A 57003-nucleotide genomic window follows, 5' to 3' on the forward strand; every position below is an offset into this window, starting at 1 on the left:
CGAGGCACCAGCTCACGCGGTGCGGCGCCGGTCAGTCGTCGGCGCGTTCGGGCGCGATGCGGCGGCGGACCTGGCTCGCGCTGACCGGCTGCTCGAAGCGCTCGTCGTCCATCGGGTCGTCGCGGGTGTCGTCGTCCGATGTGATCGGCGTGACGGAGGATGCCTCGGGAGCCGACACGGGTGGTGGCCCGGCGAGGGGCGCCGCTACGGGAGCCCGGTAGGCCTCGGCACCCGGGGTGGGAGCGCCGGCGGTCGTCGCCGCCGCGGCACGGTGCTCGGCCTCCCAGGCCTTCTGGCGCTCGGCGGCCTCGCGGTCGAGGTCGGCTTCTTCGTACTTCCAGCGGGCGAGGTCGTCGCGGAAGAGCTTCTTCGCCCGGCCGGGTCGGCGCTGCCACTCGACGAGGCGGTCGGTCATCTCACCCAGCGACCGTTCGGCCTGGAAGCTGAAGGACGCGGAATGACGCTTGATCTCGGCGAGTTCGTGCGCCGCCCAGTCCGCGGCGAGCGTGCTCCCCGTGGACGGCAGCAGGCGCAGGCGAACGTCGGCCTCGTGACCGAGGTGGTCGACGTACGTCCGTTCTTCGGTGCCGAGGGAGCTGTACACGGCACCCTTGCGCGCTGCCGAGACGACCCCCGCGATGGCCGCCGCCCGGGCGTCGTCGTCGTGCGCCGAGAGGACGCGTCGGGTGGCCCCGCGACCGATCAGGGCTGCGACGACACCGGCGACGACGATGGCGACGAACGGGACCGCCGCATCCGTGACGACGCGCTGACCGTTGTCGGACGAGAGCCAGTCGACGAAGGTGTTCCACCAGTTCATGGGGCGAACACTACAGCTGAGGTCGAAGGTTGCCGCGGTGCGACATGCGGGCGCGCCCGGCCCCTCGACGGTCGCGCTCAGGCGAAGCGGAAGCAGTCGGTGGCGTCGTCGCGGCTCCAGAACTCGCCGATCTCGACGAATCGACGCTGGCGCGGCAGGAACCGCTTGGCGCGGTACCGGTCACCCTGCGGGTCGTCGAAGCGCTCGACGTACCCGACGACCTCGCCACCGGCGCGCGTGACCCGGGCGAGGTCGTCGTGCACCTGCACGAGTCGGAGGCCGCCCCGTGTCGATCGGAGGGCGGGCAACGTCGCACCCGCGTGGACGTGCACGTGAGGGGTGGGCACGTGAGGGGTGGGGGAGGCGAGGTCGGTGGCGCTGGTGGTCATGAGGTGCTCCTGAGGTCATCCGGCCGATGCTGTCGAGAACACCCCCGACGCTAGGGGCGACCACCGACAACGCCGTCGGACGAACTCGGAGGGCGCGGTGCCCGACCGGCACCGCGCCTCCTCGGGTCAGCGACCGGTGCCGTCGACCGCGAGCGGTTCGATGGCGGCGAGCTCGTCCTCGGTGAGCTCGGCCCCGTCGAGCGCGTCGAGGCTGTCGTCCAGCTGGGCCACCGACGACGCCCCGATCAGGGCGCTGGTCACCGCGGGCTGGCGCAGCACCCAGGTGAGCGAGAGCTGCGCGAGCGACTGGCCCCGCGCCCGGGCGATCTCGTCCAGGCCGCGGACGCGCGAGAGGTAGGTCTCGTCGAACGCGTCCTCCGAGAACCACCGGCCCTCGGCGGCGCGCGAACCGGCCGGCGCCTTGCCCGAGAGGTAGCGGTTCGTCAGCAGGCCGCCGGCCAACGGCGAGAACACGATCGACCCGACGCCGTGGGCGAGCAGGGTGTCGAAGAGCCCTCGCTCGGGCCGCCGGTCGAACATGTTGTAGCGCGGCTGGTGGATCAGCAGCGGCACGCCCTCGGCCGCCAGGGCCTCGATCGCGGCCTCGGTCTGCGCCGGGTCGTAGTTCGAGATGCCTGCGTAGAGGGCCTTGCCCTGTCGCACCGCCGTCGCGAGCGCGCCCATGGTCTCGTCGATCGGGGTCTCGGGGTCGGGGCGGTGCGAGTAGAAGACGTCGACGTGGTCCATGCCCAGGCGCCCGAGGCTGGCCTCGAGCGAGTTCAGCAGGTACTTGCGGGACCCGCCGTCGCCGTAGGGCCCCGGCGTCATGTCGTAGCCGGCCTTGGACGACACGACGATCTCGTCGCGGTAGGGCCGGAGGTTCGCCGCGGCGATGCGCCCGAACTGCTCTTCGGCCGAACCGTACGGAGGGCCGTAGTTGTTCGCCAGGTCGAAGTGGGTGACGCCGCGGTCGAAGGCACGCAGCACGATGTCGCGCTGGGTCTCGAGGCCGCGGTCCGAGCCGAAGTTGTTCCAGAAGCCGAGCGAGATGCGGGGCAGCTTGAGCCCGCTGCGACCCGTGCGGACGTAGTCGAGTCGCGAGTACCGTGCGTCGTCGGCGACGAAGGGGGTGAAGGGTGATCTCATGCGGTCAGCCTAGGGCTGGCCCTCGGCCGCAGGAGTAGGTTCGCGGGCATGACGACGTTCGTTCTGGCCGGTGGCTGCTTCTGGTGTCTCGACGCGGTCTACCGCACGCTCGACGGCGTGCTCGAGGTGGTGTCCGGCTACACGGGCGGGCACACTGTCGACCCCGACTACGACGACGTCTGCACCGGCCGCACGGGGTACGCCGAAGCGGTCGCGGTGACCTTCGACCCGGAGAAGATCCCGGCCGACGTCATCCTCGACGTGTTCTTCACCCTGCACGATCCGCGTCAGCTGAACCGGCAGGGTGCCGATGTCGGCACCCAGTACCGGTCGGCGATGTTCGCGGCCGACGACGACCAGGCCGCGCTCTTCGAGGCCGCCCGCGAGCGCGCCTCCGAGGCCTGGGACGGCGGCGTGGTCACGACGATCGAGCCGCTGTCGACCTGGTACGACGCCGAGCAGTACCACCAGGACTTCTTCGCCAAGAACCCCGGCCAGGGCTACTGCCTGGCCGTCGCGCTTCCGAAGGTCAACAAGATCCGCAAGTCGTACGCGAAGTACGTGCTCGCCTCGTAGACGGGCCGCGCCGTCCGGCGCGACCGACCGAGAAGGACGAAAGGGGCGCTCGACGATGAGTGACCAGAACACGTTGCACCGACAGACCTGGGTGGCCGTGGGGCCGGCAGGGGCGGTCGGCTCCATCTTGAGGACCGACGACGGCTTCGAGGTCCGTCTGCCCGGCAGATCGGCTGAGGGCGGCGTCTACCCGACCCTCGCCGTGGCCAAGAGCGCGCTGTTCGCGGCTCTCGGGCCGGGGGCCGAGTACCCGGAGTTCCACGAGCACTGACCCGCCCGTCGTCGACCGACGCCGCCGACGTCGGGTCGTCCCCGGGTCGGCCCCGCGCCTCGTCGTCCACAAGGAGGCGCGGGTGCCGCCCGCGGGTCGGCCCGCGTTCGCGAGACTCCCGACATGACAGACACCATCACCCTCACAGGGATCATCGCCACCGACCCCCGGGCCCTCGTCACCCAGAGCGGCCTGTCCATCACCAGCTTCCGCCTGGCCTCGACCCAACGCCGGTACGACCGGGTCAAGGGCGAGTGGCTCGACGGCGAGACCAACTGGTACACGGTCACGGCCTTCCGCCAGCTCGCCGAGAACGTCCTGGGCAGCCTCCGCAAGGGGCAACGGGTCGTCGTGACCGGTCGGCTCCGCATCCGCTCGTGGGAGGCCGGTGACCGCAGCGGCATGACGGTCGAGGTCGACGCCGACGCGATCGGTCACGACCTCACCTGGGGCACGTCGACGTTCGAACGTCGCGTCGCCTCGGCGTCGGTGGGCGACAGGGCGGCGGCGTCCGACGACGGCGAGGCCGTCCGGTCCGACGCGACCGAGAGATCCTCCCTCGAGTCGGTGACCGCCGGTGAGGCCTCGGAGGGCGCGACGACCGGTGCCGCGACTTCCGAGGCAGGCCCGTCGCTGGGGGGCGCGTCGGTGGGCATCGACGGCTCCGGGACGCCGGCGGGTGCCGCCGACGCCTCGGACTGGGGCGCCCCGGCGGCGGTCGGAGCGGACGAGGTGCTGGCACCGTTCTGACCCTGCGGGCACCGTCCCGGGTCGTGCTGGGCGGGGCGGTCTCGCCCTCCCGGGCCTCGGGCCGGCGCACCGTAGACTCGACGCGGCTCGTCGACCCGCGGCGGCGCCGGCGACGAAGGGCACCCGTGACCGGTTCGAGACCCCCGCGAGGCCCCGTGCTCGCCGCGATCCTGCTCGCCCTGTCGGTCCCCCTGGTCGGCTGCACGTCGTCGCCCGACCCCGAGCCGTCGACACCGCCGAGCGCGGCGTCGACGGACGCTCCGGCGTTCTCGTCCGAGTCGACGACGACCGATGCGGCGGCCCACTTCGACGAGGTCGCCCGGGCCACCGTCGCGGCGAACGCGCGCCCGGGTGGTCGTGCCCTGGTCGACGCGCTGGTGGCCGCGGGCTTCGACAAGTCGACGATGCAGGTCACGGCCGACACGACCTCGATCGGCCGCGACGCCGACAGCGTCCAGTTCTCGGTGCTCTGGGGTGAGGACTGCCTGATCGGGCAGGTCTCCGACGCGGGCTACTCGAGTCAGACGGCGCCGGTCCTCGGCACGGGCGCCTGCCTCGTCGGGTCGACGCGAGCCATCGACTGGTGACGTCGGGCGCTCGGCGCCGCCCGATAGACTCGCTCCCATGGCCGAATACATTTACTCGATGGTGCGCGCCCGCAAGGCGGTCGGCGACAAGCTGATCCTCGACGACGTCACCATGTCGTTCATCCCGGGGGCGAAGATCGGCGTCGTGGGGCCGAACGGCGCCGGCAAGTCGACGATCCTCAAGATCATGGCGGGGCTCGACACCCCCAGCAACGGCGAGGCGAAGCTCAGCCCCGGCTACTCGGTCGGCATCCTGATGCAAGAGCCCGAGCTCGACGAGACCAAGACGGTCCTCGAGAACGTCCAAGAGGGCGTGGGCCCGATCAAGCAGAAGCTGGACCGCTTCAACGAGGTCTCGGCCGCCATGGCCGAGCCCGACGCCGACTTCGACGCGCTGCTCGCCGAGATGGGCACCCTGCAAGAAGACATCGACGCCGCCGACGCGTGGGACCTGGACTCCCAGCTCGAGCAGGCCATGTCGGCGCTGCGGACGCCCCCTGGTGACGCCGAGGTGGCCAACCTCTCGGGTGGTGAGAAGCGCCGCGTCGCGCTCTGCAAGCTGCTGCTGCAGAAGCCCGACCTGCTGCTGCTCGACGAGCCCACCAACCACCTCGACGCCGAGAGCGTGCTCTGGCTCGAGCAGCACCTCAGCAAGTACCCCGGCGCCGTGCTCGCCGTGACCCACGACCGGTACTTCCTCGACCACGTGGCCGAGTGGATCGCCGAGGTCGACCGCGGTCGCCTCTACCCCTACGAGGGCAACTACTCGACCTACCTCGAGAAGAAGGGCGAGCGCCTGCAGGTGCAGGGCAAGAAGGACGCCAAGCTGGCCAAGCGCCTCGCGTCCGAGCTCGAGTGGGTCCGCAGCAACGCCAAGGGCCGCCAGGCCAAGTCGAAGGCCCGCCTGGCGCGCTACGAAGAGATGGCGAACGAGGCCGAGCGCACGCGCACCCTCGACTTCGAAGAGATCGTGATCCCCGTGGGCCCTCGCCTCGGGTCGCAGGTCATCGACGCCAAGAAGCTGCACAAGTCGTTCGGTGAGCGGGTGCTCATCGACGACCTGTCCTTCACCTTGCCCCGCAACGGCATCGTCGGCGTCATCGGCCCGAACGGCGTCGGCAAGACGACGCTGTTCAAGACCGTCGTCGGCCTCGAGCCGCTCGACGGCGGCGAGCTCAAGGTCGGCGAGACGGTCGACATCTCGTACGTCGACCAGAGCCGCGGCGGCATCGACCCCAACAAGAACCTGTGGGAGGTCGTGTCCGAGGGGCACGACTACATCCAGGTGGGCAAGACCGAGATCCCGTCGCGGGCCTACGTGTCGCAGTTCGGCTTCAAGGGCCCCGACCAGCAGAAGAAGGCCGGCGTGCTGTCCGGTGGTGAGCGCAACCGGCTCAACCTGGCGCTGACCCTCAAGCAGGGCGGCAACCTGTTGCTGCTCGACGAGCCCACCAACGACCTCGACGTCGAGACCCTGGGCAGCCTCGAGAACGCCCTGCTCGAGTTCCCCGGCTGCGCCGTGGTCATCACCCACGACCGGTGGTTCCTCGACCGCATCGCGACGCACATCCTCTCGTGGGAGGGGCTGAACGACGACGGCACCCCCAACTGGTACTGGTTCGAGGGCAACTTCGAGGCGTACGAAGAGAACAAGGTCGAGCGCCTCGGCGCCGACGCGGCGAAGCCGAGCTCGGCCACGTACCGCAAGCTCACGCGCGACTGACCGGCACCCCGCCGTCATGACCCGCCTGCACGTGCCGACCCGAGTGCGCTGGAGCGACCTCGACGGGTACCGGCACGTGAACAACGCGTCGATGCTGCGCCTCCTCGAGGAGGCGCGCATCGACGCGTTCTGGTCGGCCGACGGCACGATCGACGAGCGGTCGTCCGCCGCCGTCCTCGACGGCAGTCCGGGCGCCGCGACCATGACGCTCATCGCGCGCCAAGAGCTCGAGTACCTCGTCCCGATCCCGTACCTGCGGGCACCCCTCGACGTGCAGATCTGGGTGGGTCGCCTGGGCGGGGCGAGCCTCGAGGTCTGTTACGAGGTGTGGTCCCCCGAGGGGGTCGAGCCGCGGCAGCTCTTCACGAAGGCCGCGACCACCATCGTGCTGGTCGACTCCGCGACGAACCAGCCGCGGCGCATCTCCGACGTCGAGCGCGACGCGTGGTCGCCGTACGTCGAGGAGCCGTTGGCTTTCCGCCGCCGCTGACCTTCCGACGCTGCTGACGGCCCGTCAGCTGCGGGGCACCCGCACCATGCCCTCTTGCGCGACGCTCGCCACGAGCGTGCCCGCGCGATCGTAGATGCGACCGAGCGACAACCCGCGGCCGCCGACCGCGTTGGGGCTCTCTTGCACGTAGAGCAGCCACTCGTCGACCCGGGCCGGTCGGTGCCACCACATGGCGTGGTCGAGGCTCGCGGCCTTGAGCCCCGGGGTGACGAAGGCGATGCCGTGCCGCCGGTAGATCGGCTCGAGCAGGGTGTAGTCGCTGGCGTAGAGCAGGGCGGCGCGGTGCAGGTCGGCGTCGTCGGGCATCGGGCCCGTGGCCCGCAGCCACACGGCCTGGTGGGCCACGTGGTCGCCCTCGACGCTGAAGTAGACCGGCGAGGGCACATGGCGCATGTCGAAGGGGCGGCGGGTCCACGACCGGGCGACCGGGTTGTCGACGGCGGACAGCAGCTCGGCGTCGCTCGGCACGTCGTCGGGCCCGGGCAGGCCCTGGGGCATGTCGACCTGGTGGTCGAGCCCCTCGTCGGGGGTCTGGAACGAGGCGATCATCGAGAAGATCGGCACGCCGTCCTGCGAAGCCTGGGTGCGACGGGTCGCGAACGACCGACCGTCGTGGATGCGGTCCACCGTGAAGGTGATGGGGATCGTCAGGTCGCCGGGCCGCAAGAAGTACGAGTGGAGCGAGTGGACGTCGCGTCCGCCGCCGACCGTGCGCTGGGCCGCGACGAGGGCCTGGGCGGCGACCTGCCCGCCGAAGACCCGGCCGAGCGGCTCGGGCTGCGAGCCGCCGGTGAAGACGTCCTGCCCGCCGACGATGCCGGCAGGGGCCAGGTCGAGGGTGGACAGCAGGCTCTGCAGCGGATCGTCGGTCACCCGATGTAGTTTAGGGGGCCGATGAACGACGCATTCACCCTCCCCGACTCCCTGTCCCTCAGCGATCTCGCGACCTATCTCGGGCGGGCCGGCCGGGTCGAGGACGGTTCGGTGCGGCTCATCGCCGGCTCGGGCGTGCTCGCCGTCTACGTGGCGGTGTTCTACCCCCTGGGCCTGCTCGACTCGAGCCCCACGGTGCTCGGCCTCCGGACCTTCCAGCTCGACGACCGTCCCGATTTCGACGCGGTCGTGCCGGTGCGGTCCCTGAAAGAGCGCCTCGTGCGCCTCCAGAACGACGTCGTCGACCCCACCGCGGCGGTCACGGTGTCCGTGCCCGCCACGGTGAACACCGTCACCTGGGCCGCCATCTCACCGCCCCGCGGGGGGTGGGCGAGGCTTGAGGCGATCGAGGCCGCGCGCCTGCGATCGACCGCCGAGGCCGGCATCGCCCGGGTCGCCGAGGCGATCCCCGCCGGCACGGGCGAGCAGATCGTGCACCGGGTCCGGGCCGACGTGTGGTCGGCACCCGTCGAGGGCGCCGAGGGAGTCCCGGCCGGGGCGGGCTTCGGGGCGCTCAGCCTGGGGTTCCTCGACGGAGAGGACGAGGTCGCCGTCTTCGAGACCGGCACCTGGACGCGCCTCACGACCCCCAAGGGCCACGTCCTCGTGAAGCGTCGCTCGTCCCTGCTCTGAGGCGCGGCGACCCGGCGCCCGCAGGCCGGTGGTTCGCGGTCAACGGCCCGGCAGGCCAGCGGCCCGGCAGGTCAGCGGCCCGGCAGGTCAGCGGCCCGGCAGCTCAGCGGTCGAACGTGTTGACCATGGCCTGGGCGGCGCGGTCGAGGTAGCCCCAGAGCATCGCGTCGTCGAGGGGCGCGAGCTCGAGCTCGTCGACGGCCACGCGCATGTGCTGCAGCCAGTGGTCGCGGGCCTCGGGGGTCACGCGGAACGGCATGTGCCTCATGCGCAAGCGAGGGTGCCCGCGCTCCTCGCTGTAGGTCGTCGGGCCTCCCCAGTACTGCTCGAGGAACCCGGTCAGCCGCTGGATCGCGCCTTCGAGGTCTTCTTCGGGGTACATCGGCCAGAGCACGTCGTCGGTGCGGACGCCCTCGTAGAACCGGCGCACCAGCTTCTCGAAGGTCGGGCGGCCACCGATCTGCTGCCAGAAGTTGCCCTGGGCCGAGTCGTCGCCGAGCCCGCGGCGCACGGTGACCGGCACGGCCGTGGGCAGGGCCGCAGGCGTCGGCGGAGTCAGGGGTCGACCCTCGGACGCGCCGGCCGCGCCGGACGGCCGCGGCGTCAGCGGGAGGTCGCTCATTTGCGCTTCCCCCGGGGGATGTGAGGCGTCGGCACGGTCCGGGGCGCCCGGGCGCCCTGCACCGAGGAGGCGCTGTCGAAGCCGGTCAGGACGACGCTCGTCAGCGACGGCAGGACGATGTCCATGCCGTCGAGGGTCTTCTTGAGACGCGACCGCAGCTCGCGGTCGACGATGTCGCGGTCGGACGATCGGGTCTTGGCGACGATGCGGATGATCACGTGCTCGTCGGCGATCGACTGGATGCCCCACACCTCGGGTTGGTCGATGATGGCGCGCTTCCACTTGGGGATCGCCGCGAGCTCGTTCGCCGTGTTCAGCATGGCGTCCTGCACCTGGTCGACGTCGGCCGAGTAGGGCACGGCGAGGTCGATGACGACGCGCGTCCAGCCCTGGGACATGTTGCCCACCCGCAGGATCTCGCCGTTGCGCACGAACCACAGCACGCCGTTGACGTCGCGGATCTGGGTGACGCGGATGCCGACCGCCTCGACGACTCCGGCGGCCGGGCCGACGTCGACGACGTCACCCACGCCGAGCTGGTCCTCGGCCACCATGAAGATGCCGTTGAGCATGTCTTTGACGATGTTCTGGGCACCGAACGCGAGGCCCGCGCCGACCACGCCGGCGGCACTGACGATGGCGACGACGTTGAAGTCGAGCTCGCCGAGGATGAGCACGAGGGCGATGGCGGCCACGACGACGGTGACCACGTTGTTGAGCACGCTGCCGAGCGTCCGGGTGCGTTGGACGACGCGCACCGCCTGCAACGGGGACGCCATGAGCGCCTGGGTGTCGTCGACGTTCTGCTTGCGCTTGATGCCGTTGACGACCTGGTCGACCACCCGCCGGATGGTGAAGTGCAGCGCGACGCGCAGGAGAACCGCGATCAGCAGGATGGCGGCGATGCGGATGGGCACGCCCCACATGTTCCAGAAGGCCTCCCAGTCGAACGCGACGGGAGCGGCAGGGTCGGTGGTGGCGGCGAGGAGGAGGTCCATATGGGCACCAAGTGAAGCACGCCTCGGTCGGCGCAGCCGTGAGGTGCCTGGACGCGCGGACGGCGGGCCCTGTGACAGGGCCCGCCGTCGGTGCGGTTCGTCGGGTCGACGGACGACCCGGGCCGCGACTACTGCTGGTCGACCGCCTGCACCCGCAGCGCCCGCTCGACGCCCGCGACGCTCTCGCGGACGATGCGGCGGAGCGCCGGGGTCTCGGGGTTCGCCTCGAGCCAGGCGTACGACGCGTCGACGAGGGCCTGGTCGGCGAGGCCGGCCGGGTACAGCCCCGAGACGAGCGTGTCGGCGATGTGGTAGCTGCGCGACTCCCAGATGCCGGTGAGCGACGAGAAGTAGCGCTCGACGAGCGGTTGCAGGATCGCCGGGTCGTTGGTGTGCTGGAACCCGAGCGTCGTCGCCCGCACGATGGCGTTCGGCTGCTCGGCGCTGTCGACGACCGATTCGAAGGCGGCGAGCTTGCCCTCGGTGGTGGGGATGGTCGCCCGGGCTCGGGCGGCCGCCTGGGCGCCGTTGGCGGTGTTGTCGTCGGCCAGCGCCGCGTCGATCTCGGCCTCGCCGGCGCCGCCGACGAGCACGAGGCCCTCGAGCAGCTGCCACCGCAGGTCGGTGTCGACGGTGAGGCCCTCGAGGACGCGCGATCCGTCGAGGAGGCCGGCCAGCGCCTCCCGGTGGTCGTCGGTCGAGGCGATCGCCGCGAAGAACGTCACGAACTGGAACTGGGCGTCCGACCCGGCCTCGGCGCCCTGCGCCAGGGCCCAGAGGCCGTCGCCGACCTCGGTGATCGTGGAGGCGCGGCGTGCGGGGGCCACGTAGCTGCGGGCCGTCTGCAGCAGCTGTGAGAGCGTGGTGCGGATGGTCGTCGACTCGGTCTCGGTCGCGATGTTGTCGAGGACGAGGCGGACGTAGTCGGACGGGGAGGTCTCGGCGTCGCGCGTGGCGTCCCAGACCGAGCCCCACACCAGCGCGCGGGCGAGCGGGTTCGAGATCTTCGACAGGTGGGCGATCGCCGTGGCGAGCGAGACGTCGTCGAGGCGGATCTTCGCGTAGGCGAGGTCGTCGTCGTTGATCAGCACGAGGTCGCCGCGGTTCAGGCCGACCAGCTCGGGGACCTCGGTGCGGGTGCCGTCGACGTCGATCTCGACGCGGTCGGTGCGCACCAGCGAGTCGCCCTGCAGGGCGTAGAGGCCGACGGCGAGACGGTGCGGGCGGATGGTCGGGTGGTCGGCCGGGGCCTCTTGCAGCACGGCGAACGAGGTGATCGTGCCGTCGTCGTCCACCTCGAGCTCGGGGCGCAGCGTGTTGACGCCCGCGGTCTCGAGCCAGAGCTTCGACCAGCTGGTCAGCTCTCGGCCCGAGGTCGCCTCGAGCTCGACGAGCAGGTCGCTCAGCTCGGTGTTCGAGTGGTGGTGCTTCTTGAAGTACGCGGCGACGCCGGCGTAGAACGCGTCGATGCCGACCCAGGCGACGAGCTGCTTCAGCACCGACCCGCCCTTGGCGTAGGTGATGCCGTCGAAGTTCACCTGCACGTCTTCGAGGTCGGTGATCGTGGCGACGACCGGGTGGGTCGAGGGCAGCTGGTCCTGGCGGTAGGCCCAGCTCTTCTCCATCGCCTGGAAGGTCGTCCACGCCTCGGTCCACTCGGTGGCCTCGGCCGTCGAGATGGTCGACGCCCACTCGGCGAACGACTCGTTCAGCCAGAGGTCGTTCCACCACTTCATCGTGACGAGGTCGCCGAACCACATGTGGGCGAGCTCGTGCAGGATCGTGACGACCCGGCGCTCCTTGATGGCGTCCGTGACCTTGCTGCGGAAGACGTAGGTCTCGACGAAGGTGACGGCACCCGCGTTCTCCATCGCTCCGGCGTTGAACTCGGGCACGAAGAGCTGGTCGTACTTCTCGAATGGGTACGCGTAGTCGAACTTGTCCTCGTAGTAGGCGAAGCCCTGGCGGGTCTTCTCGAAGATGTAGTCCGCGTCGAGGTACTCGGTCAGCGAGCGGCGCGTGAAGATGCCGAGCGGGATCGTGCGGCCGTCGGAGCTGGTGAGGTCGCTGCGCACGACGTCGTACGGGCCCGCGACGATCGCCGTGACGTAGCTCGACAGCACCGGCGTGGGCGAGAACGTCCACGTGCCGACCTCGCCGTCGACGACGGGCTCGGGGGTGGTCTGGTTGCTGACGACCTGCCAGCGGGCGGGCGCGGTGACGGTGAAGCGGAACGTCGCCTTGAGGTCGGGCTGCTCGAAGACCGCGAAGACGCGGCGGCTGTCGGGCACCTCGAACTGCGAGTAGAGGTAGACCTCGCCGTCGACCGGGTCGACGAAGCGGTGCAGGCCCTCGCCCGTGTTCGTGTACTCGGCGTCGGCGACGACCTCGAGCACGTTCTCGGCGGCGAGGTCGGCGAGCTGGATGCGCACGCCGTCCGACACCGCGTCGACGTCGAGGGCGGTGCCGTTAAGCGTCACCGAGTGCACCGTGCGGGTGAGTGCGTCGATGAAGGTCGAGGCGCCGGGGGTGGCGGTGAAGCGCACGGTGGTCGAGCTGCCGAACACCTCGTCGCCGCGGGTCAGGTCGAGGGCGATCTCGTACGACTGCACGTCGACGATGCTCTTGCGCTCCTGCGCTTCGACGCGGGTGAGGTTCTCTCCGGGCACGCTGGCTCCATCCGTCTGGGGGGGTGAGTGGGGGACTCGTGGTCCGCTGAGAGCCTAGACCGGCTGTACGACGGCGGGGTGTTGACTGTGCGCATGACCGACACCACCGCGCCCGCCCCGGCCCCCGCCTCCCACACCGTCGTCGACTTCTGGTTCGACCCTTCGTGCCCCTGGGCCTGGATGACCAGCCGGTGGGTGGACGAGGTCGCGAGGCACCGTGACCTCGACGTCACGTTCCACGTCATGAGCCTGGCGGTGCTGAACGAGGAGAACGACGTCAGCGACGAGTACAAGGCGAACTTCGCCCGCATGCTGCGGTACACGCGACTCGTCACGGCGGCCGGTGAACTGCACGGCCAGCAGATCGTGAAGCCGCTGTACGACGCTCTCGGCACCCGCATCCACCACGAGGGCGAGAAGGACGGCGACGTCGTGATCGCCGGCGCGGTCGCCGAGGTCGGCCTGCCCGCCGACTTCGCCCGGTACGCCGACACCGACGAGTACGACGAGCAGATGCGGGCGAGCCACTTCGACGGCATCGGCCGCGTCGGCCAGGACGTCGGCACGCCCGTCATCGCCGTCGACGGCGTCGCCTTCTTCGGCCCGGTCATCTCGCCCGCCCCGAAGGGCGAGGAGGCGCTGCGCCTGTGGGACGGAGTCGTCGCGGTGGCCTCGTACCCCGGCTTCTTCGAGATCAAGCGCACCCGCACGGTCGGGCCGATCTTCGACTGACCGGGGCGCGGGGTCGACCTGGCTTAAGATCGAGTCCATGCGCATCCACGTGGCGACCGATCACGCCGGCCTCGACTTCAGCACGACCGTCATCCAGCACCTCACCGACGCCGGCCACGACGTGACCGACCACGGTCCGACCAGCTACGAGCCCCTCGACGACTACCCGTCGTTCTGCATCGCGGCCGCCCGGGCCACCGTGCGTGACCAGCGCGCCGGCCACGAGGCGCTGGGCGTCGTGTTCGGCGGCTCGGGCAACGGCGAGCAGATCGCCGCGAACAAGGTCGAGGGCGTCCGGGCCGCCCTGGTCTGGAACGACTCCACCGCGAAGCTCGCCCGTCAGCACAACGACGCCAACGTGATCGCGATCGGCGCCCGTCAGCACACCGAAGCCGAGGCGCTGGCCTTCATCGACGCCTTCGTCGCCGAGCCCTTCAGCCACGACGAGCGCCACGTCCGTCGCATCGCACAGGTCGGCGAGTACGAGACCACGGGCGCGATCGCCGGGCACCCGGTCGACTGACGACCGGGCACCCGGTCGACTGACGACGTAACGTCGAGAGCGGCGAGACCCCGACCGGGGGCTCGCCGCTCCGTCGTCTCCGCCCCCGGCGCGCGAGACCGTCACACCGTCCCACCGAGAGAGGTGCCGCCGTGCCCGAGGGCCATTCCGTCCACCGCATCGCCAACCAGTTCGAGCAGAGCTTCGTCGGCCATCGGGCCGAGGTCACCTCACCCCAGGGCCGCTTCGCGGCCGGGGCCGAGAAGCTCGACGGCGCGACCATGGTCGACGCCAAGGCCGTCGGCAAGCAGATGTTCCTCGAGTTCGACAACGGGTTGTGGTTGCACGTGCACCTCGGCCTCTACGGCGCGTGGGACTTCGCGGGCGCCATCGCGACCGGCCACTCGATGGCCGAGTCGCGGACGCGCCGCTCGGCCACCCGCAAGGCCGAGAACGCCCCCGACGCCGACGGCGAGCACTCGATGTCGAGCATCGGCGCCCCCCGCACGAGCCGCGTCCGCATGGCCGAACAGGAGAAGACCGAGGACGACGTCGAGTCGTTCCCGCCCGAGCCCGTCGGCCAGGTGCGGGTCCGGTTGCTGACCGACACCGCCGTCGGCGACCTGCGTGGGCCGACGAAGTGCGAGGTCCTCGACGCGGCCGGCGTCGACCTCGCCATCTCGAAGCTCGGCCCCGACCCCCTCGTCGACTCGCCGAAGAAGGGGGCCGACCGCTTCGTGTCGATCGCGGGCAAGAAGCGCACCCCGATCGGGCTGCTGTTGATGGACCAGAGCGTGGTCAGCGGCATCGGCAACATCTACCGTGCCGAGCTGCTGTTCCGGGCCCGGCTCGACCCGCACACGCCCGGCAACCAGGTGCCCGAGGACGTCCTGCGCGACCTCTACAAGGACTGGACGAAACTGCTGAAGAGCGGTGTCGAACTCGGCCAGATGATGACGATGGACGGCCTCACCAAGGCCCAGCGCGCGAAGGCGCTGCGCAGCCGGGCCGACCGCCACTGGGTGTACCACCGCGAGGGTCTGCCCTGCCGGGTCTGCGGGACGAACATCGTGATGGAGATGGCCGCGGGTCGCAAGCTCTACTGGTGCCCGACCGACCAGACTTGAGCGCATGCGGCACACCCCCACGTTCGTCCTGTCCGACGTCGACGAGGTCAAGCGGCTCGTCCGCGAGAACCCGTGGGCCACGATCGTCTCGAACACGGCGTCCGGGCTCGTCGCCTCGCACTACCCCGTGGTGCTCGAGCAGGACGCCGCCGACCCCGACGCGATCGTGCTCGTGAGCCACGTCGGCCGCCCCGACGAGCGGTCGCACGAACTCGGCGAGCACGAGGTCATGGTGATCGTCCAGGGCCCGCACGGCTACGTCTCGCCCGGCTGGTACCCGGCCGAGCAGATCATCCCCACCTGGAACCACGTCACCGCGCACCTCTGGGGCACCCCCGAGATCCTCTCCGACGACGAGAACTTCCGCGTGCTGGGCGAACTCGTCGACCACTTCGAACGCGTCATGCCGAACCCCTCGACCCTCACCCTCGACGACGAGGGCTCGAGACGGGTCGCGAAGGGGACGGTCGGCATCCGCCTGCGCGTCACCCGCTTCGACGCCCGGGCCAAGCTCAGCCAGAACAAGGCGCCCGAGGTCGTCGACCGCATCGTCGACGAGCTCGAGCACGGCGAGCACTACGCGCAGCCCGCGCTCGCCGCCGAGATGCGTCGGGTGCGCGACCGATGACGGTCGGTGCGGTCGGTGCGGTCGGTGGGGTCGGTGCGGCCGACGGAGCCGAGGAGGCGCGGCGCACGATCCTGAGGGACGTCCGCCTGGTCGGCGGCGGGCCCGCCCCCGTGGACGCCCTGCTCGACGGTGGTCGTGTCGTCGCGCTCGCGTCCGGCCTCCCCTCCGACGGTGCCGAGGTGCTCGACCTCGGCGGCCGCTGGCTCGCCCCGGGCCTGTGGGACTCCCACGTGCACATGGACCAGTGGGCACTCGTCCGTCGTCGGCTCGACCTGTCGGCGGCCCGCTCCGCCGCCGAGGCAGCGTCGATCGTGGGGGAGCGGCTCCGCTCCGAGCCGGTCGAGGCCGGTGGCACCCTCGTCGGCTACGGCTTCCAGGACGCGCTGTGGCCCGACGCCCCGAGCCGCGCGCTGCTCGACTCGGTGGCCGGCGACGTGCCGGTCGTCCTGGTCAGCAACGACCTGCACTCCGTCTGGCTCGACTCGTCCGCCCTCGCCCGCCACGGGCACGCCGACCACCCGACGGGTCTGCTGCGCGAGCAGCCGGCCTTCGACGTCAGCGCCGCGGTGAGCGTGGTGCCCGACGACCTGCTCGACTCGTGGGTCGGCGAGGCCGTCGACGCGGCCGCCGCCCGAGGGGTCGTCGGCGTCGTCGACCTCGAGATGACGCTGGGCCTCGACCGCTGGGCGCGACGGGTGGCCGGTGGGACGCGCGGGCTGCGCATCCGTGCCGGGGTCTACCCGCGCGACCTCGACGCCGTCGTGGACAGGGGCCTCCGCACCGGCGACGTCGTCCCGGGCACCGGCGGCCTCGTCACCATGGGGCCGTTCAAGATCATCACCGACGGCTCCCTCGGCACCCGCACCGCGTGGTGCCACGAGCCGTACCCCGGGCTCGAGGGCGACCCCGCGGCCCGGGGGGTGCGGATCTACGAGACCGACGAACTCGTCTCGTGGCTGCACCGCTCCTCCTCGGCCGGGTTCGTGCCGGCCGTGCACGCCATCGGCGACGCCGCCAACGCCCAGGCCCTCGACGCCTTCGAACGGGTCGGCTGCGGTGGCAGCGTCGAGCACGCCCAGCTGCTCGACGCACGAGACGTCGAACGCTTCGCCCGCCTCGGCGTCGTGGCCAGCGTCCAACCCGAGCACGCCATGGACGACCGCGACGTGGCCGACCGCTACTGGGCGGGCCGGACCGACCGGGCCTACGCCTTCGAGAGCCTGGTCGCCGCCGGCGTCCGGCTGCAGCTCGGCTCGGACGCACCCGTGGCGCCCCTCGACCCGTGGGTGGCGATGGCCGCGGCGATCTCGCGCTCGCGCGACGGACGCGAGCCGTGGCACCCCGAACAGCGCGTCGTCGCCTCGGCGGCGCTCGCCGCGTCGACGGATGGTCGTGCGATGGTCGAGGTGGGCTCGGTCGCCGACCTCGTCGTCACCGAGGTCGACCCCCTCGCCGCGTCCGACGTCCGGTTGAGGGGCATGCCCGTCTCGGGCACCCTGCTCGGTGGCCGCTGGACTCACCGCGACCTCTGACGCACCGCGACCTCTGACGCACCGCGACCTCTGACGCGACGAGCCCGGCACGGCGAAGGCCGCCACCCCGTGCGGGGTGGCGGCCTTCGTCCGTCTGGCGAGGGTGCCCAGCTGATGGGCCGGCTCAGCCCGCGACGTGCGCGGCGAGGAACCAGCGGTCCTTCTCGAGGCCGCGCGAGATCTCGATCGCGACGTCCTGGCTCGAGGCGTCGAGCTCGCCGAGCTCGTCGATCGCCTCGCGGACGGCGACGAGCGACGCGTCGATCTGGGCGACCAACTCGGCGATGGTGACGTCGATCTGGTTGAAGCCGGGCGAGGTCGGGGGGATCACGGTCTTCGCGGCGACGGACTCGATGCGGCCGTCGACCGGCAGGCCGAGGGCGACGACGCGCTCGGCGGCGAGGTCGGCCCATTCGCGGGCGTGGTCGACGACCACGTCGATGAGTTCGTGGACGGCGACGAACGCGATGCCGCGCACGTGCCAGTGGGCCTGCTTGCCGTTGACCGACAGCGCCGTCATGTCGGTGACGATCTGGCTGAGGAACTGGGCGACGCCGGCGGCGACGTCGGGGTCGACGGAACCCTGGGGGACGGTGCGGGTGATGTCGGTCATGACGTGGTCCTTTCCTAGACGATGGAGGCAACGCTAGACGTCTGAGAAGATTCCGCAAGCAAGCTGAGGCTCGGCTCACCAAGGGCAGGCTCGCCTCATCCCTCGCCTCGGCGGGCCCGGTGGGGGGATAACCCCACCGAGGTTCCGGGCGCTGGCAGCATGGGCTCGACGAGTCGGGCCGACCAGGCTCGAAGCATGATCCAGGAGACCCCCATCAGCGCCGCGAACCCCTACCTCTCCCCGCCGAGTCCTCCCGGCGGCTACCGACGACGCTGGCGCGAGCTGCCGCGCGAGCTCGGGTACGTCGCCCTGTCGGCCGTCCTCGTCGTCATCGTCTCGGCGGCGGCCTCGCTGTTCCTCCACGCGGTCAACGCGTCCAGCGACTCGCTGGCGACCCTCGTGTTCCTCGCCGTCGTCGTGTTCGGCGCCCTCTGGGTCGCCCGCTGGTTCGGCACGTTCGAGGTGCTGCGTCTGCGGTGGGCCAGCGACCGGCCGATCCGACCGGTCGACTGGACGCCGAACACCGCCTGGGGGCGGTCCACCAACCGCTTCGCACGCGCCGTCTCGGTGTTCGCCAACCCGCACTACTGGCTCTACCTGCTCTACGGCGTCGTGGTCTTCCCGATCGTGGCGGGGTTCAGCACCTTCGTCCTGGTCTCGTTGCTGGCCGGCCCGCTGGTGTTCGTCGTCGGGGCGTCGCTCGTCTTCGGCATCGTGCCGTCGATCCAGCCCGGGGACTGGGTCTCGTTCGTGGGCAACGGGGCCGGCGTGGCCCTGACGCTCATCGCCCTGGCGCTCTTCGCCGGCGTTGTCCTGCTCTACCCGTACGTGGTGCACGCCGCCGTCGTCATGCACCAGGCGATCGCGGCCGCCATGCTCGGCGGGTTCCGCAGCGAGCAGCTCGAGGTCGAGCTCGCCGACCGTGAGATCTCGCGCACGGCCGCCCTGTCGGCCGAGGGCACGGCGTTGCGGCGGCTCGAGCGCGACATCCACGACGGTCCGCAGCAGCGCCTGGTGCGCCTGCAGATGGACCTCGCCGCGGCCTCCCGCGCCGTCGACACCGACCCCGAGAAGAGCAGGTCCCTCATCGAGGAGGCGCGGGTGCAGTCGCGCGAGGCCCTCGAGGAGCTGCGCGCCCTGTCCCGCGGTTTCGCGCCTCCTCTGCTGTTGGACCGCGGCCTCGTCGCGGCCCTCGAGTCGCTCGTCGACCGGTCCGTCGTGCCGACGACCCTGCTGAACAGGGTGCCCGCGCACGTCGTCGTGCCGAGCGACATCGAGCGCAACGCCTACTTCATCGCGTCCGAGCTGGTGACGAACACCGGCAAGCACGCCCAGGCGGCGAGTGCCGACCTCGTGCTGCGCACGCGTCAGGCGCCGGACGGCGTCGGCACCCTGCTCGAGCTCGTCGTCACCGACGACGGTCGGGGCGGGGCGGGGCTGCGCGACGGTCACGGCCTGGCCGGGGTGCAGGAGCGCCTCGTGGGGCTCGGAGGGTTCCTCGACATCAGCAGCCCCCAGGGCGGGCCCACCATCGTCACGGTGAGCATCCCGATGGTGGTCGACCTGCACGGCAACGCCACGCTGCCCCTGCCGACCGAGCCGCTGCCTCCGTTCTCGGCGACGGCCGCCACCGAGCCGGTGCCCGACGGCCCGCTCGACCCGCCCGCCGGGCCCCCGGCCGGGCCGCTCGACCCGCCCTCGGGGCCGCCCGCTCGCCCGTAGGAGGCGAGCCCGCCCCTAGTCTGGTCGGGTGAGTCTCGAGAGCCCCTCCCGTCAGCCCCTCCGCGTCGTCGTCGCCGACGACTCGGTGCTGCTGAGGGAGGGGCTCGTCCGCCTGCTCGACGAGATCGGCGTCGAGGTCGTCGGGGCCTACGGCGACGCCGACTCCCTGTTGGCCGACCTCGACGAGGTGCGTCCCGACATCGCCGTCCTCGACGTCCGCATGCCCCCGACCCACACCGACGAGGGCGTCCGGGCCGCGATCGAGGCCCGTCGTCGTCGGCCGGACCTCGGCATCCTGCTGCTATCGCAGTACGTCGAGGTGGCCTACGCGCGGGACCTGCTCGAGGCCGGTTCGGGTGGGGTCGGCTACCTCTTGAAAGACCGCATCGCCTCGTTCGACGAGTTCCGCGACGCCCTCGGGCGCGTGTCGGACGGCGGGACGGTCCTCGACCCGCAGGTCGTGTCGCAGCTGCTCGGTCGGCGCAGCGATCCTCTCGCGGCCCTGACGCCGCGCGAGCGCGAGGTGCTGACGCTCATGGCCGAGGGCCGGACGAACGCCGCGATTGCGGCCGAACTGGTGATCGGCACCGGGGCGGTCGAGAAGAACGTGACCTCGATCTTCCAGAAGCTGTTGCTCGAGGACAGCGGCAGCGACCACCGCCGGGTGCTGGCCGTCCTGGCGTTCCTCCAGCGCTGAGCCCGCCGAAGGGGGCCCTCGCCTCCGGACCGTCGGCGCTGCGTCGACGACCGCGGGCGTCCGGAGGGGGCGGCCCGCGCCTCCTCGGGGTCAGCTGCCGGCGTGCGAGCCGTCGGCGTCCGGGTCGGTGGGGGAGTCGGCCTGCGGTGCGCTGACCCGGGCGCCTGCCACGTCGAGGACGACGTCGCGGAGTTCGTGGCCGAGGGTCTCGTAGCCGGCCGTCGTCGGGTGGATGCCGTCGAGGCTCGTGCCGGGCGCGTAGAGCTCGCCGGCCCGGGCGAAGCCCCACGGGTCGGTGAACGTCCACCCCTCGTCGACGACGTGGCGCTCGAGGTCGGCCTCGTACCGTGCGGCGGCGGCCGGGTCGCGATCGTACGGAGGGATGGCCGCGACGACGACGTGCTTCGGTCGGATCGTGTCGACGATCGCGTCGTACGACGCGGCGGACTCGGCGAAGCTCAGCCCGAGCCGCACGTCGTTCGTGCCCGACATCAGCACGAGGACGTCGACGTCGGCGACGGGCCGGACCGCGGCGGCCTGCTCTTGCACGGTGGACCCGCCCTTGGCGTAGCCCCCGACGTAGTCGACGCCGTCGCCCTGCGCGTAGGTCATCCAGGTGTCGGCGGTCAGCCCCTCGCTCAGCAGGCGGCCGCCCCCGGCGGTCAGCGAATCGCCGACGACGGCGACGCGCACGCCGCCCGAGGCCGCCGCCTGGTGGTGGGGCTGTGCTCGAGACCCCGGGTCGACGGGACCGGAGGCGACGGTGGCCACGGGCTGGACGGCGCACCCCGCCGCCAGGAGGACGACGGTCGCCCCGAGCAGCACGGCGGAGGCGAGGTTCGAGCGCGTCATGAGCACATCTTCCGGCACGTCGGCCGCCCGGTCATCCGTCACGAGGATGACGCACCTCCGGTGCGCGCATTGATCTTCTGACATACGTATATTAGGATGAAACATCGGGTCGGCAGGGGTCGGCTCCCGTCGGTGGACGACCGCACGAAAGGCAGCCATGACCGCGATTCGCTACCGCCCCGAACTCGACGGGCTCCGAGCCGTCGCCATCATGACGACGATGTGGTCGCACGCCGGGTTCGTCGGCCTCAGCGGCTCGGGCATCGACTTCTTCTTCGTGATCAGCGGCTACCTCGCCACCTCCATCGCGCTGCGTGACCGCGCACGCGGCACCTTCACCCTCGGCGGCTACCTGATCCGGCGCATCCGACGCATCATGCCGGCGCTGCTCGTGGTCATGGCCGTGACGGTGCCGTTCGCCGTGGTGCTGATGCTTCCCGACGAGCTGGAGAACTACGGGCAATCTCTCGTGGCCACCTTGTTCTCGGGCAACAACGTCCTGCTCTACCTGACGTCGGGGTACTGGGACCTCGCGTCCGAGTTCAAGCCGTTCTTGCACACGTGGAGCCTGGGGGTCGAGGAGCAGTTCTACCTGCTGTTCCCGCTCGTCCTCCTGGTGTCGCACCGGCTGCCGACCGCGTTGCGCACGGCGCTGCTCGTGCTCACCCTGATGGCGAGCTTCGGGATCGCCGTCGTGTGGGGCGTCGTGGACCCCGACGCGGCCTACTACCTGTTGCCCGCACGGGCGTGGGAGATCCTCGTCGGATGCCTCGTCGCCGTGGGCGTGGCGCGGGGCTGGCGGGTCCTCGTGGGGGTCCCGAGCCGCGTCCGCGGCGTCCTCTCGGGCGCCGGCCTCGTGCTCGTGCTCGTCTCCTTGGTGATGGCCCGGTCCGAGGCCGGGTTCCGGGTGCCGGTCATCGTCACCGCCGTCGCCGGCGTCGGGTTGATCATCGCCTACGCGACCCCGGGTTCGTTCGTCACCCGGGTGCTGGGCAACCGGGTGCTGGTCGGCATCGGGACGATCACGTTCAGCGTCTACCTGTGGCATCAGCCCCTCTTCGTCTTCGCCCGCATCCTCCTGCCCGACACGCCGCCGGCCTGGCTGTTCGTCGTGCTCATGTTCGCGGCGCTCGGCCTCGGGTGGTCGTCGTGGAAGTTCGTGGAGGAGCCGTTCCGGCGGCCCGCCCGGATGTCCCTGCGGACCTTCGTCCCCGTCGTCGCGAGTGCGGCCGTCGTCGTGGTCGGTTGCGGGCTCGTGTTGAACGCGACGAACGGCCTGCCGGAACGTCTGGGAGAGGACCCGGCCGTGGCGTCGATCGACTACAACCGTCGCATCGACGCGTTCGGCAGCGAGCCGTTCGGTCGTGACGGGGCCGTGCACGTGCTCGTGGTGGGTGACAGCTGGTCTCGGGACCTCGCGAACAGCGTTCTCGAGACGTATCCCGACGTCGACCTGGAGATCCGTCACGTGAACGGTCCGACCTACGACGTGAGCGTCTGCTTCCTGGCCCACAATCCGGGTCTGGCCGACTCGGCGCTCTACGCCGGCGCCGATCTCGTGCTGGTGGCCATCAGCGACCCGTACGAGCCGTGCCTGCAGGGTGAGCTCGACCGCATGACGGCCGACGGCAAGGCGGTGTTCTACGGCGGTCCGAAGAACTTCGGGGCCAACCTCAACTGGATCATGCAGCGCGAGGGGGCCGCGCGGGCCGACTTGACCAATAGGACGCCCGACTGGGTGATGGAACGCGAACGGGAGTCGTCGGCGATCGTGCCCGCAGACCACTACCTGTCGTGGTCGTCCCTCTTCGAGGACGGACACGTGCCGATCACGGACGCCGAGGGGGCCCTCCTGTCGCCTGACCGGGTGCACTTCACGCAGGCCGGCGCACGGCAGTTCGGGCTGGCCCTGCTGGCCTCGCCCCTCGACGACTACATGCAGGCCCACCGCACGGCCACCGACTGAGGAGCGGGCGCGGGCGGCGACCGAGGACGAAGAGAGGGGATGACGGGAATCGAACCCGCGTGATCAGTTTGGAAGACTGAGGCTCTACCATTGAGCTACATCCCCGTGAGCGGCCGGGCCGCACGGGTGAGACCAGCATAAGGCATCCGACGACTCCGCTCAGTCACGGGCCCTCGGCGTCGGCTAGACTCGACGCGGCCTTCACGCACCCGACCTCAACGGGGCTCACGCGTGTCGACCGGTTCCAGGCTGAATCACGGGGCGTAGCGTAGTGGCTAGCGCGTCCGTTTTGGGGGCGGAAGATCGCAGGTTCGAGTCCTGTCGCCCCGACGATCGTCTACCTGCTGTCTCGGATGTGAGATCAGCGCCACCAACACAGGAGAAGCCCCACATTGGTCCAGACCACGGTTGAGAAGCTCAGCCCCACGCGCGTCAAGCTCAACATCGTCGTCACCCCCGACGAGCTCAAGCCCAGCGTCACGCACGCCTACGGTCACATCGCCGAGTCGGTCAACATCCCCGGGTTCCGCAAGGGCAAGGTGCCGCCGCCCATCATCGACCAGCGCGTCGGTCGTGAAGAGGTGCTGAACCACGCCGTCAGCGAGAGCCTCGACAAGTTCTACCGCGAGGCCGTGACCGAGACCGAGATCCGCGTCCTCGGTCGTCCCGAGGCCGACGTGGTCGAGTGGCCCGACGTCAAGGACTTCTCCGGCGACCTCAAGATCGCCGTCGAGGTCGACGTGCGTCCCGACTTCGACCTGCCCGACTACGACGGCCTCGAGCTGACGGTCGACACGGTCGAGATCACCGACGACGAGATCGCCGAAGAGCTCACGAACCTCCGCACCCGCTTCGGCACCCTGGTCACCGTCGACCGCCCCGCCACCTCGGGCGACTTCGCGCAGATCGACCTCACCGCCACCATCGGCGACGACGTCGTCGACACGGCCAAGGGCATCTCGTACGAGCTCGGCTCGGGCGAACTGATCGAGGGCATCGACGAGGCCCTCGAGTCGCTGACCGCCGGTGAGAGCACCACGTTCGAGTCCAAGCTGCTCGGCGGCGACCGCGAGGGCGAGACCGCCCAGATCGCCGTCGACGTCACCGCGGTGAAAGAGCGTGAGCTGCCCGAGGCCGACGACGACTTCGCCCAGATCGCCAGCCAGTTCGACACGATCGACGAGCTCAAGGGCGACCTGAAAGAGCAGCTCGCCAAGTCGAAGACGTTCGGTCAGGGTGCCCAGGCGCGCGACCAGGTCGTCGAGAAGCTGCTCGAGGCCGTCGAGATCCCCGTCCCCGAGAAGCTCGTCGAGGACGAGGTGCACCGTCACCTCGAGCAGGAGAACCGCCTCGAGGACGACGAGCACCGTGCCGAGGTGAAGGAGAGCAGCGAGAAGGCCTTCCGCAACCAGATCCTCCTCGACGCGATCGCCGAGAAAGAGGCCGTCAAGGTCGAGCAGGACGAACTGACGCAGTACCTCATCCAGGGTGCCGCCCAGTACGGCATGGAGCCCGGCGAGTTCATCAAGGTCCTCGACCAGAACGGCCAGATCCCCGCCATGGTCGGCGAGGTCGCTCGCAGCAAGGCCCTCGCGGTCGTGCTCAGCAAGGCCAAGGTCGTCGACGGCAAGGGCGACTCGGTCGACCTGTCCGCCTTCACGGCGACCGCGGGCGTCGGTGGCGACGACGACCACGAGGGTCACGACCACGCGTAGTCGACGAGGTCGGGTCGGCTGACCCGTCACGTCGAGAGGGCCGGGTGCGAGTGCGCACCCGGCCCTCCGTCGTCTGCCGCACCGCGCCTCCCGAACTGTCGGGCGAGGCCCGTCCGGGCACGGGAGGCGCGGTATCTGCCGTGGGCGAACAGCCCGGAACCCGCGCGTCGGCTCCGATAGATTCGACGACAAGCGACAACGAATGGGAGCTCCACCATGGCCGACGTGACACTGCCCAACAGTGTTTTTGACCGACTGCTCAAAGACCGGATCATCTGGCTCGGCTCTGAGGTCCGCGACGAGAACGCCAACGAGATCGCCGCGAAACTGCTGCTGCTCGCTGCGGAAGACAGCGAAAAAGACATCTACCTCTACATCAACTCGCCCGGCGGGTCGATCACGGCCGGCATGGCCATCTACGACGCGATGGAGTTCGTGCCGAACGACATCGTCACCGTCGGCATCGGCATGGCCGCCTCGATGGGTCAGCTGCTGCTGACCGCCGGCACCAAGGGCAAGCGCTACATCACGCCCAACGCTCGCGTGCTGCTCCACCAGCCGCACGGTGGCTTCGGTGGCACGTCGTCCGACATCCAGACGCAGGCGCAGCTCATCCTGTCGATGAAGCGTCGACTGGCCGAGATCACCGCGGCGCAGACGGGCAAGACCGTCGAGCAGATCAACGAGGACGGCGACCGCGACCGCTGGTTCACCGCAGAAGAGGCGCTCGAGTACGGCTTCGTCGACCACATCCGCGGGTCGGCGACCGACGTCGTCGGCGGTGCCGGCACCGACCAGGCCTAGGCCTCCGCCCCTTCGTCAGAACGAGAAAGAGAAGAACTCATGGAACTCCCGATGATGGGTGGTGCGGGTCGAGTGCAGACCCCCGACTCCCGGTACATCCTGCCCAGCTTCGAAGAGCGCACGGCCTACGGCTACAAGCGTCAAGACCCCTACGCCAAGCTGTTCGAGGACCGCATCGTCTTCCTCGGCGTGCAGGTCGACGACGCCTCGGCCGACGACATCATGGCCCAGCTGCTCGTGCTCGAGAGCATGGACCCCGACCGCGACATCACGCTGTACATCAACTCGCCCGGTGGTTCGTTCACGGCCATGACGGCCATCTACGACACGATGCAGTACATCCGCCCCGAGATCCAGACGGTCTGCCTCGGCCAGGCGGCGTCCGCCGCGGCCGTGCTGCTCGCCGCCGGGCAGCCGGGCAAGCGCCTCGCCCTGCCGAACGCCCGCGTGCTGATCCACCAGCCCGCGACCGGCGGCAGCAGCGGAGGCCAGGCGTCCGACATCGAGATCCAGGCAGCCGAGGTGCTCCGCATGCGCACCTGGCTCGAAGAGACGCTGTCGAAGCACTCGAACAAGACGCCCGAGCAGGTCAACCGCGACATCGAGCGGGACAACATCCTCGGTGCGCAAGAGGCCCTCGAGTACGGCCTGGTCGACCAGGTCCTCGGTTCCCGCAAGAACCAGCCGGCCGCGCTCACGCGCTGACCACCGCGTGATCTCGAAGGCCCCGGGCGATCCGCCCGGGGCCTTCGTCGTGCCGGCGCCCGTCGTCGCTGCCGTCGTCCGGCGAGGGCGCGGGTGGATGTGCGCGAACCACCCGGGTCGGTCCGTGAGTGTCGGCGGATCGGGTTAGGCTCGGTGGACACGACGACCGATCCCGGTCGATGACCTCAGCCAATCAGGGAGGCCGAGCATGGCACGCATAGGTGAGAGTGCCGATCTGCTCAAGTGCTCGTTCTGCGGCAAGAGCCAGAAGCAGGTCCAGCAGTTGATCGCCGGTCCCGGCGTGTACATCTGCGACGAATGCGTCGAGCTGTGCAACGAGATCATCGAAGAGCGCCTCGCCGAGGCGGGTGACGAGCCCGCGAGCGAGTTCGACCTGCCCAAGCCGCGCGAGATCTACTCGTTCCTCGAAGAGTACGTGATCGGTCAAGACGCGGCGAAGCGCGCCCTGTCGGTGGCCGTCTACAACCACTACAAGCGCATCCGTGCCGCGTCGACCCTCACGGCCGCCGAGTCGCTGGCCGACGAGGTCGAGATCTCGAAGTCGAACATCCTCTTGATCGGCCCCACGGGGTGCGGCAAGACCTACCTCGCGCAGACCCTCGCCAAGCGACTCAACGTGCCGTTCGCCGTGGCCGACGCCACGGCCCTGACCGAAGCCGGCTACGTCGGCGAAGACGTCGAGAACATCCTGTTGAAGCTCATCCAGGCCGCCGACTACGACGTCAAGCGGGCCGAGACCGGCATCATCTACATCGACGAGATCGACAAGATCGCGCGCAAGGCCGAGAACCCGTCGATCACCCGCGACGTCTCGGGCGAGGGCGTCCAGCAGGCGCTGCTCAAGATCCTCGAGGGCACGGTCGCCTCGGTGCCCCCGCAGGGCGGCCGCAAGCACCCTCACCAAGAGTTCATCCAGGTCGACACGACCAACGTGCTGTTCATCGTCGCCGGTGCCTTCGCCGGCCTCGAAGACATCATCTCGAACCGCGCGGGCAAGCGCGGCATCGGCTTCGGGGCTCCGCTGCACAGCAAAGAAGACGAGGCGGCGCTGTTCAGCGAGGTCCTGCCCGAAGACCTGCACAAGTTCGGGCTCATCCCCGAGTTCATCGGGCGTCTGCCGGTCGTGACCACGGTCACGCAGCTCGACCAGCCCGCGCTCATGCAGATCCTCACCGAGCCGAAGAACGCCCTCGTGCGGCAGTACCAGCGCATGTTCGAGATCGACGGCGTCGAGCTCGAGTTCGACCGGGGTGCCCTCGAGGCCATCGCCGACCTCGCGGTCCTGCGCCAGACCGGCGCGCGCGGTCTCCGCGCCATCCTCGAAGAGGTCCTGGGGCCGATCATGTTCGACGTGCCCTCCGACGACACGGTCGGGCGCGTGGTCGTCACCCGCGCCTCCGTCCTCGAGAACGCCGCGCCGACCATCGTCCCGCGCCTCGTCGAGCACCGCACCGAGAAGTCCGCCTGACACCGGCCGGCAGGCCGCGCGGCACGACGAACGCCCCCACTCCGCGAGTGGGGGCGTTCGTCGTGCCGAGGTCGGGCCCTGGTGTGCGGGGCCTGGATGCCTGCAGCGGCAGGCCGGGCACCACCACACCGCGTTTCGTGCGCGGCACCCCGACTGGTCCGGGTGCGGTGCACGAATCGGGGTGCGGTGCTGTGCGCGCCGAGCCCAAGACCGAGCCCGAGCCCGAGCCTGGGCCCGAGCCCGAGCAGCAGCTCGCAGCCAGCCCGCCGTCAGGCGAGCCCGCGACGCGCGAGCAGGGGCTCGACCCGGGCGTCGCGACCGCGGAAGTCGCGGTAGGCCTCGAGAGGGTCCTTCGAGCCGCCGACGCCGAGCAGGCGCGACCGGAAGCGGTCGCCGTTCTCGCGCGCGAGCCCGCCGTTCTGCTCGAACCACTCGACGGTGTCGGCGTCGAGCACCTCGCTCCAGATGTACGAGTAGTAGCCCGCGTCGTAGCCGCCGGCGAAGGTGTGGGCGAAGTACGTGCTCGAGTAGCGGGTGGGGACGGCCGCGAGGTCGAGGCCCACCGCGGCCAGCGCCTCCTGCTCGAACGCCTCGACGTCGGTGACAGCCGCCGCCTCGGCCGCCGACAGGGCGTGCCAGGCCTGGTCGAGCAGGGCCGCGGCGAGGTACTCGCTCGTCTCGAAGCCCTGGTTGAAGCCCTGCGAGGCGAGGAGGGCGTCGACGAGGTGCTGCGGCAGTCGCTCGCCGGTCTCGTGGTGGACGGCGTAGTTCGCCAGCACCTCGGGCCAGAGCATCCACATCTCGTTGACCTGGCTCGGGAACTCCACGAAGTCGCGGAAGACGTTGGTGCCCGAGAACGACGGGTAGGTCACCCGGGCGACCAGCCCGTGCAGTGCGTGCCCGAACTCGTGGAAGAACGTGGTGACCTCGTCGAGGGTCAGCAGGGTCGGTCGACCGGCCGGCGGCTTCGGAACGTTCAGGTTGTTGACCACGACGGTCGGCAGGCCGGTCAGCGACGACTGCGAGACGAGCGGGTTCATCCAGGCCCCGCCGCGCTTGCTGTCGCGCGTGTACAGGTCGAGCACGTACAGGCCGACCTCGCCGCCGTCGGCATCGGTGACCTCGAAGACGCGGGCCTCGGGGTGGTAGGCCACGAGGTCGGGGCGCTCGGCGAAGCGCAGGCCGTAGAGCGCGCCCGCCGCGAAGAAGACGCCGTCGCGCAGCACGCGCTCCGCCTCGAAGTACGGCCGCATCGCCGCCGTGTCGACGTCGTGCTCGTCGGCGCGGACGCGCTCGGCGTAGAAGGCCCAGTCCGAGGCGCGGACCGGGCGGCCGGCGACGCGCTCGAGCGCGGCCTGCTCGGCGCGCGCGTTGCGGGCCGCCGGAGGCGCGAGTCGGCCGAGCAGGTCGGCCACCGCCTCGGGGGTGCCCGCGGTCTCGCCCGCGGTGACGTAGGCGGCGTGCGAGGCGAAGCCGAGCAGTTCGGCGCGCTCGGCCCGCAGGCGGGCGATCTCGAGCACGAGGTCGCGGTTGTCGTGGTCGCCACCGCGGCGACCGCGAGACAGCGAGGCTTGCATGATGCGCTCGCGCAGCGCCTCGTTCGTCAGGCTCGCCAGGTAGGGGTGGCCGCTGAACAGCACGAGGGTGACGACGTACCGGCCGTCGAGTCCTCGCTCGCGCGCGGCCTCGGCGGCGGCGTCGATCGCGCCGGCGTCGAGGCCGCCGAGCTCGGCGACGTCGTCGACCACGACGGCGAGGTCGTTCGTGTCGGCCAGCAGGTTCTTCTCGAAGCGGGTGGTCAGGGTCGAGAGCCTGCCGTTCAGCTCGCGGAGGCGGCCTTTGTCGTCGTCGCCGAGGGCGGCACCCGAGCGGGTCGCCTCGTCGACCAGCCGTTCGACGAGGTAGCGCTGTTCGGCGGTCAGGTCGAGGTCGTCACGGCGGTCGTGCACGGCGAGCAGTCGGGCGAACAGGCGCGGGTCGAGGCGGATCGCGTCGGCGTGGGCCGCCAGCTTCGGGGCGAGGTCGAGCTCGAGGGCGTCGGTCGCCTCGGTCGAGTCGGACGAGGTCTTGTTGAAGAACGCGTGCTCGACCCGGGTCAGCGTGGCACCGCTGCGCTCGAGGGCGGCGACGGTGTTCTCGAACGTCGGCTCGGCCGGGTCGGTGGCGATCCGTTCGACCTCGGCCAGCTGCTCGGCGAATCCGGCCTCGAACGCCGGGCCGTAGTCGTCGTCGGTGATGCTCGCGAACGGCGGCAACGAGTACGGCAGCGTGCTGGGGGAGAGGAACGGGTTCGTCATCAGCCCACCCTAGGAGGCGCGCTAGGGTCGCGACATGAGCGACCGCCCCGAGACGCCCGCCCGGTACACCCACGGCCACCACGAGAGCGTGCTGCGCAGCCACTCGTGGCGGACGGTCGAGAACTCGGCCGCGTACCTCGAGCCGCACCTCGTGCCCGGCACGAGCGTGCTCGACGTCGGCTCGGGCCCCGGCACCATCACCGTCGACATCGCCGGCCGCGTGGCGCCGGGGCGGGTGATCGGCATCGACGCCGCCGCCGGCATCGTCGAGCAGGCGACGTCGCTCGCGGTCGCGTCGGGCCTGCACAACGTCCGGTTCGAGACGGCCGACCTCTTCGCGCTGCCCTTCGACGACGACGCCTTCGACGTCGTGCACGCGCACCAGGTGCTGCAGCACGTCGGCGACCCGGTGGCGGCGCTCCGCGAGATGCGCCGGGTGACCCGGCCCGGGGGAGTCGTGGCCGTCCGTGACGTCGACTACCACGGCTGCGTCTGGGCCCCCGAGAACCCGGGGCTCGACCGGTGGATGGACGTCTACCAGGCGGTGCACCGCGGCAACGGGGGCGAACCCGACGCCGGGAGGCGCCTCAAGGAGTGGGCGCTCGACGCGGGCTTCGTCGACGTGGCGAGCAGCGCCTCCGTGTGGTGCTTCGCCTCGGACGAGGACCGCACCTGGTGGGGTGACAGCTGGGCGACCCGGGTGACCGAATCGGCGTTCCACGCCGACGCGATCGAGAAGGGCGTCGCGACCCCCGACGAGCTGCATGCGATCGCCGACGCCTGGCTCACCTGGCGCGACGCCCCCGCCGGCTGGCTGATCATGCCCCACGGTGAGGTGCTCGCCCGCGCCTGATCGTCGTCGACCTGTCCGCCGCGAGTCGGCGGACGCCGAGGCACAGACGACAGGAGATGGTGGGGAAGCGCAAACCTCGAGCCCATCGGCCGGTTCGGTGTCTTGAGGTTCATTCGTCTGTCGTCTACGGCACACCGTAATTGAAGCGTAATATTTAAACCCCGCATGATGGCTACGGTTGAATCCACGAGAGCGACGGTCGCTCTCGGAGAGGAGACCTTCCATGAGTAGAACGACACGTGTTGCGAGCGCAGCGGTGACAATGACTATCGCGACGTCCAGTGTTCTGTGCAGTGGTGGAACGGCCAGGGCCGTCGAACTGCACGCCCCCGATGCAGGTACACCGATCGCTGCGACCAGCGCTGCCTTTGTCCCGTCACCCGGCGAGAAGGATTCGGAGCAACGGGCTGTGCCGATTCTGGCGATCATCGGCGCCGTGATCGCCATAGGGGGCAGCTACAGCGCGATGGGTCGGGAAGCAGGCGAACGCGTTTACCACGCTGGTGTTCGAAACGCTGCTTACCAGCAGGTCAAGTGGAAGGTACGGGCAGCCGCTGTGGCTGCGTGCGGTGCCGTCGGGGGTGCGATCTTCATGACCAGCTTCGAGAACCAGTTCTACTCGATGAGTTGACCATGACCCGACCATGGCTGATCTTCTTCCTTGTTCTCGTGTGCGTTCTTCATGCCTTCGACGCTCTTTCAGATTTCCTGGTCGGTGACTCGGCCTGGGGCTGGGCGGTGGCTCAGTGTGCTGCCATGCTGTGCATAGTTGCCACCGCCTGTCGAAGGCCCGGCGCCCAAGAATGCTCGGCACGCCCAGCCGCTTTCGATCGCTCAGAGGTGTAGTCGGCGGACGCCGAGGCGCAGACGACGGGTCGAGCGGATGCACGACGTGCCGCCCGCCTGGCGAGGCGGACGGCACGTCGTGGCGTCGAGAGGTGGTCGGCCCTAGTCGTCGTCGCCCTCGGTGTCGACGGGTTCGTGGACGTGGGCCTCGCCGGTGACGGCGTCGACGCGGATGACCGTGCCGTCGTCGAGCTCGACGACGGGCCGGTGCTCGAGCCAGGTCAGCGTCCAGCGCCACGACGTCGCGTCGACGCCCTGGTCGGCGAGCTCACGCTCGACCTGGACGACCGCCCCGAGGACAGGAGCGGGCAGCTCGGCCGGAGCCGCGCCTCCCACGCTCCACCGCGTGCCGAGCTGCATCAGGCACCCGCCGTCGGAGCCGGGGCGGCAGCAGGGGCGGCAGCGGCGTCGGCCGGCTGCTCGGCGAACACGATGTCGCCGACCGCGAGCTCGTCGCCCTCGGCGAACGACAGGTCGGCGATCTTGCCGACCGCCGCGAGGTCGCCCGCCGCGAGCCTCACGAGCTCGAGCTGCGCGGCCGGGCCCGAGATGACGGCCGAGGCCACCGGGGTCTTCTGCGAGGCCTTCGCGTCGGACTTGGCCCGGCGCACGAAGATCAGCGCCTGGCCCACGAGTCCGACGAGGCCCGAGGGGCGCTCACCGTCGGCGAGACCGAGCTCGTCGACCGTCGGCCACGCGGCCCGGTGCACCGAGTCGTCGTGGGTCCACGACCAGACCTCTTCGGTCGCGAAGGGGAGGTACGGCGCCAGCAGGCGCAGCAGGCCCTCGAGGACCGTCCGCAGGGCGAGCACGGCCGAGGCCTGCTCGGCCGGGGTGGTCGCCCCGTAGGCGCGCTCCTTCACGAGCTCGAGGTAGTCGTCGCAGAAGGCCCAGAAGAACTTCTCGGTCGTCTCGAGCGCACGGGCGTGGTCGTAGCCCTCGAGGGCCTCGGTCGCGGTCTCGATCACGGCGGCGAACGACGCGAGCAGGTCGCGGTCGAGCGGCTGGGTGATCTCGAACTCACCGGAGGGCAGCTCGAACGAGTACACGAACTTGGCCGCGTTCAGCACCTTGATCGCCAGACGGCGGCCGATCTTGATCTGCTTCGGGTTCTGCGGGTCGAACGCGGCGTCGGTGCCCAGTCGGCTCGACGCCGCCCAGTAGCGCACCGAGTCCGAGCCGTGCTCGTCGAGCATGGCCGCCGGGGTGACGACGTTGCCCTTCGACTTCGACATCTTCTTGCGGTCGGGGTCGACGATGAAGCCCGAGATCGACGCGTTCTTCCACGGCACGGTGCCCGACTCGAGTTGCGACCGCAGCATCGTCGAGAACAGCCACGTGCGGATGATGTCCTGCCCCTGGGGGCGGACGTCGTACGGGAACACGAGGTCGAAGAGCTCGGGGTCGCGCTCCCACCCGCCCGCCAGCTGCGGCGTGAGCGACGAGGTCGCCCAGGTGTCCATCACGTCGACCTCGCCGACGAAGCCGCCGGGCACGCCGCGCTGCGACTCGTCGTAGCCGGGGGCCGCCTGGGACGCCGGGTCGATCGGCAGCTGTGCCTCGGTGGGCACGATCACCTGGTCGAAGACGGGGTTGCCGTCGCCGTCGAGCGGGTACCAGACCGGGATCGGCACGCCGAAGAACCGCTGGCGCGAGATCAGCCAGTCGCCGTTCAGACCGTTGACCCAGTTGTCGTAGCGCACGCGCATGAAGTCGGGGTGAAAAGCCACCTGGGTGCCCCGCTCGAGCAACGAGCCCTGAAGCTTCTCGTCGCGCGCGCCGTTGACGACGTACCACTGACGGGTCGACACGATCTCGAGCGGCTTGTCGCCCTTCTCGAAGAACTTGACCGGGTGCGAGATCTTGCGGATCTCGCCCACCAGCTCGCCCGAGGCGGTGAGCTGCTCGACGACGGACTGCTTGGCGCTGAACACCGTCTTGCCGGCCAGCTGCGCGTACGAGGCGCGACCCGCCTCGGACGTGATCGCCTCGGGCGCCTCGCTGACGAAGCGGCCGTCGAAGCCGATCACGGCACGGTTCGGCAGCTGCAGCTCGCGCCACCAGACGACGTCGTTGGTGTCGCCGAAGGTGCAGACCATGGCGATGCCCGAGCCCTTGTCGGGCTGGGCGAGGTGGTGCGCCACGACGGGCACCTCGACGTCGAAGAGGGGCGAGCGCACGGTCGTGCCGAACAGGGCCTGGTAGCGCTCGTCGTCGGGGTGCGCCACGAGGGCCACGCAGGCCGGCAGCAGCTCGGGTCGCGTGGTGTCGATCAGCACGTCGCCCTCGCCGTCGGTGCGGTGGAAGGCGAGCTTGTGGTACGCGCCGGGCATCTCTTTGTCTTCGAGCTCGGCCTGGGCGACGGCCGTGCGGAAGGTGACGTCCCAGAGCGTGGGGGCGTCGGCCTGGTAGGCCTCGCCCCGCGCCAGGTTGCGGAGGAACGCCTTCTGGGCGATGGCCTGCGACCCGTCGTCGATGGTGCGGTAGCTCTGCGTCCAGTCGACCGAGAGGCCGAGCTTCCGCCAGACGTCCTCGAACTGCTTCTCGTCCTCGACGGTGAGGCGCTCGCAGAGCTCGATGAAGTTGCGGCGCGAGATCGGCACCTGGTCGGCGGCCTTCGACGACTTGTTGTCTCCGCCCTCGAAGGGCGGGGTGAAGTCGGAGTCGTAGGGCAGCGACGGGTCGCAGCGCACGCCGTAGAAGTTCTGGACGCGACGCTCGGTGGGCAGGCCGTTGTCGTCCCAACCCATCGGGTAGAACACGCGCTTGCCGCGCATGCGCTCGAACCGGGCCTTGACGTCGGTGTGCGTGTAGCTGAACACGTGGCCGATGTGCAGGCTGCCCGAGGCCGTCGGCGGCGGGGTGTCGACCGAGAACACGGAGGCGCGGCTGGCGCCCGTGCGGTCGAAGCGGTAGGTGCCGTCGCCCTCCCAGACCTGGCCCCAACGGGCCTCGAGTCCTTCGAGGGCGGGCTTCTCGGGCATCGCTGACGGCATGGTCTTCTCCGGTTCTGTGGACGGCACCGTGTCGGTGGGGAGGTGCCTGGTTGTGGGACTGCGACCAGTGTACGCACCCTCGCGAGCCCCCTTCGGGAACCGCCGCCGCGCCTCCCGGGCGGTGCGCTCGCTGCACCGATGCACTCGCTGAACTGGTACTGACATGGCAGCCCTGGTAGGCTCGACGGGTTTTTGCCGACGCTGGGGTCGACGTCCACCACCCGACGACCTGGAGGCCTCACCTGATGTCAGCCAAGAAGCACGACAGCACGAAGCCCGCCCGACGGAAGCTCACGACCGACGACGTCACCGTCGTCGAGGAGGGCCTGCTCAAGCGCGCGGTCAGCGCCGCCGCCCTCGGCAACGCCATGGAGTGGTTCGACTTCGGCGTCTACGCCTACATCACGACGACCATCGCCCAGGTGTTCTTCCCGCCGGGCAACGACGCGCTGAACATCCTGTTCACCTTCGGCACGTTCACCGCCGCGTTCATCGTGCGCCCGATCGGCGGTGCCTTCTTCGGCCCGCTCGGCGACCGCATCGGCCGGCAGAAGGTGCTCGCGCTGACCATGATCCTCATGGCCGCCGGCACCCTGGCGATCGGCCTGATCCCGTCGTACGCGACGATCGGCCTCTGGGCGCCCGTGCTGCTGTTGCTCGCCCGCCTGCTGCAGGGCTTCTCGACGGGCGGCGAGTACGGAGGCGCGGCCACGTTCATCGCCGAGTACTCGCCCGACAAGCGTCGCGGCTTCATGGGCTCGTGGCTCGAGTTCGGCACGCTCGCCGGCTACGTGCTCGGCGCCTCGCTGGTGACCGGCCTGCAGCTCGGCATGAGCGAGGAGGCGCTGCTCGCCTGGGGTTGGCGCATCCCGTTCTTGATCGCCGGGCCGCTCGGCCTGATCGGCCTGTACCTGCGGCTCAAGCTCGAAGAGACCCCGGCGTTCCAGAAGCAGCAAGAAGAAGCCGCCGGCCGCGAGCACGTCAAGGTGCCGTTCGTGAAGCTGTTCGCCGAGAACTGGCGCGCGCTGATCGTGTGCATCGGTCTCGTGCTGGTCTTCAACGTCACCGACTACATGCTGCTGTCGTACATGCCGACCTACCTGACCAACACGCTCGGACGCAGTGCGACCTCGGGCCTGCTGCTCGTCATCGTCGTGATGGTGCTGATGATGATCGTCATCACCTTCAGCGGACGCCTGAGCGACCGGTTCGGCCGCCGCCCGGTGCTGTTCGCCGGCTGCATCGGCTTCTTGGTGCTCTCGTGGCCCGCCCTCAAGCTCGTGCAGTCCGAGAGCACGCCGCTCGTCTTCGTCGGCCTGCTGGTGCTCGGCCTCGTCCTCGTCACGTTCACCTCGACGATGCCCTCGACGCTGCCCGCGCTGTTCCCGACGATCATCCGCTACGGCGCCCTGGCCATCGCCTTCAACGTGTCGGTCTCGCTGTTCGGCGGCACCACGCCGCTCGCGACCGAGGCGCTCGTCGTCTGGGCCGAGGGGCGGGGCTTCTCGTGGGCCCACGACATCCCGGCGTTCTACCTCATGGCCGCGGCCGTGATCGGCCTGGTCGCCGTGTGGTTCACGAAGGAGACCGCGAACGAGCCGCTGCTCGGTTCGGGCCCGTCGGTCGCCACCGACGACGAGGCGCGCGAGCTGGTCGAGGCCTACGCCGACGAGTCGAGCGAGGTCTCGACGTCGGACTGGGGGCTCGAGTGGGCCCAGTCGGGTCTGATCGACGTCGTCGACCCGAAGGCCGCCGAGGCCGACGCCGCCCGCCGCGGCTGAGCCGGCTCGCCTCCCGCGCCGGCTCGCCTCCCGCGCCCGTCAGGGGCGGGCGGCGAGCAGGGCCCGGGTGTGTGCGTGCCGTGGGCGGCCGAAGACGTCGGCCGTGCGACCCTGCTCGACGATCCGGCCCTCGTGCATGACGGCCACCCGGTCGGACATGTGCTCGACGACGTCCAGGTCGTGCGAGATGAACACGTAGGCGAGCCCGTCCTCACGTTGCAGCTCGTCGAGCAGGTCGAGCACCTGGGCCTGCACCGAGACGTCGAGCGCCGAGACCGGCTCGTCGCAGACGACCACCCGGGGCCGCGGGGCGAGCGCCCGGGCGATCGCGACCCGCTGCCGTTGGCCGCCCGACAACGTGTCGGGTCGGCGTGCGGCCGTGTCGGCCGCGAGCCCGACCCGGCCCAGCAGGGCGACGACCTCGGCTTCGACCGGCCGCAGGCGCGTCTGACGGCCGGCCGTCAGGGCGTCGGCGAGCAGCCTGCCCACCGTGAAGCGCGGGTCGAACGAGCTCGCCGGGTCCTGGTAGATCGCGCCGAGGTCGCCCCGGCGGGGACGTCGGTCGCGCTCGCGGGCCGGGGCCCAGGGGGCTCCGAGCAGCTCGACCGTCCCGGCGTCGGGATCGTCGAGGCCGAGCAACAGGCGGGCCGTCGTGGTCTTGCCCGAACCCGAGGCACCGACGAGGCCGAGGGTCTCGCCCGCCTGCAGCGAGAGCGAGACGTCGTCGACGGCGACCCGGTCGGGGCCCCGGCGAGCCGGGAAGACCCGTCGCAGACCGCTCGCGACGAGGACGGCCTCGGCCGGGGCAGTCGTCGAGGGGACGGGCGCCACCGAGGCGACGGGAGTCGCTGAGGCGACGGGCGCCGCCGAGGCGACGGGAGTCGCTGACGCGACGGGCGCCACCGAGCCGGCTGCGCCTCCTGCCGGGGGTGCGACGGACGCGACCGGCGTCGCGGACCCGCGCGCGCCTCCTGCAGGCGGACCCTTGGGGGCCGTGGAGCCGGACAGGCGCCGACCTCGCGGCGCACCCCCGGGCAGCGCCGCCACGAGCATGCGCGTGTAGTCGGCCTGCGGGGCGTCGAGCACGGCGGCCGTGGGGCCCTGTTCGACGACGCGTCCGTCGCGCATGACGACGACGCGGTCGGCCAGGCGACGGACGACGCCGAGGTCGTGGCTGATGGCGAGGACGGCCGTCCCGCCGTCGCGCAGGGCCGCGAGTCGGTCGACGACCACTCGCTGCACCTCGGAGTCCAGCGCGGTCGTGGGTTCGTCGGCCACGATCAGCCCGGGTCGCAGGGCGAGCGCCGCCGCGATGAGGGCCCGCTGGCGGAGGCCGCCCGACAGCTCGCCCGACCGGAGCGCCCGACGTGCCTCGGGGTCGGGCATGCCCACCTCGGTGAGCACCTCGAGCACGCGGGCCCGACGCTCGGCCGGCGACAGGCGGGTGTGCAGCCGCAGGGCGTCGTCGATCTCGCGCCCGACCGGACGCAGCGGGTCGAGCGAGACCAGGGCGTCCTGCAGCACGAGCCCGATGCGCGGGCCACGCAGCCGTCGCCACCGACGCTCGGTCAGCGTCAGCAGGTCGTCCTCGCCGAGTCGGAGTGCCTCGGCAGTGACCGTTCCGCCGGTCAACCCCAGCAGGGCCCGCGCGGTCACGCTCTTGCCCGAGCCGGACTCGCCGACGAGCGCCACGCACTCGCCGGGGCGCAGCGAGAACGACACGTCGTCGACGGCCGTGACCCCGTCGAACGCGACGTGCAGGTGGTCGACGACGAGGTCGTCCGAGGAGGCGCGGCGGTCGTCGCCGCTCAGGGCCCCGGGCCCCGAGGCGGTCGGGTTCACGATCGTCCCCCCTGCCCGCGTCGGGCGAGACCGCGACCCAGCACGGTCGCCGACGCGGCCGTCAGGACGACGGCGAGGCCGGGGAAGACGGTCATCCACCAGGCGAGGGCGAGGTAGGTGCGCCCGGCGGACAGCATGGCGCCCCACTCGGGCGCCGGCGGAGGCGACCCGAGCCCGAGGTAGCTCAGCGACGACGCCCAGACGACGGCCTGGCCGAGGCCCAGCGTGGCGAGCACCACCACCGGCGCGAGCGCGTTCGGCAGCACGTGACGCACCAGCACGACGGCGGGGCGACGGCCGAGCACCGTCGCGGCCTCGACCATCGGCGACCGGCGGACGGCCGCCACCTGGCTGCGGACGATGCGGGCGTACCCGGGCGCCGTCGCGAGGCCGACGGCGATCGTCGCGGGCACGGCCCCGGGCCCGGTGAACGCGATCACGACGAGTGCGAGCAGCAGGCCGGGCAGGGCGAACAGCACCTCGAGCACCCGGCTGACGCCCGCGTCGGTCGCCCGTCCCGCCCAGCCCCGACCCCCGAGGCCGGCCAGCACGCCGAGCGCGACGCCGAGGCCGGTGCCGATCACCGTGGCGACGAGACCGATGGTGAGCGAGGCGCCGGCGCCGTGCACGACGCGGGTCCACACGCCTCGCCCCGACTCGTCGGTGCCGAGGGGGTGCGCGAGCGACGGGGCGGCGAAGGCGTCGACCGGCGACACGGCCAGCGGGTCTCCGGGGGCCAGCAGGCCGGGCGCGACGGCCATCGCCACGACGAGCAGCAGGAGGGCCGCGGCGACCGTCTCGGCCGCACCGAGCGGCAGGCGTCGCCGGGCGCGGGACGAGGAGGCGCGGGTCGCTTCGCCACCCCGGGGCAGGTCGGGCAGCGCGGTCACGTCGCGCGCCCCCTCGGGTCGACGGCCCGCTCGGCCAGGTCGCCGAGCGCGACGACCACGACGTAGGCCAGGGCCGAGACCAGGGCGACGCCGGTGACGAGGGGGATGTCGCGCAGCGTGACGGCCCCGAGCAGGGTGCGGCCGAGCCCCGGACGGGCGAACACCGACTCGACGACGACGGCGCCGCTCAGCAGCGAGCCGAACGCCCAGCCCGACAGGGCGAGCCCGGGCAGGGCCGCGTGACGCAGCAGGTGACGGGCGAACAGTCCGGACGGGCTCTCGCCCCGCGCCCGTGCCGAGACCGTGAACGGCGTCGTGGCCGCGTCCAGCAGCGAGTCGCGGGTGACCTGCCCGAGGAACCCGGCGACGGGGATCGCCAGGGTGACGACCGGCAGCACGAGCCCGGCGGGCGTGCCCGTGCTCACCGGGGGCAGCAGGCCGAGCTCGGTGCTGAAGACGAGGATCAGCAGGCTGGCCAGCCAGAAGTGCGGCACCGCCGAGGCGACGACCTCGAGCCCGGACGACACCGTCGCGGCGACCCGGCCGCCGAGGGTCGCCCACCAGGCCGTGCCGATCGCCAGCAGCCAGGCCACGACGAGCGACAGCAGCGCGAGGCCGATCGTGCCGGGCAGCTGGTCGAGCAGCAGGCGGCCGACGTCGGTGCGCAACGAGTACGAGGTGCCGAGGTCGCCCGTCGCGAGCCTGCCGAGCTGGGCGAGGTACTGCACGAGCAGCGGCTGGTCGAGGCCGTACTGACGGCGCACCGTGTCGAGCGCCTCGGCCGACGCCTGCGACCCGGGCCCACCGAGGATCGCCTCGGCGGGGTCGCCCGGCACGAGGCGGATGGCGAAGAAGATCAGCGTCGCGACCGCCCAGAGCACGAAGACGGCGCCCAGCAGGCGGCCGACCAGCCACCGCCCGGCCCGTCGCCAGCGCCCCGGACGCACCCGGTCAGCTCGCCCGGTAGGCGTCGTACATCGTCGGGGCCTGGACCGTCGGCAGGGCGCGGACCCCCTGGACGGCCGAGCGCACGAGGTAGTGGTTCTGCTGATCGTAGAGCGGCAGCACATGCCACCCCTCGAGGATGGCCTGCTGTGCCTGCTGGTAGAGGTCGGCCCGTTCGTCGGCGTCGCTCGTCTCGGAGGCGCGGGTCAGCAGGTCGTCGAGGGTCGGGTCGTCGGTCTGCGACAGGTTGGCGAAGTAGCCGCTCGGAGCCGGGGTGATGCCGGCGCTGTCGTAGAGGATGCGGAGGACGTCGGGCCCGACCTTCGTGTACGGCGCGCTGACCAGGTCGTACTCGTTCGCGGCGAGGGCCCCGTACCAGCTCGACAGGTCGAGGGGTTCGAGGGTGACGTCGAAGCCGAGGTCCTTCGCCCCGGCCTGCACCTGCTCGAACAGGGACTGTTCGGCGGGGATCGACTGGTTCGTGCTGACCGGGAACGTCGCGGCGAGGCGCACGCCGTCCTTGGTGCGGTAGCCGTCCGCGTCGCGCGTCGTCCACCCGGCCTGGTCGAGCAGGTCGTTCGCGGCGTCGGCGTCGACGTCGAAGAGCGACTCGTCCGAGAAGGCCAGGGGCTCGACGCTCGACAGCGGGCTGTACGACCGGTCGGCCGTGCCGAAGAAGAGCGAGTCGATGCCGGAGTCGACGTCAACGCCGCGGATGAACGCCTCGCGGACCGTCGGATCGTCGAACGGTGCCTTGCCGGCGTTGAGCTCGATGCGGTTGGAGGCGCCGGGACGCGGGGCGTCGATCTCGTCGAGGGAGTCGTCCTTCGCCGCGGCGACGAGGGTGTCGGGCTGCGCGTTGTCGATCACGTCGACCTGGCCGGCCTGGAGGGCGGCGTAGCGGGAGGCCGAGTCGGGGATGAAGCGCCAGACGATCTCGTCGAGGTAGGCCGGGCCCTGGTGCCCGGCGTCGGCCGGGGGAGAGGTGTAGTCGTCGTTCCGGGTGAGCACGACCTGTTGCTGCTTCGTCCACGAGTCGACGACGAACGGCCCCGTGCCGACCGGCGACTCGCAGTTGACCTCCTGCGTGCGGGTCAGGGCCTCGGGGGACTCCATGGCGAGCCACGGCTGCGACAGCGACTCGAGCAGGGCGCTGTCGGGTGCGCTGAGGTCGAAGCGGGCCGTCCGGTCGTCGACCGCCTCGACGCCCGTGACCTTGCCGAGGGCGAGGTACCCCGTCGACGACAGGGTCGTGGGGTCTTGCAGGTGGGCGACGTTGGCGGCCACCGCGGCGGCGTCGAACGGGGTGCCGTCGGTGAAGGTGACGCCCTGCTTCAGCGTGAAGGTCCAGCTGAGGCCGTCGTCGCCCTCCTGCCACGAGTCGGCGAGCCACGGCACGACGTCGCCGTTCGCGTCCTTCGAGACGAGCGATTCGAGGTACTGGGTCGACACGAGGGCCTGGGGGTAGTTGCCGCCGACGTGCGGGTCGAGGCACGTGGGCTCGGCGTCGCCCGACGCGTAGGTGAGCGTGCCGCCCGAGACCGGGGCGGACGAGGCGTCGGGTTCGCCGCCGTTGGTGCACCCGGCGAGCACGAGGCTCGCGACGGCGGTGGCGGCGATCAAGGCGGGCAGGCGACTGCGCATGGGGCTCCGGGCGTGAGGGGGCGGTGCGGGGGGAGGGGGAGGTCGGGAGCGGTCGGCCGGGCCGACCAGGGAGTCGGCATTGCTGGACCGGGTGCAACAAGTGCGCCGTCAAGTCTAGCGGCATGATGGTCTCCATGTCCGATGGCCCTGGTCCGACCCGCCCGAGGCGTCCCGTCGGACGACCCCGACGGTCGTCCGCCGAGATGTTGGCCGACGCCGCCGCCGAACTCTTCCTCGAGAACGGTTACGCCCGCACGACGGTCGACGACATCGCCCGCAGGGCCGGCGTCAGCCGGGGCACCTTCTTCAACTACTTCGAGGCGAAGTCCGACCTGTTCTGGCTCGATCTCGACGAGAGCCTGGCCGGCCTCGACGAGCTGCTGCGCGCCTCCTCGTCTCTCTCTCCGGTGCGCGCCGTCGAGGCGGCGCTCGTGGCGCTCGCCGAGGCGCACGACCCCGAGCGGGTGCCCTGGGCGCTGACCCAGTCCGAGGCCATGGCACTGGGGGACGATCTCGTCGCGTCCGCGGCGGTCCGCTTCGTCCGGCAGCAGGCGGTCGTCGCGTCGTACGTCGCCGAGCGCACGGGCCGCGACCGGCCGGACCTCTCGGCCCAGGTTGTCGGGTCGACCCTCGTCGCCGCGGCGTCTGCGGCCGTCGCGACGTGGGCCAGGGCCGGGGTGTCGCGGGGCGGACTGGGGCCCGTCGTGGCGGCGGCCGTCGGGCCCGTCGCCGACGGGCTGGCGGCCCGGGAGGCGCGCTCGGCCTAGACGGTCGTCGTCGGCGAGGTCGACGGGGACGTGGGCGAGAGGACGTCGACGAGCTCGGCGCGCTTGGGGAAGACCCACTTGTTCATGGCCCAGTACCGGAACACCATGGCGAGCAGGGTGCCGATGATCGGCCCGCTGACGAAGTCGGCGATCTCTTGCGTGGCGAGCGAGACGTTCGGGACCTCGAGGCCGAGGCCGTAGCGCGACACGTAGGCGGGGGCCGAGTTGATCGCGACGCCGACGACGCTCACGATCACGAAGAGCAGCATCTCGTGCGCCGTGTGACGTTCGCCCCGATCGTCGAACGACCACTTCTTGTTCATCCAGTACGAGAAGACCGTCGCGACGATGATGCCGACGGCAAGGGCCGTGACGGGGTGCTGGGGGATGACGAACAGCTTGAGCCCGTAGTTGATCACCATGGTGATCACGAAGCCGACGCCCCCGACGACGAGGAACCTCGCCGCGGAGGGATGCTCTCTCACGAGCTTGATGACTGCATGCACTGCACCACGCTAACCGAGGCAGGTCGCGAATGGCTGACAAAGGCCTGCCGAAGGGCCGGAGTTCACCCCCGAGAGGGGGTCGGCGTCACCCGCGACGCCGATGCGGGCGTCAGGCTCGGCTCGTCCGGCGTGGAGAGGGTGAGCACGGCTTCTTCGACGGCGTCGTGGTCTTCGAGCTCCCGCTCGACCCGGCGGAGCGCCACGGCGACGTGCTCCTCGCGGTCGTTGCCCGTCATGTCGACCGCGGCGACCAGGTAGAGCCTGCCGGGGCCCACGAACTCGGTGTGCAGGTACGTCACGCGAGCGATCTCGGGGCGGGTCAGGAGGCGCTCGAGGACGGTCGACTCGAGTTCGTCCGACGGGCTCTCGCCGACGAGGAACCTGCGGTTGCGGTCGACCAGCACGAGGGCCACGACGCCGAGCAGCACGCCGACCGCGATCGACCCGATCGCGTCGAACACCGCCGACCCGGTGACCTGGTGCAGGAAGATGCCGAGGAACGCGATGAGCAGTCCGACGAGGGCGGCCGCGTCCTCGGCGAAGACGGCCCGCAGGGTCGAGTTCGAGCTGCGCAGGACGAAGCGGAGGGTCGGGGTGCGCCGCTCGCGGGCCGAACCCCTGGCCTGTCGGAAGGCCTGCAGGAAGGACGTGCCCTCGAGGGCGAACGCGATCGCGAGCACGACGTAGTTGATCAGGTAGTTCTCGGCCTCTTCGTCGGCGGTGAGCTGCGAGATGCCGTGCTGGATCGAGACGACGGCGCCGACGGTGAACAGGCCGAAGGCCGCGAACATCGACCAGACGTAGGTCTCCTTGCCGTAGCCCAACGGGTGGGCGTCGTCCCGGCGCTTGACGCCGCGCTTGTCGGCGATGAAGAGGAAGACCTCGTTGCCCGTGTCCGCCCACGAGTGCGCCGACTCGGCGACCATCGAGGCCGACCCCGTCAGGAACGCGGCGACCGTCTTGGCGACGGCGATCAACAGGTTGGCGAGGAACGCCACGATCACGGTGACCGTGCTCTCGGGCTTGGCCGGCGACGCGGACGGGGTGGAGGACATGGCCTCGATCCTGCTCCTCGGGACGGCCTCGCGCCTCCTCGGCTCTGACGGTAGGATCGAGCACGCATCGATCCGGCCATCACCGGGGAGCACCCGGAAGAAAGCGACCGGCGGGCCACGGCCCGGTGGTCGTCGGTAGAACCGGGCGGGGCAGGCCCGTCACAGCCGGAGCAGAGCGGTCACGGTCGCCGTCCGAGAGGGCGGGGGCGGTGGCAAGCGGGGTGGTACCGCGCCCCCGGGTCACGCACCCGGACGGCGTCCTCGTGGTCAGAAGGTCCCTCGGCCAGTGCAGCGGGGGCGACCCACCGCACGACCTGGAGAACCGATGACCTACCCCAAGGGTTCCGACGCCACCGGCGTTCCCGCCTCGCCGCGATTCCCCGAGATCGAGACCGGCGTGCTCGCCTTCTGGAAGCACGACGACACCTTCGCCGAGTCGATCCGTGCCCGCGAGGGGTGCACCGAGTGGGTCTTCTACGACGGCCCGCCCTTCGCCAACGGCCTGCCGCACTACGGCCACCTGCTGACCGGCTACGCGAAGGACGTCTTCCCCCGGTACCAGACGATGCGCGGCAAGCAGGTGCACCGACGCTTCGGCTGGGACACCCACGGGCTGCCCGCCGAACTCGAGGCCATGCGCCAGCTCGGCCTGACCGAGAAGCACGAGATCGTCGACATGGGCATCGACGTGTTCAACGCCGCCGCGCGTCGCTCGGTGCTGCAGTACACCGACGAGTGGCAGCGGTACGTCACCCGCCAGGCCCGCTGGGTCGACTTCGAGAACGACTACAAGACCCTCGACGTCGACTACATGGAGAGCGTCGTCTGGGCCTTCAAGCAGTTGCACGAGAAGGGCCTCGCCTACGAGGGCTTCCGGGTCCTGCCCTACTGCTGGCACGACCAGACCCCCCTGTCGACCCACGAGCTGCGCATGGACGACGACGTCTACAAGATGCGTCAGGACCAGACCGTCACCGTGGCGTTCCCGCTGGTCGGGGCGAAGGCCGAGGCGCTCGGCCTGACGGGCGTCGAGGCACTCGCCTGGACCACCACCCCCTGGACCCTGCCGACCAACCTGGCGCTCGCCGTGGGCCCGGGCATCGAGTACGTCGCCGTGCCGCACGCCCTGCTGCCCGGTGAGCGCACCGGCGACCAGGAGCTGCTGACCGGCAGCGTGTTCCTGCTCGCGGCCGACACGCTCGCCGCCTACGCCCGCGACCTCGGCTACGACTCGCCCGAGGCCGCCGAGGCCGCGGTGACGGCGACCGTCACCGGGGCCGAGCTCGAGGGCGTCGAGTACGACCGCATCTGGGACGTCTACGCCGACACCGAGGCCTGGGGCACCGAGAACGCCTGGCGCGTGCTCGTCGCCGACTACGTGGCCACGGGCGAGGGCACCGGCATCGTCCACCAGGCCCCCGCCTACGGTGAGGACGACCAGCTGGTCTGCGCGGCCGCCGGCATCCCCGTGATCGTCTCGGTCGACGACGGCGGGCGCTTCCTGCCGATGTTCGACGAGCTGGGCGTCGCCGGCGTGCAGGTGTTCGACGCCAACAAGACCCTCGTGCAGCGCCTGCGAGCCGACGGCCGCCTGGTGCGCCTCGCCAGCTACGAGCACAGCTACCCGCACTGCTGGCGCTGCCGCAACCCGCTGATCTACAAGGCGGTGTCGAGCTGGTTCGTGCGCGTCACCGAGTTCCGCGACCGCATGGTCGACCTCAACCAGCAGGTCAACTGGGTGCCCGACAACGTGAAGGACGGCCAGTTCGGCAAGTGGCTGGCCGGCGCCCGCGACTGGTCGATCTCGCGCAACCGCTTCTGGGGTTCGCCCATCCCGGTGTGGAAGAGCGACGACCCCGCCCACCCGCGCGTCGACGTCTACGGGTCGCTCGCCGAGATGGAGGCCGACTTCGGCCGCCTGCCGACGAACGCCGAGGGTGAGCCCGACCTGCACCGCCCCTTCATCGACGAGCTGACGCGCCCGAACCCGGACGACCCGACGGGGCGGAGCACCATGCGCCGCATCGAGGACGTCCTCGACGTCTGGTTCGACAGCGGGTCGATGCCGTTCGCTCAGGTGCACTACCCGTTCGAGAACGAGCAGTGGTTCGACGAGCACAGCCCCGCCGACTTCATCGTCGAGTACATCGGTCAGACCCGCGGCTGGTTCTACACGCTGCACACCCTGTCGACCGCGCTGTTCGACCGTCCGGCCTTCTCGAACGTCGTCAGCCACGGCATCGTGCTCGGCTCCGACGGCCAGAAGATGTCGAAGAGCCTGCGCAACTACCCCGACGTCAGCGAGGTCTTCGACCGCGACGGCGCCGACGCCATGCGCTGGTTCCTCATGTCGAGCTCGGTGATCCGCGGGGGCAACCTCGTCGTCACCGAAGAGGGCATCCGCGAGGGCGTCCGGCAGTTCCTGCTGCCGCTCTGGAGCACCTGGTACTTCTTCTCGCTCTACGCCAACGCCGCCCCGGGAGGCGCGGGTCGCCACGCTGCCGCGGGGTACGACGCGCAGTGGCGAACCGACTCGAGCGACGTCCTCGACCGCTACCTGCTCGCGAAGACGCGCCTCCTGGTCACCGACGTGCAGGCGGCGCTGGACGCCCTCGACACGCCCCTCGCCACGGCGACGCTGCGCGACTTCGCCGACGTGCTGACCAACTGGTACGTCCGTCGGTCGCGGGACCGCTTCTGGTCGGGGGACGACCCCGACGCCTTCGACACGTTGTTCACGGTGCTCGAGACCCTCACCCGGGTCGCCGCCCCGCTCGCCCCGCTCGTCGCGGACGAGGTCTACAAGGGCCTCACCGGGGGGCGTTCGGTCCACCTGACCGACTGGCCGGACGCCTCGGCGTTCCCCGCCGACGACGCCCTCGTCGACGCGATGGACGCCGTGCGTGCCGTCGCGTCGAGCGGGCTCGCGTTGCGCAAGGCCCAGGGCCTGCGCGTGCGACTGCCCCTGGCAAAGCTCACGGTGGTCACGCCCGACCCGGCCGGGCTCGAGGCCTTCGCCGACATCGTCCGCGACGAGCTGAACGTCAAGCAGGTCGTCGTGACCCGCCTGACCGAGGAGAGCCTCGGCGAGTACGGGGTCACCCGCAAGCTCACCGTCAACGCGCGCGCCGCCGGTCCGCGCATCGGCAAGCAGGTGCAGCAGGTCATCCCCGCGGCCAAGAAAGGCGACTGGCAGCCCGCGGGCGAGAACGTCGTCGTCGGCGGCGTCGAGCTGTTGCCGGGCGAGTTCAGCCTCGAACTCGCCGTCGCCGACGCGTCGAGCGCCCTGTCGTTCGTCGGTGACGGCGGCTTCGTGCTGCTCGACACCGCGACGACGCCCGAGCTCGAGGCCGAGGGGTTGGCGCGAGACGTCGTCCGGGCCGTCCAGCAGGCCCGCAAGGTCGCCGACCTCGACGTGTCCGACCGCATCGCGACCACGCTGACGACCGACGCCGCGGCGGCCGAGGCCGTCGAGGCCCACCGCGAGCTGATCTCGCGAGAGACCCTGACCACCGAGCTGACCGTCGACGTCCGCGAGGGCGTGGGCGAGCGGCCCGACAAGACCGTCGTCGGATCGGGCCCCGGCTCGGCCGTCGTCGTGGAGGTGCGACGCGCATGACCCCGAAGAGAGACGACCGGGCCGCCGACGAGGGCGACGAGTACGCCGAGGGCGCCCGTCGCGTCCACGACGAGCTGCTCGCCCGCATCGGCGAGCAGGCGCCGCAGCCGCGACTGGAGCCCACCCGGCGGGCCGTCGAGCTGCTCGGCGACCCCCAGCGGGCGTACCCCGTGATCCACCTCACGGGCACGAACGGCAAGACCTCGACCAGCCGCATGATCGAGAGCATCCTGCGGGCGCACGGTCTGCGAACGGGGCTCATGACGAGCCCGCACCTGGTGCGCCTGAACGAACGCATCGTCGTCGACGGCGAGCCGATCAGCGACGAGCGACTGGTCGCCAACTGGGACGACATCCAGCCCTACCTGACGATGGTCGACACCGACCTCGAGGCTTCGGGTGAGCCGACGCTGACCTTCTTCGAGGCCCTGACGGTGCTGGCGTTCGCGTGCTTCGCCGACGCCCCCGCCGACGTCGTCGTGCTCGAGGTCGGCATGGGCGGCGAGTGGGACAGCACCAACGTCGCCGACGGTCAGGTCGCGGTCTTCACCCCGATCGCCCTCGACCACCAGAACCGGCTGGGATCGACCGTGGCCGAGATCGCCCGGACGAAGGCCGGCATCGTCAAGCCGACGGCGGCCGTGGTGTCGGCCTCGCAGACCCCGGAGGCGCTGGCCGAGATCGAGCGCGCCGTCGAGCTGAGCGAGGGGTCGTTGAGCGTCGAGGGCACGGCCTTCGGCGTCGAGTCGACGACCGTCGCCGTCGGCGGACAGGTCGTGACGATCCGCGGGCTCGCGGGCCGTTACGACGACCTGCTGCTGCCGCAGTTCGGTGACCACCAGGCCCAGAACGCGGCCGTCGCCGTCGCCGCGGTCGAGTCCTTCCTCGGCGGCGGGGCGCAGCCGCTCGACCACGAGGTCCTCGCCGAGGGCCTCGCGAGCGCGACCTCGCCCGGACGCCTGCAGATCGTGGCCAACGAGCCGACCATCCTCGTCGACGCCGCGCACAACCCGCACGGCGCGCGCGCCCTCGCCAAGGCGCTCGACGACTACTTCCAGTTCGGGGGCGTCGTCGCGGTGCTCGGCGTGCTCGCCGACAAGGACGCCGCGGGCATCGTCCGTGCCCTGGCGCCGACCGTCACCCAGTTCGTCGTGACCAGCTCGCAGTCCGACCGGTCGATCGACGCCGACGAGCTCGCGGCCATCGCGGTGGGCGTCGTCGGGGCCGACCGCGTCGTGGTCGAGACGGACCTCGTGGCCGCCCTCCGCACCGCCCGCGACCTGGCCGACGAGGTCGAGGGAGACGAGCCCGGCGGCATCGTCGTGACGGGGTCCATCACGCTGGTCGGCGACGTCATCGCGTTGTCGCAGCAGCCCGGGGGCCTCTCGTGACCACCGCAGCGCCCGCGGGTGCCGGGCCGGCCGGTCGGCCCCCACGCCGCCGCCGGGGTGCGGTCGAGAGCCTGCTCTCGATCGTGCTGGTGCTCGAGGCGATGACCCTGTTCTTCGTCACGCTCGTCGTGTTCGGGCGGCAGCTGCTGCCCGCCGGCGTGGCCTGGGGCTGCGGCCTCGGTGCCATCGTGCTGACGCTGCTGATCTCGCAGACACTGCGCTGGCGCTGGGGCGTCGCCCTGGGCTGGCTCGTGCAGCTCGGCCTCGTGGCGTGCGGGTTCCTCGACCCGGTCATGTTCGTCGTGGCCGCCCTGTTCGTCGCCATCTGGACCTACTGCCTCGTCAAGGGCACGCAGCTCGACCGCCTGAACGCGGCCAGGCTGCGCGAGACGCCCGGCGACGCGGCCTGACCGCGCCTACCACCAGCCCGCCGGGCGCCCCGCCCGCGAGCCATCAGCCACCCACCGAAAGAGGAGCAATGTCCGATCTCGAAGAAACCCTCGTCCTCGTCAAGCCCGACGGCGTCGCCCGCGGCCTGACCGGCGAGATCCTGCGCCGCATCGAGGCCAAGGGGTACTCGCTCGTCGACGTCCGCCTCGTGCAGGCCGACCGCGACCTGCTCGCGAAGCACTACGAAGAACACGTCGGCAAGCCCTTCTACGAGCCGCTCGTCGAGTTCATGCAGAGCGGTCCGACCGTCGCGCTGCGCATCGCCGGCGACTCCGTGATCGCGGGCTTCCGCTCGCTGGCCGGCACGACCGACCCGACGACCGCCGCCCCCGGCACGATCCGCGGCGACCTCGGCCGCGACTGGGGCCTCAAGGTGCAGCAGAACCTCGTCCACGGCAGCGACAGCCCCGAGAGCGCCGCGCGCGAGCTCGCCCTCTGGTTCTGAACCGGCCGTGACCGACCGAGCCCGCGCCTCCTGAGTCGATCAGGAGGCGCGGGCTCGGTCGTGGGCGCCGGTCGCGCGCTCAGGGGGTCGGCGTCGCCGTCGACCCCTCGGTCTCGCCGGTGCTGGTGTCACCGGTCGACTGGCCACCCTGGACCTCGGCGACGAACTGGGCGAAGGCGCTCGCGTCGGTCAGCGAGCCCTGGTACTGCTGACCGTTCACGAGGACGAGCGGGGTGCTCGACAGCTTGGCCAGCGACGAGTTCGGGATCGGGTCGTTGAGGGCCCGCTGGGTGGCCGAGGCGACCCAGTCCTCGAAGTCGCCGCCGGTGATGCACGAGGCGATCTGGTCGTCGGTCGCGCCGGCGCCCTGCACCAGGGTGACGAGTTCGTCGTTCGTCAGGCCGCGCGTGTTCTCTTCGGGCTGCTGGGCGAACAGGGCGGTGTTGACGTCGAGGGCCTTGTCGGGCTCGTAGTTTGCCACGCAGGCGAAGGCGTTGGCGGCGCGGGTCGAGTAGCGGCTGCCCTGCGAGGCGTTGTCGAGGAACCCGATGGGGTGGATCGCCAGCGTGGCGGCACCGCTCGAGACGGCCTCTTCGAGCTGGGCCGCGTTCGTCGTGTCGAACTGGCCGCAGTACGGGCACATGTAGTCGAGGTACACCACGATCGAGGGGACGTCGCCCGAGGCGCTGGGGGCGGGCGTCGGGGTCGCGTCGGCGGCGAGGGCGCCGCTCGGCACGGCCGTGACCGCCCCGTTCGACCCCTCGAGCACCAGGCCGTCGCTCGCCATGTTGGCGGGCCCGGGGCCGGCCGGCTTGATCGACTGCGAGATGACGAGCCCCACGATCGCGAGCACCGCGACGACTCCGACGACGAGGCCGCCCTGGACGAGCCACTTGTTGCGCCGGCGACGCCGCGCCTCGGCCTCGCGGGTGATGCGGGCCTTCTCTCGGGCCGCCTCGCGGCGTTCTCTCTTGGTGGCGGGGGAGTCGCTGGGTGGAGTCATCAGTCCTCGTCGTGGTCCGGGGGTCGTCCGACCAGGGTGTCGAGGTCGTCCTTGATTTCGCTGAGAACGGCCTGGGTGCGACGTGCGTCCGATGCCGGGTGGGGGCGCGGGACGAGGGGAGGCGCGGCTCAGCCGAACAGCGTCGGCAGCAGCAGCGGGAACACCACGACGATGGTCGTGGCGACGACGATGTAGTTCAGCACCGGCAGCACCCACGAGTAGGGCAGGAACCTCGCCGCCGCCCGCTGCAGCCCGCCCTCGCCGACGGTCACGCCCCGGGCGGCCGCCCACACCGTGAAGACCCAGAAGAGCGGGATGGTGAAGAGCCAGACGAGCATGCACCACGGGCAGAGGGCGCCGATGACGAAGACCGTCTGGGTGAACAGCCAGGTGACGAAGACCCAGGCGAGCAGCAGTCCGGCGTTGAACGCCCACCAGAACCAGCGCGCGAAGCGGGCGCCGGCGAGCAGCCCCAGGCCCACGGCGACGGGAGCGGCGAAGCCGACCAGGCCGAGGATGGGGTTCGGGAACCCGAAGAGCGACGCCTGCCAGCTGTTGATCACCGGCGAGCAGCCCACGAACGGGTTGACGTCGCAGCCGAGCGCCGCGCCCGGGTTCTCGAGCAGCCGGAACTTGTCGACCGTCAGGGCGAAGGCGCCGAGCAGGCCGCCGAGACCCGCGACGATCAGCAGCACGGCCGCGACGAACGGGGTGCGGCCGGTGGGCAGGGTCCGGGCCCGAGGCGTCTCGACGGTCACGGTCAGCAGTATCTCACGGGCCGTCTCGACCTCGGCTTGACCCCGCGTGGCCCCGGGCGTGCGATAATCGTCCCAGTCGTGGGGCCCAGGCCCCGAGATCCAGGCTTACCGGGCAGTGCCGGCCGCCGTCGTCGCGCGAGAGATCGTCGTGTCGACCAGGTCGAGCGGAAACCGGGCCAGAGCGCAGGCGCTCATCGTCGGATGGCCAGTTCCGAACCAGCAATGCGACACGAAGAACAGCACGTCGACGAACGACATCGAGGGCGACGACCGCAGGTCGGTCGACACCCGGGTGACCGAACGTGACGTGTCCGACAAGGCGCGCTGTGAGAGGGCGCGGTGGCCAGGTGCAGGTGCGACGTCACCGCCAGGCCACGACACGAGAATTCCTGCCGACGGCATGGCCTCGGCGGGGCGAGGAGCGCACCGCAAGTGGTGAACGACAACACAGACAACGACGGACGTCCGAAGAAGAGAAGGGGATTGTTCGCAGGCCTCAGGGCCCGCCAGGCGGCGGTCGACGCCGCCCCGGCGACGGCCCCCGACGCGCAGCGACGAGAACTCCCCCCACCCGTCCGGACGACAGACGACGCCCAGGAGGCATCACCCGTGACCCACGAGACCGTGACCACCGACGAGCAGGTCGCGGCCCAGGCCCCGACCACCGACCACGGCGCCACCGACGCCGTCGCCGAGGCGTTCGTCGCCGCGGCGGCCGCACCGGCCCCGACCGACGTGTCGGCCACCGACGAGTCGTCGTCGCCGATCCCGGCGAACCTGACGACGACGTCGCTGATCTTCCACGCCCCCGAGATCGCCGTCCTCCCGGCTCGACCCGGTCGCCGCCGACAGGACGACCGCGACGACCGGTACGACCGCGACGACCGCGACGACCGGTACGACCGCGACGACTCGTGGGACGACGACCGCGAGGGCGACGACGACGAGCGCGACGACCGCGAGCAGCAGCCCGCCTCGCGACGTCGTCAGCGCGGCCGCTCGCAGGACCGCGAAGAGCGCGACTCCGAGCCCCGGGGCCGGGACCGCGACCGTGCGCCGCGTCAGGCCGAGCTCATCACCGAGCCGCAGCGCATCAAGGGCTCCACGCGCCTCGAGGCGAAGAAGCAGCGCCGCCGCGACGGTCGTGACGCCGGTCGCCGCCGCACCGTCATCACCGAGGCCGAGTTCCTCGCCCGCCGCGAGAGCGTCGATCGCAAGATGATCGTCCGCTCGTCGGGCGACCGCATCGAGATCGGCGTCATGGAAGACGGCACCCTCGCCGAGCACTACGTCGCCAAGGCCCAGAACGTCTCGCTCATCGGCAACGTGTACCTCGGTCGCGTGCAGAACGTGCTGCCCAGCATGGAGGCCGCCTTCGTCGACATCGGACGCGGCCGCAACGCCGTCCTCTACTCGGGCGAGGTCGACTGGGACTCCCTGTCGAACGGCAACCAGCCGCGCCGCATCGAGCTGGCCCTCAAGCCCGGCGACCGCGTGCTCGTCCAGGTCACGAAAGACCCGGTCGGTCACAAGGGTGCCCGCCTGACGAGCCAGATCTCGCTGCCGGGCCGGTACCTCGTCTACGTGCCCAACGGGTCGATGAACGGCATCAGTCGCAAGCTGCCCGACACCGAGCGGGCGCGCCTGAAGAAGATCCTCAAAGAGGCCCTGCCCGAGAACACCGGCGTCATCGTGCGCACCGCGGCCGAGGGCGCCACCGAAGAACAGCTGACCCTCGACGTCAAGCGCCTGACCAACCAGTGGGCCGACATCGAGAAGAAGGTCGCCGCCGGCAACGCCCCCAACCAGCTGCACTCCGAGCCCGACCTGTTGATCAAGATCGTCCGCGACGTCTTCAACGAGGACTTCCACGAGATGGTCATCGACGGCGACGAGGCGTTCGAGACGCTGCAGTCGTACCTTTCGGCCGTCGCGCCCGACCTCATGGACCGCGTCAAGCGCTACGAGGGCGACAAGGACGCGTTCGACGAGTACCGCCTGAACGAGCAGATCGAGAAGGCGCTCGACCGCAAGGTCTGGCTGCCCTCCGGCGGCTCGCTCGTCATCGACCGCACCGAGGCCATGACGGTCGTCGACGTCAACACGGGCAAGTTCGTCGGATCGGGCGGCAACCTCGAAGAGACCGTCACCAAGAACAACCTCGAGGCGGCCGAAGAGATCGTCCGCCAGCTGCGCCTGCGCGACATCGGCGGCATCATCGTCGTCGACTTCATCGACATGGTGCTCGAGTCGAACCGCGACCTCGTCCTGCGCCGCCTGGTCGAGTGCCTCAGCCGCGACCGCACCAAGCACCAGGTCGCCGAGGTCACCTCGCTCGGCCTCGTCCAGATGACGCGCAAGAAGCTGGGCCTCGGCCTGGCCGAGTCGTTCTCCGAGGCGGGCAGCGCGGCACGGGTCCAAGAGCAGCAGCCCCGCAAGGGCGGCCAGCAGGGCGACCGTCGACGCGGCGGTCAGGCCGGCGGACCGGGCAAGTCGGGCGGCAACGGCCACAACACCGGTTCGGGCGCAGGCACGGGCCCCCAGTCCGGCCGGGGTGGTCCCACCTCGCCGACCGGCGGGTCGCACCCCACGACCGGCACCCACGCCATCACCGACGACGTGAAGAACGCGCTCTCGCGCATCGCGGCGAGCACCATCGCGCACGCCGAAGAGGGCGGCGCGAAAGACGGTGACGCGGCCACCCAGGCCGCCGCCGCGGTCGAAGCCGCCATCGACGCCGCCGCCGCGGGTGCGGCGAAGGCCGAGCCGGCCGTCGAGGCCGGCGGCGACGCGGGCGACGAGGGTCGACGCGGTCGCTCGGGTCGCAAGGGCCGCCGCGGCGGGTCCCGCGCCCAGCGCGACGCCGGCGACGCGACCGGCGAGCAGACCTCTGCCGAAGCGGCGGGTGCCGACGCGTCCGAGGCCGACTCCGGCGCGGCCGTCGTCGAGGTCCCTGCGGTGGCCCCGGCCGAGCGTCCGGCTCCGGCCGAGCGCCCCGCCCCGGCGGCAGCCGAGGCCGCGCCCGTCGCCGAGCCCACGGAGGCGCGGGTCGAGAAGACCACGGAGCGTCGCCGCTCGTCCGCCACGGTCTCGACCCCGGACGCGACGGTCGCGATCCTCGACATCCCCGTCGCGACCACCCGTCGCGAGCCGCGTCGCATCAGCAGCCAGGACGCCGAGCAGCTGCTCGACTCGGTGCTGGGTGCGCTGCCCGAGCCGAAGCAGCCCGGTCAGGGGCGTTCGCGCTCGCGCCGCGCCTCCAGCCAGGGCACGACGGCGGCGGCGGCTCCGGCCGAGCCGACGACGGCCGGCGAGTCCGGCCCGTTCATCCTCGGCGTGGGGGTCAGCTCCGACGATCTGTGAGTCGTCTAGGGTGACTTCGTGACCCTGACCCAGCCCGGAACCACGACCCTTCGGTCGAGGCTCCGGGCTGTGTCCGTCGCGGTGTCGGGGCCCGAGGGGCGTGAGCGCCTGCTTTCGGCGGGCACGGCCCTCGTGGTGGTGTTGATCGCCCGCTTCGCCCTGGGGCTCGTCGCCCTCGTCGGCTCCGCGGTCGGGTTCTCGGTGACGGCGTTCCCCAGTGGTTTCGTCGCGACGCCCGTCGGGCAGTTCCTCGGCAGCTTCGCGTTCTACCCCTTCCCGTTCTACGTGGCCTCGTTCGTGGTGCTCGTCGCCGTGCGTCCGCTGACGCCGCGCTCCGACCTGCGCACGGTCGTGCGCCACGCGACGGTGGCCGGCGTCGTCGGCACGGTCGCCCTGGCGGTCGTCGGCGTCGTCCCGGGCATCGTGCTCTCGATCAGCGGCGGCACGTGGGTCAACCTGGCGCTCTACCTGACCACCATCCCGCTGTCGGCGGGCATCGTCGACACCGCCCTGCTCGTGGCCGGTGCGGTCCTCGCGCGGCTCTGGCTCGGCGGAGGCGAGGGCGACGAGGTCTGGTCGGTGACACCCGGAGCTCGCGCGGACGACGCCACGGTGGACGACGCGACCGACGCGGACGACGACACCGCGCCTCCCGCCTTCGACGACCCCCGGCCCGCCCGGGTCGTCCCGGCGACGGGCCACGGGCCCGCACGCCCGGTCGAACCGCCCGAGCGCCCCGTCGTCCCGGCCCACCCGGCCCCCGCACCCGACGACTGGTCGCGGTTCGCCCCGCCGGCCCCGTCGCGCGAGGACGACCGGTGAGCGCTCCCGTCCGGGAGCACGTCGAGCACGCCGGGCACGGGACGGGCCGTCGCGCGCGCCGGGCCCCGTCTCCCGTGCCCCTGCTCGTCGCCGGGGGACTGGTGCTCGCGGTGCTCGTGGCCGTCCGGCTCGCCTCGCCGCTGCTCGGCCCGGGTCTGCTGCCGAACGCCCTGCAGGACTTCGTCACGCTCACGATCAGCGTCATCGTCGAGTCGATGCCGTTCGTGCTGCTCGGCATCGTGCTGTCGATCATCGTCCAGGAGTGGCTGCCGCAGGCGTTCTTCTCGTCGTGGCTGCCGAAGCGCGGCCTGCCGCGACGGGCTGTCATCTCGTTCCTCGGCATGTTCCTGCCGGTGTGCGAGTGCGGCAACGTGCCCCTCGCGCGCGGCCTCGTCCTCAAGGGCTTCACGGTCTCGGAGTCGATGACGTTCTTGCTCGCGGCGCCCATCCTCAACCCGATCACGATCATCACGACGCACCAGGCCTTCGGCTGGGGCGACGGCATCTTGGTGGCGCGGTTGATCGGCGGGTTCGTCATCGCGAACCTCATCGGTTGGCTGTTCAGCAAGCACCCGAACCAGGAGAGCCTGCTCACGCCGTCGTTCGCGGCCGAGTGCCGGGTCGACGACGGGCACGGGCACGGCCGTGGGCGCTCCGCCAAGAGCGTCGACCTGTTCCGCCGCGAGATGTCGACCATGATGCCCGCGCTCTTCGTCGGTGCCGCCGTCGCCGGTGCGATCCAGACCGTCGTGCCGCGGTCCGTGCTCGTGACCCTCGGCACCAATCCGGTGTGGTCGGTGCTGGCGATGATGGTGCTGGCCTTCGTCATCTCGATCTGCTCGAACGTCGACGCGTTCTTCGTGCTGCCGTTCGCGTCCACTTTCATGCCCGGCGGCATCGCCGCCTTCCTCGTCTTCGGCCCGATCATCGACGTCAAGATGCTCGCCCTGCTGCGGACGACCTACACGCCCAAGGTGCTCGGGCAGGTCACCCTCGTGGTGGCCCTCACGAGTGCCGC

At 71.2% G+C, this 57003-nt stretch carries 51 protein-coding genes and 2 tRNA genes (1 of these 53 running past the window's edge); 31 read left to right on the forward strand and 22 right to left on the reverse strand.

Annotation, left to right across the window (positions count from 1 at the left end):
- Window positions 1-31: 31 nt before the first annotated feature.
- The 3 genes from ASG05_RS14655 to ASG05_RS14665 all read right to left on the reverse strand — a co-directional run bounded on the left by ASG05_RS14655 (window position 32) and on the right by ASG05_RS14665 (window position 2355).
- Window positions 32-820 (reverse strand): hypothetical protein, encoded by a 789-nt coding sequence (locus ASG05_RS14655; RefSeq protein WP_056262448.1) that lies wholly within the window; start codon window positions 818-820, stop codon window positions 32-34.
- Window positions 821-897: 77 nt separating this feature from the next.
- On the reverse strand, window positions 898-1209 hold the full coding sequence (locus ASG05_RS14660; RefSeq protein ID WP_235491534.1) for a hypothetical protein: 312 nt from the start codon (window positions 1207-1209) through the stop codon (window positions 898-900).
- A 126-nt stretch (window positions 1210-1335) separates the two neighbouring features.
- Window positions 1336-2355: an aldo/keto reductase gene (locus tag ASG05_RS14665; protein ID WP_056262451.1), complete on the reverse strand. Its 1020-nt coding sequence runs from the start codon at window positions 2353-2355 to the stop codon at window positions 1336-1338.
- Window positions 2356-2403: 48 nt separating this feature from the next.
- Between ASG05_RS14665 and msrA the strand changes: the two genes are divergently transcribed.
- The 6 genes from msrA to ASG05_RS14695 all read left to right on the forward strand — a co-directional run bounded on the left by msrA (window position 2404) and on the right by ASG05_RS14695 (window position 6752).
- Window positions 2404-2931 carry a peptide-methionine (S)-S-oxide reductase MsrA gene (gene msrA, locus ASG05_RS14670; RefSeq protein ID WP_056262453.1) on the forward strand — a complete coding sequence of 176 codons (528 nt, stop codon included), beginning with the start codon at window positions 2404-2406 and terminating at the stop codon, window positions 2929-2931.
- Between the two features lie 55 nt (window positions 2932-2986).
- Window positions 2987-3202, forward strand: coding sequence for a hypothetical protein (locus ASG05_RS14675; protein ID WP_056262456.1), 216 nt, complete (start codon window positions 2987-2989; stop codon window positions 3200-3202).
- A 123-nt stretch (window positions 3203-3325) separates the two neighbouring features.
- On the forward strand, window positions 3326-3952 hold the full coding sequence (locus ASG05_RS16045; RefSeq protein ID WP_082486841.1) for a single-stranded DNA-binding protein: 627 nt from the start codon (window positions 3326-3328) through the stop codon (window positions 3950-3952).
- 155 nt (window positions 3953-4107) lie between these two features.
- A complete protein-coding gene (locus tag ASG05_RS14685; protein ID WP_235491535.1) occupies window positions 4108-4539 on the forward strand; it encodes a hypothetical protein in 432 nt (143 codons plus the stop codon).
- A gap of 37 nt (window positions 4540-4576) precedes the next feature.
- Window positions 4577-6262 carry an energy-dependent translational throttle protein EttA gene (gene ettA, locus ASG05_RS14690; RefSeq protein WP_056262463.1) on the forward strand — a complete coding sequence of 562 codons (1686 nt, stop codon included), beginning with the start codon at window positions 4577-4579 and terminating at the stop codon, window positions 6260-6262.
- Window positions 6263-6278: 16 nt separating this feature from the next.
- Entirely contained in the window at window positions 6279-6752 is a 474-nt protein-coding gene (locus ASG05_RS14695) for a thioesterase family protein (protein ID WP_056262466.1), read from the forward strand.
- A 24-nt stretch (window positions 6753-6776) separates the two neighbouring features.
- Here ASG05_RS14695 and ASG05_RS14700 read toward each other — a convergent pair whose 3' ends face one another.
- On the reverse strand, window positions 6777-7646 hold the full coding sequence (locus tag ASG05_RS14700; RefSeq protein WP_056262469.1) for an acyl-CoA thioesterase II: 870 nt from the start codon (window positions 7644-7646) through the stop codon (window positions 6777-6779).
- A gap of 21 nt (window positions 7647-7667) precedes the next feature.
- Here ASG05_RS14700 and ASG05_RS14705 point away from each other — a divergent pair, with 21 nt between their 5' ends.
- Complete coding sequence (locus tag ASG05_RS14705) at window positions 7668-8339, forward strand: hypothetical protein (RefSeq protein ID WP_056262471.1); 672 nt, start codon at window positions 7668-7670, stop codon at window positions 8337-8339.
- A gap of 103 nt (window positions 8340-8442) precedes the next feature.
- On the opposite strand, the gene ASG05_RS14710 is transcribed toward ASG05_RS14705, so the two are convergent.
- From ASG05_RS14710 to pepN, 3 genes are all read right to left on the reverse strand, one after another.
- Window positions 8443-8961, reverse strand: coding sequence for a globin (locus ASG05_RS14710; protein WP_082486842.1), 519 nt, complete (start codon window positions 8959-8961; stop codon window positions 8443-8445).
- The gene (locus ASG05_RS14715; protein ID WP_056262475.1) at window positions 8958-9959 is read right to left on the reverse strand and encodes a mechanosensitive ion channel family protein; all 1002 of its coding nucleotides are present in this window, start codon (window positions 9957-9959) and stop codon (window positions 8958-8960) included. The genes ASG05_RS14710 and ASG05_RS14715 overlap by 4 nt, the downstream gene beginning before the upstream one ends.
- A gap of 128 nt (window positions 9960-10087) precedes the next feature.
- Window positions 10088-12628 (reverse strand): aminopeptidase N, encoded by a 2541-nt coding sequence (pepN, locus tag ASG05_RS14720; protein WP_056262477.1) that lies wholly within the window; start codon window positions 12626-12628, stop codon window positions 10088-10090.
- A 93-nt stretch (window positions 12629-12721) separates the two neighbouring features.
- Between pepN and ASG05_RS14725 the strand changes: the two genes are divergently transcribed.
- The 5 genes from ASG05_RS14725 to ASG05_RS14745 all read left to right on the forward strand — a co-directional run bounded on the left by ASG05_RS14725 (window position 12722) and on the right by ASG05_RS14745 (window position 17149).
- The gene (locus ASG05_RS14725; protein ID WP_056262481.1) at window positions 12722-13360 is read left to right on the forward strand and encodes a DsbA family protein; all 639 of its coding nucleotides are present in this window, start codon (window positions 12722-12724) and stop codon (window positions 13358-13360) included.
- A 37-nt stretch (window positions 13361-13397) separates the two neighbouring features.
- Complete coding sequence (locus tag ASG05_RS14730) at window positions 13398-13883, forward strand: ribose-5-phosphate isomerase (RefSeq protein ID WP_043597130.1); 486 nt, start codon at window positions 13398-13400, stop codon at window positions 13881-13883.
- A 131-nt stretch (window positions 13884-14014) separates the two neighbouring features.
- Window positions 14015-14989 carry an Fpg/Nei family DNA glycosylase gene (locus tag ASG05_RS14735; protein WP_056262483.1) on the forward strand — a complete coding sequence of 325 codons (975 nt, stop codon included), beginning with the start codon at window positions 14015-14017 and terminating at the stop codon, window positions 14987-14989.
- A 4-nt stretch (window positions 14990-14993) separates the two neighbouring features.
- Window positions 14994-15617, forward strand: a complete 624-nt coding sequence (locus tag ASG05_RS14740) for an FMN-binding negative transcriptional regulator (RefSeq protein WP_056262486.1) — start codon at window positions 14994-14996, stop codon at window positions 15615-15617.
- Complete coding sequence (locus tag ASG05_RS14745; RefSeq protein WP_082486843.1) at window positions 15614-17149, forward strand: amidohydrolase; 1536 nt, start codon at window positions 15614-15616, stop codon at window positions 17147-17149. The genes ASG05_RS14740 and ASG05_RS14745 overlap by 4 nt, the downstream gene beginning before the upstream one ends.
- A 124-nt stretch (window positions 17150-17273) precedes the next feature.
- Here the strand turns inward: ASG05_RS14745 and ASG05_RS14750 are convergent, their stop codons facing one another.
- On the reverse strand, window positions 17274-17762 hold the full coding sequence (locus ASG05_RS14750) for a Dps family protein (RefSeq protein ID WP_056262489.1): 489 nt from the start codon (window positions 17760-17762) through the stop codon (window positions 17274-17276).
- A 195-nt stretch (window positions 17763-17957) separates the two neighbouring features.
- Between ASG05_RS14750 and ASG05_RS14755 the strand changes: the two genes are divergently transcribed.
- Complete coding sequence (locus tag ASG05_RS14755; RefSeq protein ID WP_056262492.1) at window positions 17958-19484, forward strand: sensor histidine kinase; 1527 nt, start codon at window positions 17958-17960, stop codon at window positions 19482-19484.
- A gap of 28 nt (window positions 19485-19512) precedes the next feature.
- Entirely contained in the window at window positions 19513-20181 is a 669-nt protein-coding gene (locus tag ASG05_RS14760) for a response regulator transcription factor (RefSeq protein ID WP_056262493.1), read from the forward strand.
- Window positions 20182-20271: 90 nt separating this feature from the next.
- Here ASG05_RS14760 and ASG05_RS14765 read toward each other — a convergent pair whose 3' ends face one another.
- Complete coding sequence (locus ASG05_RS14765) at window positions 20272-21033, reverse strand: SGNH/GDSL hydrolase family protein (protein WP_162240664.1); 762 nt, start codon at window positions 21031-21033, stop codon at window positions 20272-20274.
- A gap of 157 nt (window positions 21034-21190) precedes the next feature.
- Between ASG05_RS14765 and ASG05_RS14770 the strand changes: the two genes are divergently transcribed.
- Window positions 21191-22999 carry an acyltransferase gene (locus ASG05_RS14770; protein ID WP_056262501.1) on the forward strand — a complete coding sequence of 603 codons (1809 nt, stop codon included), beginning with the start codon at window positions 21191-21193 and terminating at the stop codon, window positions 22997-22999.
- Window positions 23000-23033: 34 nt separating this feature from the next.
- Here the strand turns inward: ASG05_RS14770 and ASG05_RS14775 are convergent.
- Window positions 23034-23104, reverse strand: a tRNA-Gly gene (locus ASG05_RS14775).
- A 152-nt stretch (window positions 23105-23256) separates the two neighbouring features.
- Here ASG05_RS14775 and ASG05_RS14780 point away from each other — a divergent pair.
- From ASG05_RS14780 to clpX, 5 genes are all read left to right on the forward strand, one after another.
- Window positions 23257-23329: transfer RNA gene (locus ASG05_RS14780), tRNA-Pro, on the forward strand.
- A gap of 62 nt (window positions 23330-23391) precedes the next feature.
- Complete coding sequence (tig, locus tag ASG05_RS14785) at window positions 23392-24714, forward strand: trigger factor (RefSeq protein WP_056262505.1); 1323 nt, start codon at window positions 23392-23394, stop codon at window positions 24712-24714.
- 216 nt (window positions 24715-24930) lie between these two features.
- A complete protein-coding gene (locus tag ASG05_RS14790) occupies window positions 24931-25518 on the forward strand; it encodes an ATP-dependent Clp protease proteolytic subunit (RefSeq protein WP_043597035.1) in 588 nt (195 codons plus the stop codon).
- A gap of 39 nt (window positions 25519-25557) precedes the next feature.
- On the forward strand, window positions 25558-26223 hold the full coding sequence (locus ASG05_RS14795; protein ID WP_056262509.1) for an ATP-dependent Clp protease proteolytic subunit: 666 nt from the start codon (window positions 25558-25560) through the stop codon (window positions 26221-26223).
- Window positions 26224-26431: 208 nt separating this feature from the next.
- Window positions 26432-27712 carry an ATP-dependent Clp protease ATP-binding subunit ClpX gene (gene clpX, locus ASG05_RS14800; protein ID WP_056262513.1) on the forward strand — a complete coding sequence of 427 codons (1281 nt, stop codon included), beginning with the start codon at window positions 26432-26434 and terminating at the stop codon, window positions 27710-27712.
- Window positions 27713-27981: 269 nt separating this feature from the next.
- Here the strand turns inward: clpX and ASG05_RS14805 are convergent, their stop codons facing one another.
- Complete coding sequence (locus ASG05_RS14805; protein WP_056262518.1) at window positions 27982-30009, reverse strand: M3 family metallopeptidase; 2028 nt, start codon at window positions 30007-30009, stop codon at window positions 27982-27984.
- 34 nt (window positions 30010-30043) lie between these two features.
- On the opposite strand from ASG05_RS14805, the gene ASG05_RS14810 reads away from it, so the two are divergent.
- On the forward strand, window positions 30044-30862 hold the full coding sequence (locus ASG05_RS14810; protein WP_056262521.1) for a methyltransferase domain-containing protein: 819 nt from the start codon (window positions 30044-30046) through the stop codon (window positions 30860-30862).
- A 223-nt stretch (window positions 30863-31085) separates the two neighbouring features.
- Window positions 31086-31493, forward strand: coding sequence for a hypothetical protein (locus ASG05_RS16500; protein ID WP_157490261.1), 408 nt, complete (start codon window positions 31086-31088; stop codon window positions 31491-31493).
- A 317-nt stretch (window positions 31494-31810) separates the two neighbouring features.
- On the opposite strand, the gene ASG05_RS14820 is transcribed toward ASG05_RS16500, so the two are convergent.
- Both ASG05_RS14820 and valS read right to left on the reverse strand, forming a co-directional pair.
- A complete protein-coding gene (locus tag ASG05_RS14820; RefSeq protein ID WP_056262527.1) occupies window positions 31811-32068 on the reverse strand; it encodes a hypothetical protein in 258 nt (85 codons plus the stop codon).
- Complete coding sequence (valS, locus tag ASG05_RS14825; RefSeq protein ID WP_082486846.1) at window positions 32068-34692, reverse strand: valine--tRNA ligase; 2625 nt, start codon at window positions 34690-34692, stop codon at window positions 32068-32070. The genes ASG05_RS14820 and valS overlap by 1 nt, the downstream gene beginning before the upstream one ends.
- Before the next feature lie 257 nt (window positions 34693-34949).
- Here valS and proP point away from each other — a divergent pair, with 257 nt between their 5' ends.
- Complete coding sequence (gene proP / locus ASG05_RS14830) at window positions 34950-36485, forward strand: glycine betaine/L-proline transporter ProP (protein WP_056262534.1); 1536 nt, start codon at window positions 34950-34952, stop codon at window positions 36483-36485.
- 39 nt (window positions 36486-36524) lie between these two features.
- Here proP and ASG05_RS14835 read toward each other — a convergent pair whose 3' ends face one another.
- Genes ASG05_RS14835 through ASG05_RS14850 form a run of 4 tightly spaced genes read right to left on the reverse strand, consistent with a single transcriptional unit; the run spans window position 36525 to window position 41806 of the window.
- Window positions 36525-38327, reverse strand: a complete 1803-nt coding sequence (locus ASG05_RS14835; protein WP_235491536.1) for an ABC transporter ATP-binding protein — start codon at window positions 38325-38327, stop codon at window positions 36525-36527.
- On the reverse strand, window positions 38324-39217 hold the full coding sequence (locus ASG05_RS14840; protein ID WP_056262538.1) for an ABC transporter permease: 894 nt from the start codon (window positions 39215-39217) through the stop codon (window positions 38324-38326). The genes ASG05_RS14835 and ASG05_RS14840 overlap by 4 nt, the downstream gene beginning before the upstream one ends.
- Window positions 39214-40164, reverse strand: coding sequence for an ABC transporter permease (locus ASG05_RS14845; protein ID WP_056262541.1), 951 nt, complete (start codon window positions 40162-40164; stop codon window positions 39214-39216). The genes ASG05_RS14840 and ASG05_RS14845 overlap by 4 nt, the downstream gene beginning before the upstream one ends.
- A 4-nt stretch (window positions 40165-40168) precedes the next feature.
- Window positions 40169-41806 carry an ABC transporter substrate-binding protein gene (locus tag ASG05_RS14850; protein ID WP_056262543.1) on the reverse strand — a complete coding sequence of 546 codons (1638 nt, stop codon included), beginning with the start codon at window positions 41804-41806 and terminating at the stop codon, window positions 40169-40171.
- A 203-nt stretch (window positions 41807-42009) separates the two neighbouring features.
- On the opposite strand from ASG05_RS14850, the gene ASG05_RS14855 reads away from it, so the two are divergent.
- Entirely contained in the window at window positions 42010-42573 is a 564-nt protein-coding gene (locus ASG05_RS14855) for a TetR/AcrR family transcriptional regulator (RefSeq protein ID WP_056262546.1), read from the forward strand.
- Here the strand turns inward: ASG05_RS14855 and ASG05_RS14860 are convergent.
- Together ASG05_RS14860 and ASG05_RS14865 are read right to left on the reverse strand one after the other, a co-directional pair.
- Window positions 42570-43079 (reverse strand): GtrA family protein, encoded by a 510-nt coding sequence (locus tag ASG05_RS14860; protein ID WP_056262550.1) that lies wholly within the window; start codon window positions 43077-43079, stop codon window positions 42570-42572. The two genes, ASG05_RS14855 and ASG05_RS14860, sit on opposite strands and share 4 nt — an antisense overlap.
- A gap of 62 nt (window positions 43080-43141) precedes the next feature.
- Entirely contained in the window at window positions 43142-44134 is a 993-nt protein-coding gene (locus ASG05_RS14865; protein ID WP_056262553.1) for a cation diffusion facilitator family transporter, read from the reverse strand.
- 325 nt (window positions 44135-44459) lie between these two features.
- On the opposite strand from ASG05_RS14865, the gene ileS reads away from it, so the two are divergent.
- The 4 genes from ileS to ndk all read left to right on the forward strand — a co-directional run bounded on the left by ileS (window position 44460) and on the right by ndk (window position 50039).
- Window positions 44460-47753, forward strand: a complete 3294-nt coding sequence (gene ileS / locus ASG05_RS14870; RefSeq protein ID WP_056262557.1) for an isoleucine--tRNA ligase — start codon at window positions 44460-44462, stop codon at window positions 47751-47753.
- Entirely contained in the window at window positions 47750-49144 is a 1395-nt protein-coding gene (locus ASG05_RS14875) for a folylpolyglutamate synthase/dihydrofolate synthase family protein (protein WP_056262561.1), read from the forward strand. The genes ileS and ASG05_RS14875 overlap by 4 nt, the downstream gene beginning before the upstream one ends.
- Window positions 49141-49554 carry a DUF4233 domain-containing protein gene (locus tag ASG05_RS14880; protein WP_056262564.1) on the forward strand — a complete coding sequence of 138 codons (414 nt, stop codon included), beginning with the start codon at window positions 49141-49143 and terminating at the stop codon, window positions 49552-49554. The genes ASG05_RS14875 and ASG05_RS14880 overlap by 4 nt, the downstream gene beginning before the upstream one ends.
- A gap of 68 nt (window positions 49555-49622) precedes the next feature.
- A complete protein-coding gene (ndk, locus tag ASG05_RS14885) occupies window positions 49623-50039 on the forward strand; it encodes a nucleoside-diphosphate kinase (RefSeq protein ID WP_056262567.1) in 417 nt (138 codons plus the stop codon).
- 79 nt (window positions 50040-50118) lie between these two features.
- Here ndk and ASG05_RS14890 read toward each other — a convergent pair whose 3' ends face one another.
- The 3 genes from ASG05_RS14890 to ASG05_RS14900 all read right to left on the reverse strand — a co-directional run bounded on the left by ASG05_RS14890 (window position 50119) and on the right by ASG05_RS14900 (window position 52088).
- A complete protein-coding gene (locus ASG05_RS14890; protein ID WP_056262571.1) occupies window positions 50119-51042 on the reverse strand; it encodes a thioredoxin domain-containing protein in 924 nt (307 codons plus the stop codon).
- A 128-nt stretch (window positions 51043-51170) separates the two neighbouring features.
- A complete protein-coding gene (locus ASG05_RS14895; protein WP_235491537.1) occupies window positions 51171-51800 on the reverse strand; it encodes a vitamin K epoxide reductase family protein in 630 nt (209 codons plus the stop codon).
- 105 nt (window positions 51801-51905) lie between these two features.
- A complete protein-coding gene (locus tag ASG05_RS14900; protein ID WP_056262575.1) occupies window positions 51906-52088 on the reverse strand; it encodes a hypothetical protein in 183 nt (60 codons plus the stop codon).
- Between the two features lie 321 nt (window positions 52089-52409).
- Between ASG05_RS14900 and ASG05_RS14905 the strand changes: the two genes are divergently transcribed.
- The 3 genes from ASG05_RS14905 to ASG05_RS14915 all read left to right on the forward strand — a co-directional run.
- Entirely contained in the window at window positions 52410-55163 is a 2754-nt protein-coding gene (locus ASG05_RS14905) for an Rne/Rng family ribonuclease (RefSeq protein WP_369814061.1), read from the forward strand.
- A 69-nt stretch (window positions 55164-55232) separates the two neighbouring features.
- Window positions 55233-55985, forward strand: coding sequence for a hypothetical protein (locus tag ASG05_RS14910; protein ID WP_056262579.1), 753 nt, complete (start codon window positions 55233-55235; stop codon window positions 55983-55985).
- A protein-coding gene (locus ASG05_RS14915) for a permease (RefSeq protein ID WP_056262582.1) crosses the window boundary here: on the forward strand, window positions 55982-57003 show its 5' portion. Its footprint extends 31 nt past the window's final position; only the first 1022 of its 1053 coding nucleotides appear in the window; the start codon lies at window positions 55982-55984; the stop codon falls past the right edge of the window. Before ASG05_RS14910 ends, ASG05_RS14915 begins: the two co-directional genes overlap by 4 nt.

It is taken from the genome of Frigoribacterium sp. Leaf186 (assembly GCF_001423905.1).
GTDB lineage: Bacteria > Actinomycetota > Actinomycetes > Actinomycetales > Microbacteriaceae > Frigoribacterium.

Bases quoted from the DNA above. Each gene is read 5' to 3' on its own strand.
- ASG05_RS14655 (WP_056262448.1), bottom strand. From the start codon at position 820: ATGAACTGGTGGAACACCTTCGTCGACTGGCTCTCGTCCGACAACGGT.
- ASG05_RS14660 (WP_235491534.1), bottom strand. From the start codon at position 1,209: ATGACCACCAGCGCCACCGACCTCGCCTCCCCCACCCCTCACGTGCCC.
- ASG05_RS14665 (WP_056262451.1), bottom strand. From the start codon at position 2,355: ATGAGATCACCCTTCACCCCCTTCGTCGCCGACGACGCACGGTACTCG.
- msrA (WP_056262453.1), top strand. From the start codon at position 2,404: ATGACGACGTTCGTTCTGGCCGGTGGCTGCTTCTGGTGTCTCGACGCG.
- ASG05_RS14675 (WP_056262456.1), top strand. From the start codon at position 2,987: ATGAGTGACCAGAACACGTTGCACCGACAGACCTGGGTGGCCGTGGGG.
- ASG05_RS16045 (WP_082486841.1), top strand. From the start codon at position 3,326: ATGACAGACACCATCACCCTCACAGGGATCATCGCCACCGACCCCCGG.
- ettA (WP_056262463.1), top strand. From the start codon at position 4,577: ATGGCCGAATACATTTACTCGATGGTGCGCGCCCGCAAGGCGGTCGGC.
- ASG05_RS14695 (WP_056262466.1), top strand. From the start codon at position 6,279: ATGACCCGCCTGCACGTGCCGACCCGAGTGCGCTGGAGCGACCTCGAC.
- ASG05_RS14705 (WP_056262471.1), top strand. From the start codon at position 7,668: ATGAACGACGCATTCACCCTCCCCGACTCCCTGTCCCTCAGCGATCTC.
- ASG05_RS14710 (WP_082486842.1), bottom strand. From the start codon at position 8,961: ATGAGCGACCTCCCGCTGACGCCGCGGCCGTCCGGCGCGGCCGGCGCG.
- ASG05_RS14715 (WP_056262475.1), bottom strand. From the start codon at position 9,959: ATGGACCTCCTCCTCGCCGCCACCACCGACCCTGCCGCTCCCGTCGCG.
- ASG05_RS14725 (WP_056262481.1), top strand. From the start codon at position 12,722: ATGACCGACACCACCGCGCCCGCCCCGGCCCCCGCCTCCCACACCGTC.
- ASG05_RS14730 (WP_043597130.1), top strand. From the start codon at position 13,398: ATGCGCATCCACGTGGCGACCGATCACGCCGGCCTCGACTTCAGCACG.
- ASG05_RS14740 (WP_056262486.1), top strand. From the start codon at position 14,994: ATGCGGCACACCCCCACGTTCGTCCTGTCCGACGTCGACGAGGTCAAG.
- ASG05_RS14745 (WP_082486843.1), top strand. From the start codon at position 15,614: ATGACGGTCGGTGCGGTCGGTGCGGTCGGTGGGGTCGGTGCGGCCGAC.
- ASG05_RS14750 (WP_056262489.1), bottom strand. From the start codon at position 17,762: ATGACCGACATCACCCGCACCGTCCCCCAGGGTTCCGTCGACCCCGAC.
- ASG05_RS14755 (WP_056262492.1), top strand. From the start codon at position 17,958: ATGATCCAGGAGACCCCCATCAGCGCCGCGAACCCCTACCTCTCCCCG.
- ASG05_RS14765 (WP_162240664.1), bottom strand. From the start codon at position 21,033: ATGACGCGCTCGAACCTCGCCTCCGCCGTGCTGCTCGGGGCGACCGTC.
- ASG05_RS14770 (WP_056262501.1), top strand. From the start codon at position 21,191: ATGACCGCGATTCGCTACCGCCCCGAACTCGACGGGCTCCGAGCCGTC.
- ASG05_RS14790 (WP_043597035.1), top strand. From the start codon at position 24,931: ATGGCCGACGTGACACTGCCCAACAGTGTTTTTGACCGACTGCTCAAA.
- ASG05_RS14795 (WP_056262509.1), top strand. From the start codon at position 25,558: ATGGAACTCCCGATGATGGGTGGTGCGGGTCGAGTGCAGACCCCCGAC.
- clpX (WP_056262513.1), top strand. From the start codon at position 26,432: ATGGCACGCATAGGTGAGAGTGCCGATCTGCTCAAGTGCTCGTTCTGC.
- ASG05_RS14805 (WP_056262518.1), bottom strand. From the start codon at position 30,009: ATGACGAACCCGTTCCTCTCCCCCAGCACGCTGCCGTACTCGTTGCCG.
- ASG05_RS14810 (WP_056262521.1), top strand. From the start codon at position 30,044: ATGAGCGACCGCCCCGAGACGCCCGCCCGGTACACCCACGGCCACCAC.
- ASG05_RS16500 (WP_157490261.1), top strand. From the start codon at position 31,086: ATGAGTAGAACGACACGTGTTGCGAGCGCAGCGGTGACAATGACTATC.
- ASG05_RS14820 (WP_056262527.1), bottom strand. From the start codon at position 32,068: ATGCAGCTCGGCACGCGGTGGAGCGTGGGAGGCGCGGCTCCGGCCGAG.
- valS (WP_082486846.1), bottom strand. From the start codon at position 34,692: ATGCCCGAGAAGCCCGCCCTCGAAGGACTCGAGGCCCGTTGGGGCCAG.
- proP (WP_056262534.1), top strand. From the start codon at position 34,950: ATGTCAGCCAAGAAGCACGACAGCACGAAGCCCGCCCGACGGAAGCTC.
- ASG05_RS14850 (WP_056262543.1), bottom strand. From the start codon at position 41,806: ATGCGCAGTCGCCTGCCCGCCTTGATCGCCGCCACCGCCGTCGCGAGC.
- ASG05_RS14855 (WP_056262546.1), top strand. From the start codon at position 42,010: ATGTTGGCCGACGCCGCCGCCGAACTCTTCCTCGAGAACGGTTACGCC.
- ASG05_RS14865 (WP_056262553.1), bottom strand. From the start codon at position 44,134: ATGTCCTCCACCCCGTCCGCGTCGCCGGCCAAGCCCGAGAGCACGGTC.
- ileS (WP_056262557.1), top strand. From the start codon at position 44,460: ATGACCTACCCCAAGGGTTCCGACGCCACCGGCGTTCCCGCCTCGCCG.
- ASG05_RS14875 (WP_056262561.1), top strand. From the start codon at position 47,750: ATGACCCCGAAGAGAGACGACCGGGCCGCCGACGAGGGCGACGAGTAC.
- ndk (WP_056262567.1), top strand. From the start codon at position 49,623: ATGTCCGATCTCGAAGAAACCCTCGTCCTCGTCAAGCCCGACGGCGTC.
- ASG05_RS14890 (WP_056262571.1), bottom strand. From the start codon at position 51,042: ATGACTCCACCCAGCGACTCCCCCGCCACCAAGAGAGAACGCCGCGAG.